This window comes from Phycicoccus sp. Soil748 (assembly GCF_001428025.1).
Taxonomy (GTDB): Bacteria; Actinomycetota; Actinomycetes; order Actinomycetales; family Dermatophilaceae; genus Pedococcus.
Window position 1 is genome coordinate 9292 of record NZ_LMSC01000002.1, and the last position, 56072, is coordinate 65363.

Consider the following 56072-nt stretch of genomic DNA (forward strand, 5'->3'; position numbering starts at 1 on the left):
AAAGTCGCCGCCCGGCGCCCGTACGCGCCACGNGTTTCGCCCTCAGCGGACGCCTCTGGCGCACCGTTCGTAATCTTGTAATCATCGTTACATGACAACGAAGACAACAGCGGAAGCCTGGCTGGCCGGCCGACTCCCGACTGACTGGTTCACCGGCCCCGTCGAGGTCACCCGCGACCGCGACGAGCTGCTCGTGGTCGGCACCCTCGCGGCGCCCGAGCTCGACTCCGACGACCAGACCGAGCGCGAGATCGCCGCGCGCGGCCGCATCGCCTCCTTCCGTGAGGACACCCGCGAACGCCGCATCGAGATCGCCCGCGAGCTCGAGCACCTCTCGGGCCGCAAGGTCTCCTGGGGTGTGCGCATCGGCGACACCGAGGTCCTCTTCACCCACCTCGCCGCGCCGGTCATGACCCGGTTGCGCCAGCCCGAGCGCAAGGTGCTCGACACCCTCGTCGAGGCCGGTGTCGCCCGGTCGCGCTCCGAGGCCCTCGCCTGGTGCGTGCGGCTCGTCGGCGAGAAGTCCGACAGCTGGCTCGCCGAGCTGAGGCAGGCGATGGAGCACGTCGACGAGGTGCGTCGCAAGGGCCCGGCGGCGTGACCAAGCGCACTTCCCACCGCCAGTACCCGGCCCCACCCGGCCCCACCCGGGCCGACCCGGGCCTCGCCCCAGCCGAGCGCGTGACCCAGGTCCGTCCGCTCACGGCGAACATGAGCCGACCCGGCTCAGGGCCGGGAACAGGGGTGGGAGGCCCCGCGTTCCACCGGACAAGCGTCGCGACAAGCATCAAGCGCGCGCCTCGGAGCGTCCCGATCAGGTATCGGTCGCCGGAAGGCGTGAGCGGGGTGCGTGCCGCACGGATAGCATCGAGGTGATCTCGATAGGCAGGAGCAGAAAGATGTTTGAACGGTTCACCGACCGGGCCCGTCGGGTGGTGGTGCTTGCGCAGGAAGAGGCGCGCATGCTCAACCACAACTACATCGGCACGGAGCACATCCTGCTCGGCCTCATCCACGAGGGTGAAGGCGTCGCCTCCAAGGCTCTGGAGAGCCTCGGTATCTCGCTGGAGTCCGTCCGCGAGCAGGTGCAGGAGATCATCGGCCAGGGGCAGCAGGCCCCGAGCGGCCACATTCCCTTCACGCCCAGGGCGAAGAAGGTCCTCGAGCTCAGCCTCCGCGAGGCGCTGCAGCTCGGCCACAACTACATCGGCACCGAGCACATCCTGCTCGGTCTCATCCGCGAGGGTGAGGGCGTGGCCGCGCAGGTCCTCGTCAAGCTCGGGGCCGACCTCAACCGGGTGCGCCAGCAGGTCATCCAGCTGATCTCGGGTTACCAGGGCAAGGAGGGCCAGGCCGCCGGTGTCGGCGGCGGGGTCCAGCAGGAGGGCACCCCCGCGGGGTCGCTCGTGCTCGACCAGTTCGGCCGCAACCTCACCATGGCCGCCCGCGAGGGCAAGCTCGACCCGGTCATCGGGCGCGAGAAGGAGATCGAGCGGGTCATGCAGGTGCTGTCCCGCCGCACCAAGAACAACCCGGTGCTGATCGGTGAGCCCGGCGTCGGCAAGACCGCCGTCGTCGAGGGCCTGGCCCAGGACATCGTCAAGGGCGAGGTGCCCGAGACCCTCAAGGACAAGCAGCTCTACACCCTCGACCTCGGCGCGCTCGTCGCCGGCAGCCGCTACCGCGGTGACTTCGAGGAGCGGCTGAAGAAGGTCCTCAAGGAGATCCGCACCCGCGGCGACATCATCCTGTTCATCGACGAGATCCACACCCTCGTGGGTGCGGGTGCCGCCGAGGGCGCGATCGACGCCGCCAGCATCCTCAAGCCGATGCTGGCCCGTGGTGAGCTCCAGACCATCGGTGCGACCACGCTCGACGAGTACCGCAAGCACATCGAGAAGGACTCGGCGCTCGAGCGCCGCTTCCAGCCGATCCAGGTCGCCGAGCCCACGCTCAGCCACGCGATCGAGATCCTCAAGGGCCTGCGAGACCGCTACGAGGCGCACCACCGGGTGTCCATCACCGACGGCGCGCTGGTCTCTGCGGCCAACCTCGCCGACCGCTACATCAACGACCGGTTCCTCCCGGACAAGGCGATCGACCTCATCGACGAGGCGGGCGCGCGGTTGCGCATCCGCCGGATGACCGCACCGCCGGACCTGCGGGAGTTCGACGAGAAGATCGCCGCCGTGCGCCTGGAGAAGGAGTCGGCCATCGACGGCCAGGACTTCGAGAAGGCCGCCAGCCTGCGCGACGACGAGAAGAAGCTGCTCGCCCAGAAGGCCGAGCGCGAGTCGCAGTGGAAGTCCGGCGACATGGACGTCGTGGCCGAGGTCGACGAGGAGCTCATCGCCGAGGTCCTGGCTGCCAGCACCGGCATCCCGGTCTTCAAGCTCACCGAGGAGGAGTCCTCGCGGCTGCTCCACATGGAGGACGAGCTGCACAAGCGCATCGTCGGCATGGACGACGCCATCAAGGCTCTGTCCCAGGCGATCCGCCGCACCCGGGCAGGCCTCAAGGACCCGCGTCGCCCCGGCGGCTCGTTCATCTTCGCCGGCCCCACCGGTGTCGGTAAGACCGAGCTCGCCAAGACGCTGGCCGAGTTCCTCTTCGGCGACGAGGACAGCCTCATCCAGCTCGACATGAGCGAGTTCTCCGAGAAGCACACGGTGTCGCGCCTGTTCGGCTCGCCCCCCGGCTACGTCGGCTACGAAGAGGGTGGCCAGCTCACGGAGAAGGTGCGCCGCAAGCCGTTCTCGGTGGTGCTGTTCGACGAGGTCGAGAAGGCCCACCCGGACATCTTCAACTCGCTGCTGCAGGTGCTCGAGGACGGCCGCCTCACCGACTCCCAGGGTCGGATGGTCGACTTCAAGAACACCGTCATCATCATGACGACCAACCTCGGCACGCGGGACATCTCCAAGGGTTCGCTCGGCTTCTCGGCCGGCGCGGACACCCGCAGCGACTACGAGCGGATGAAGAACAAGGTCACGGACGAGCTCAAGCAGCACTTCCGCCCCGAGTTCCTCAACCGTGTCGATGACACGATCGTCTTCCCCCAGCTCACGCAGGAGGAGATCGTCGCCATCGTCGACCTCGAGATCGCCAAGTTGGACAAGCGCCTCAAGGACAAGGACATGGGCATCGAGCTCACGACCGAGGCCAAGAACGCGCTGGCCAAGAAGGGCTACGACCCCGTGCTCGGTGCGCGCCCGCTGCGCCGCACCATCCAGCGCGAGATCGAGGACGTCCTGTCCGAGAAGATCCTGTACGGCGAGCTGAAGGCGGGCGAGCTGGTGCTCGTCAACGCCGACGGCGAGGGCAAGTCGGCGACGTTCACCTTCGTCGGCACGCCGCACCCGAGCGGGATTGAGCTCCCCGTCGTCGAGACGGTGGGCGACTCCTCGGAGTGACCACCGGTACGGCGCGCGGTCACCGCGCGCCGTACCCACCGCCAGAGGGCGGCACCCCACGGGTGCCGCCCTCTGCGCGTCCCCGCGCGGGTCGACGCGAAACCCCACGCGGGGCAGTCGAGCACAGCGACAACCTGCGCGAGTCGGCTACTCGACCCCCTGCCCATCGCCGACCCGGGGCCCCGGGACGCGCCCGGAGGAGGCGACGGTGTACGGCGCACCGAACGCTCCGTCGTAGATTGGTGGCGTGGCTTCCCCCTCGAAGCGCTTCGCGCTGCCCTCCTCGCTGCCCCGCCGCTCCGTGCTCCTCGGGCTGGTCGCGGCACCGCTGACCCTGGCCGCCTGCTCGAAGGACAAGAAGAAGGCGACCCCGCCGTCGACCACGTCCTCGACCACCACGACCACGGCTGCGCCGGCCCCCGCCAAGCCCGCGGTGACGGGCAAGGGCCTGCCCAAGGACCTGCTCGCCGTGCTTGGCACCCTCTACCTCGGCGGCAAGGTGCCGGCGAGCGGCGACGTGGCGTCGGCGCTGGCCAGGCGCAAGGTCCTCAAGAGCTCGGTCGCCGTGTCCGGCACCACGGGGCGCTGGATGGGGTCGACGGTGGCCAGCATCGTGCACGGCAAGGACGTCACCCTCCTGGTCAAGGGCACCTCCTCGTGGTCGGTCGTGGGCGGCTGGTGGCCCTCGATGGCCGTCTACCGCCCGGACTTCCCGACGATGCGGGTGCTGGCCATCGGCTCCGACGCCCGCCCCGGCCAGCCGGTCGAGAAGTGCCGTGGCGACGCGCTGCACATCATCGGCGTCGACCACAAGGGCGTCGGCGGCATCGTCGGCATCCCGCGCGACTCGTGGGTGCCGCTGTCGTCGGGCGGCAACGCCAAGGTCAACGCCGCCCTGGTGTTCGGTGGCGCCAAGGGCCAGGTGCGCACCATCGAGAAGGCGTCGGGGGTGCAGATCGACGGCTACGTCATCACCGGCTTCTACGGCTTCCGCGGGATGGTCGACAGCCTCGGCGGCATCATCTTCGTGGCCAAGCAGTCGCTGCGCAGTGTCGACAACTTCCAGATCGTCAAGGCCGGCACCAACAAGCTCACGTCCAAGACCGCCCTGGCCCTGGCGCGGGAGCGCAAGCACCTGCCCAACGGCGACTTCGGGCGCTCGGCCAACCAGGGCGAGCTCATCAAGGCCGGCATGGTCATGGCACAGAAGCTCGGCCCCGCCCAGCTGGCGCGCCTGCTCGGCCTCATGGGTTCCCACCTGGCGACCAGCCTGACGCCGACGCAGGTGCTGAACCTCTGCGCCAGCCTCTACCTCAGCGACACCGCCAAGGTCCCCAACAGGGTCGTGCCCGGCGCGATCGGCACCCGGGAGGGGCAGTCCGTGGTGCTCCTGGGCAGCCAGGCGCAGAGCACCTTCAGCGACATGAAGGACGGGCGCCTCGGTGCCTGAGGCCCCGGGAGACGTGGTCGTACGGCGTGCCAGGACCAGCGACATCCGCACCATCCGCGAGATCGTCCGTCCGCACGCCGAGTCGCGGGTCCTGGTGTCCAAGGACGCAGTCACCTACTACGAAGCGGTGCAGCAGTTCCGCGTCGGCGAGGTGGGCGGCCGCGTCGTGGGTTTCGGTGCGCTGCACGTGATGTGGGAGGACCTCGCCGAGATCCGCACCCTCGCGGTGAGCCCGGAGGCCAAGGGCCTGGGCGTTGGCTCCAGGCTCCTCGAGGCCCTCGTGGAGGACGCCCGCGAGCTGGGGGTCGAGCGGCTCTTCTGCCTCACCTTCGAGGTCGACTTCTTCGGCCGCCACGGGTTCGAGGTGATCGAGGGCCAGGCCGTCGACCCCGAGGTCTACGCCGAGCTGGTGCGGTCGTACGACGAGGGCGTGGCGGAGTTCCTCGACCTCGAACGGGTCAAGCCCAACACCCTCGGCAACACCCGGATGCTCCGCACTCTCTGAGGTCTTCTCCTTGCCGTGGCGGCGGCCCTCGCGACGTCGACGTCGCTGAAGCGCCCGGCCGGCGTGGCGACGACCCGCGCCCACTCGGCACGGTGCGCCCGCGCGACCGCCTCGAGGGCGTCGGCGCCGCTCATCGAAGCCGGCTCCGCAGGTCGGTCGTCACCGGTGGTGGGGCGCGGCGGCTCCGGGCCGGACCATCCGGATGCGGACCGAGACGCCCAGCACGACCACCAGCAGGGCCGAGATGACCCCGAACCCCAGCTGTGGGACCAGGGGCAGGCCGATGCCGATGCCGCCGCCCACCACCCAGGCGATCTGCAGCACCGTCTCGGACCACGCGAACACCCGCGTCCGCACCGACTCCTCGATGTCGCGCTGCACGACCGCGTCGCTGCTGAGCTTGATGAGCTGGGCGGCGAGCCCGGCGACGAGGCCGAGGACGAGCAGGGTCACCAGCGAGTAGAAGAAGGCCGCGGCCAGGGCGGCGAGGACGTCGGCGATGAGGGCGACGGCGATGATGACGTCCGGGCGCAGCCGGCGCAGGGCGTTGCCGACCACGGTGCCCAGCGCATTGCCTGCACCGGCTGCGCCGACGACGAGCCCCAGCACGAGCGTTCCGCTGTGGCCCGGGATCGGGTGCTCGCGCATGAGGAACGCCATGAACAGCGTGAGGAACCCGGTGAGCAGCCTGGCCCCGACGGCGCTCCACAGCGCCACGAGCACGGTGGTCGGCAGGGCCGCCACCCGTGAGCGCAGCCGGCGGCCGAGGCTCGTGCGCTCGCCGCTGCCGCGAGGTGGCACGGGCACGGGGCCGGTGTCCTCGATGTCGAGCTCGCCGCTGCTGGAGTCCACCCGCGACGGCAGCCGGATCGCCAGGACCGTGCCCACGACGTAGATGAGGAAGGCCAGGCGCAGCGACCACTCCGGCCCCACCCTGGCCGCAGCCCCGGCCAGGCCGCCGCCCACCGCCATGCCGGCGACCCCGGCAAGGGCGTTGCGCGAGTTGGCGTTGACCAGGCTGAACCCCGGCGGCAGGAGGCGCGGCACCGCGGAGGCGCGGGTGACGCCGTACGCCTTGGACGCGACCAGGCACCCCAGCGCGGCGGGGAACAGCCACGCCGACCCGTCGGTCACGGCCCCGGCGAGCACCCAGCACAGGAACGCGCGCAGGGCGAGCGTCGTGCCGATGGCCCAGCGCCGGCCGTGGCGGAACCGGTCGAGCAGCGGACCGATGAACGGGGCGAGCAGCGCGAACGGCGCCATCGTCAGGGCGAGGAACTGCGCCACCTGTCCGCGGGCCTCGTCGGTGGGGATGGCGAAGATGGTGCCGGCGAGGCTGACGGTGAGGGCCGCGTCGCCCGCGAGGTTGACGAAGTGGAGCTCGATGATGCGCGCGAGGCCGCTCTCTCCGGCTCCGGCGGAGTGTGTGTAGGCACGGGCTCGGCGGGCTCCGGCGCGTCCGCCCCGCCCCGCGAGCCGTGCGCCGGCGACGGTGCCGTGGCCGATCGCCCGGCCGGTGGCCGAGGCGCCACGGCGCAGTACCGTGCCCGCGCGCCGGGCCGTGCCGTGCGTGCCGTCGTGCTCCCCACCGCCGACACCCGGGCCCGCGCTCATCTCAGCTCGCCTCCCGTGCCCCGGGCAGCTGGAAGAAGTCGCGGGCCAGGGGCTCGACGAGGCCGTCGGCCACGAGGGAGTCCAGGCATCGCTCGCGTTGCAGGGCGAGCGGGGACACCGCCTCGATCTGTTCGCGGGACACGGGCCCGTCGCTCTCGCGCAGCAGCCGTAGCAGGGCCCCGCGCATCTGGCGGTCGGTGCCCTCCCACGCCTGCCCGCGCCGTGGCGGGCCCTCGTGCGCGGGACTGCCCGCGAGCCGCCACGCGCACAGGTCCCGGATCGGGCAGGCTCCGCAACGCGGGCTCCGGGAGGTGCAGACGAGGGCGCCGAGCTCCATCACGGCGACGCTCCAGGTGCGCGCCCGAGGTGGCTCCGGGGGCACCAGCTCGGCGGCGGTCACGAGCTCCGCACGCGTGGGCGACGGCGCGGCATACGCATCGCCGCCCACGGCCCTCGCGAGCACCCGGCGGACGTTGGTGTCGACCACGGTCGTGCGCTGCCCGAAGGCGAAGGTCGACACGGCTGCAGCGGTGTAGGTGCCGACGCCGGGCAGCGTCGCGAGCTCGGCCTCGGTGCCCGGGACCATCCCCCCGAACCGCTCGGTGATGGCGACGGCCGCGGCGTGCAGCCGCAGCGCGCGCCGCGGGTAGCCGAGCCTGCCCCAGGCACGGACGGCGTCGCCGGGTGGCTGCGCCGCCAGGTCGGCCGGCTCGGGCCAGCGCGCCAGCCACTCCAGCCAGACGGGCAGGACACGGGCAACCGGCGTCTGCTGCAGCATGACCTCGGAGACGAAGATGCCCCAGGGCGTCGCCTCGTCGGTGCGCCACGGCAGGTCACGCGCGGCGGTGGAGTACCACTCCAGCACCCGTTCGTGCAGCCGCTCGGGGGCGGCCAGGCTGGTCACACGTAGCGTTCGAGGATGCTCGACTCGGCGAGGCGCGACAGGCCCTCGCGGACGGCACGGGCGCGGCCCTCGCCGACCCCCTCGACGTCCATGAGCTCCTCGAGGTTGGCGGCGAGCAGCTTCTGCAGGCTCCCGAAGTGGTCGACGAGCCGGTCGACGATGGCGCCGGGCAGGCGCGGCACCTTGCTCAGCAGGCGGTAACCGCAGGGGCTGACGGCCGAGTCGAGGGCGTCGCCGCCGATGGCGAAGCCGACTGCCTTGGCGCCGGCCGAGAGGTCGAGCAGCTCGGTGGACGTCAGCTCCTCCAGGGCGGCCATCGCCTCGTGGAGCTGCAGGCCTGCGCGGGTGACCGGCAGGTAGTCGCGGATGACGAGCTCGCGGTCGTTGCCGAGGCCGCCGGTGAGCTCCTCGAGCTGCAGGGTCAGCAGGCGCCCGTCGACGCCGAGCTCGACGACGTAGCCGGAGATCTCGTCGCGGATCCGCCGGACCATCTCGAGGCGCTGCAGGACGCTCGCGACGTCGCGGACCGTGACGAGGTCCTCGATCTCCAGGGCGGACAGGGTGCCGGTGACCTCGTCGAGCCTGGACTTGTAGCGCTCGAGCGTCTGCAGGGCCTGGTTGGCGCGCGACAGGATGGCGCTGGAGTCCTCGAGCACGTGGCGGCGCCCGGCGACGTAGAGCGCGACGATCCGCATGGACTGGCTCACCGAGACGACGGGGTACCCGGTCTGCTTGGCGACACGTTCCGCCGTGCGGTGCCGGGTGCCGGACTCACTGGTCTCGATGGAGGAGTCGGGCAGCAGCTGGGTCGCGGCGCGCAGGATGCGGGTGACCTCGCGGTCGACCACGATCGCGCCGTCCATCTTGGCGAGCTCGCGCAGCCGGGTGGCGGAGAACTCGACGTCGAGCGGGAAGCCGCCGGTCGAGATCTGCTCGACGGTGCGGTCGTGGCCGAGCACGATCAGGGCGCCGGTGCGGCCGCGCAGGATGCGCTCGAGGCCGTCTCTCAGCTCGGTGCCCGGCGCCACTGCGGCGAGGGTGGCGCGAAGCGCATCGTCCTCGCGAAGATCCACGTGTCAGTCCCCTTGGTGTGCCGCCGGTCCGGTCTGGCGCGAGTCTAACCGTGCGCGGGCTGCAGCGCGGAGTGCACCGCGCTGCGGATGTCGGCACACTCCACGACCCGCATTCCAGTGGGCGCCTGGCCCTTGGTGAGGACCCCGGCGGGCACGTAGGCGGTGCGGAACCCGAGCCTCGCGGCCTCGGCCAGACGACGGGGTATGCCGCCGACGGGCCGCAGCTCGCCCGCGAGCCCGAGCTCGCCGAAGGCGATGGAGCGCTCGACCAGGGGGCGGTCCATCACCGAGCTCGCGACGGCCAGCGCGATGGCGAGGTCGGAGGCCGGCTCGGTGAGCCGCACCCCGCCGACGGTCGACAGGTAGACGTCGGAGCTGCCGATCGGCGCCCCGGCCCGCTTGGCGAGGACCGCGATGATCATGGCGGCGCGGGCGGAGTCGAGCCCGCTGGTGGCGCGCCGTGGCGTCGGGATCTCGCTCTTGGCGACCAGGGCCTGCACCTCGGTCATGAGGGGGCGGCGCCCCTCCAGCGTGACGGTCACGCAGGTGCCGGGGACGGTCAGGGTGCTGCGGGACAGGAACAAGCCGCTGGGGTCCGCGAGCCCCGTGATGCCGGCGTCCGACAGCTCGAAGCAGCCCACCTCGTCGGTGGGGCCGTAGCGGTTCTTCACCGCGCGCACGAGCCGCAGCTGGGAGTGCCGGTCGCCCTCGAACTGCACGACGACGTCGACGAGGTGCTCGAGCACCCGCGGTCCGGCGATCGAGCCGTCCTTGGTGACGTGCCCGACCAGCAGGGTGGCGATGCCTCGCGACTTGGCGACCTGGATCACCGAGGCGGCGACCTCGCGCACCTGGCTGACGTTGCCGGCGGAGCCCTCGATGTCGCCGCTGGAGATGGTCTGGACCGAGTCGACGACCACGAGGTCGGGCTCGATCGTCGCGATCTGCCCCAGCACGGTCGCCAGGTCGGTCTCGGAGGCGAGGAACAGGGTCGTGGCCATGGCCTCGATGCGCTCGGCGCGCATGCGGACCTGGGCTGCGGACTCCTCGCCGCTGACGTAGAGGACCGTGCGGCCGCCGCCGGAACGGGCCGCGCGCGCGGCCACGTCGAGCAGCAGGGTCGACTTGCCGATGCCGGGCTCGCCGGCCACGAGGACCACGGCGCCCGGCACGAGGCCGCCGCCCAGGACCCGGTCGAACTCGTCGACGCCTGTGGACCTCGCCTCGGCCCGGCGGACGTCGACGTCGCCGATGGGCAGCGCGGGGCGCTCGACCCGGGCGGCCGCGGTGGTGCGGACGGTGACCGCGCCGACCTCGGCCACGCTGCCCCACGACTGGCACTCGCCGCAGCGCCCGACCCACTTGGCGGTGGTCCAGCCGCACTCGCTGCAGCGGTAGCCGCTCGCCCGGGTCGACGTCTTGGTTGCCATGGGCGACAACCTACGTGGCGGCTCCGACAGGCAGGTCCCGCGGGGGCCGGGCTCGCACTCCTGCCCGGACGGACCCGGTCAGGACGACTCGACGACCTGCTTCATCCCGTCGAGCATCCCCTGCCAGCTCTGCGAGAACTGCTGCGCCTGCTGCTCGTCGGCGCACCCGTCCTGGGAGAGGGTGACGACCGTGCCACCCCCGTCGGACGAGGCCAGCTCGTAGCGGACCGTGTGGTAGTTCTCGGGCCGGTCCTCCTGGCCCATCAGCGGGCTGTAGTGGGTCACCTCGAGCACCCAGCCCGGGTCGGCCCGAAGCACCTCGCCCTTGTCCTGGTAGGGCTTGCCGTCCATCTCACCGGACCAGGTGATCGGGCTGCCGACGGCCCAGTCGGTCTCCACGCGGCTGCCCATCATGTATCGGGCCACCTGGTCGGGGTCGGTGAGCGCCTCCCACACGCGCGGCCGGTCGGCGTCGACCTCGACCTGCGCCCTGGCGATCTGTCCAGTCATGCGAACCTCCGTTGGTTGCGGTGCCCCACATCCTGCGCCGGAGTCAGAAGCGGCGCCACCACAGGTTGACGGCGTAGTCGACGCCGGTGCCCTCGTGCTCGGCGAGGATGCCCTCGGCCGCCGTGTCGGGGAACTCGATGCGCACGACCGCCTCGAGGTCCTCGCGCCGGGCGAAGTCCCAGCGGATGGCCAGCGCCTCGCGGGACCAGCCCTGCCGTGCCCAGAACCGCTCGACCGCCAGCGGGTCGTAGGACGGGTTGGCCCGGGCGAACCAGCGCCCGAAGGTCGAGCGCGTGGCGTCGTTGTCGATCACGAACGCCGTCCCGCCCGGCCGCACCACCCGCTCGAGCTCACGCAGCCCCGGCTCGCTCCCGGCCCCGAAGAAGTAGGCCCAGCGCGCATGGGCGACGTCGACGGAGTGGTCCCCGAGGGGCAGCGACTGGGCGACCCCCTCCTCGACGCGCACCCGCTGCATACCGGCGGTGCGCTCGCGGGCCACGGCGAGCAGCGGCGGGTGGGGCTCGACGCCGACCACGCCGGTGCAGCCCAGCTCGACGAAGCGCGGCAGGTGGAACCCGGTGCCGCACCCCACGTCGAGCAGGTCAGCTCCCTCGAAGGGGTGCAGCCGTGCCATGGCCGCCTCGATGACGCCGTCGGGGTCGGCGCCGAGGTTCTCGACCTCGTAGACGTCGGGGGAGTCCCAGATGTTCGGGCTCCGCGTCGGCGGGTGCTGGGGGCCTGTCGGCTCGCTCACTGGCGCCGGCGACCCTCCTGCGCGGCCAGCGTCGCCGGGTGCACCATGAGGGGAAGCATCTTGCGGGAGTAGGCGTTCCGCGCAGCCTTCACGCTCGCCAGGTGGGCCTCGCAGCGCACGGCGAGCTCGGCGTACGCGTCCTCGCCCATGAGCTCGACGAGCTCACCGCGGTTGCTGCGGAAGACGGGCTCACGGCCGACGTGTGCCTCAGGGTTGCCCGAGCAGTACCAGTCGAGGTCGTGACCGCCGGGGCCCCAGCCGCGCCGGTCGTACTCCGTGATGGTCACCTCCTGCCAGGACGAGCCGTCGGGCAGCTCGACCGTGCGGTAGGTGCGCCGGATGGGCAGCTGCCAGCACACGTCGGGCTTCACCGTGTGGGGCTCCTTGCCGTGCAGCACGGCGTGCTGGTGCAACGCGCAGCCGGCGCCGGCCGGGAAGCCGGGGCGGTTGAGGAAGATGCACGCGCCGTCGACGACCTTGGTCTTGATGGCGTCGTCCTCGGGCTCGGTCCAGGCCGAGAGCTTGGTCGACCCGGGGTGGAGCTGCCACTCGTCCTCGCCGAGCTCCTTGACGACCTTCTTGACCCGCTTGACGTCGTCGTCATCGGTGAAGTGCGCGCCGAGGGTGCAGCAGCCGTCGTCGGGCCGGTCGGCGTAGATGCCCTGGCAGCCGTTGCCGAAGATGCACGTCCAGCTCGACGTCAGCCAGGTGAGGTCCACCCGGAACCGCTGGCCGGTGTCGGCCGGGTCGGTGAACTCCACCCAGAGGCGGGGGGTGTCGAGCGGGGTTTCTGGCACGCCGCAACCCTACGGCGTGGTGCCCCCACCGGAGGGGAGGGCCCGCGCGCCACCGGAGGGCAGGGCCCGCGCGCGGCGGCGCCGGGCGACGAGCACCGCCCCGAGGACGACGAACAGCACCACGGCGGACGCCCAGCTGGGCCGGGTGAGGTCGGCGAACACGTCCGAGGCGCCCACCGCCCGCCCGGCCGAGGGGTCGGTCGGGTCGCCCGGCTTCGACAGCATCTCGAGGCCCAGCGGCACGAGCAGCACCGCTGGCACGGCCAGGAGCAGCAGCCCCCAGCGGGAGCCGGCCAGCCGCCCGATCAGCAGGAGCAGGGCCACCGGCAGCAGGGCGGTCAGGCAGGCCATCCCCGACTCGACGTACTGGCTGCGGGACGGGATGTCACCGAAGAACGGGGCGGTGTTGATGCCTGCACCGAAGACCGTCCACGCCAGCAGGCACCACCCGAGCAGGACGACGCCAGCGGTCAGCGGCCACCTGGGCCGGGACGGCCGCGGAGGCGGTCGTTCGGCGAGCCGGGGCTGGGTCGGAGCAGTCGGCATGCACCCCAGTCTGTCCCGGTCTGCACCGTCCTGCGCGACGAGACCCGGTGTGCGGGGCAGCGACCACTAGCGTGGGCGCATGCGCCTCGGGGTGGTCGACGTCGGTAGCAACACCGTCCACCTGCTCGTCGTCGACGCCCACCGCGGCGCCCAGCCGCTGCCGGCGACCTCGCACAAGATCGAGCTGCGCCTCTCCGAGCACGTGACCGACGAGGGCCTCATCTCCTCCTCCGGCGAGAGGGCGCTCGCGGGTTTCATCGCCGAGTGCCTGACCGTGGCCGAGGACCAGGGCGTCGAGGAGGTCATGGCGTTCGTGACCAGCGCGGTGCGCGAGGCGCCGAACGGCGACGAGGTGCTGGAGCGGGTGCACGAGGGGACCGGGCTGGCGCTGCAGGTGCTCACCGGCGAGGACGAGGCGCGGCTGACCTTCCTGGCGGCCCGGCGGTGGTTCGGCTGGTCGAGCGGGACCTTGCTCGTCGTCGACATCGGGGGCGGTTCGCTCGAGCTCGCGGCGGGCATGGACGAGGAGCCGGACGCCGCGGTGAGCCTCCCGCTGGGTGCCGGCCGCCTCACCCGCGACCTGCTGCCCGGGGACCCGCCGTCCGCCGAGGTGGTCCGGGAGGCTCGTCGCGCCATCCGCGTGCGGCTCGCCAGCGAGCTGCGTCCCCTGGCCAAGGCCGGACCCCCCGACCGGGCGGTGGGCACGTCCAAGACGATGCGCTCCCTCGCGCGCCTCACCGGCGCCGCCCCGAGCAGCGAGGGCCCGTACGCGGCGCGCCACCTCGAGCGCGCGGCCCTCGCCGACCTGGTGGGCCGGCTCGCGACGCTGTCGGCCGCCCGCCGCGCGGAACTCCCGGGGGTGTCCGTGGGCCGGTCGCGCCAGCTGCTGGCCGGCGCCATGGTCGCCGAGGCGGCCATGGACCTGCTCGACCTCGAACGCCTCGACATCTGCCCTTGGGCGCTGCGCGAGGGCGTCATCCTCGACCGGCTCGACACCCTGCGCTGACCCCGGCGCCCCGCGCCGGCGGCCCCCTACCGCCATCGCTCGCTCAACTCCGCCCCAGACCGCCGCCCGAAGTCCCAGACTTCGGGCCAAAACCACCCCCTTGGCCCGAAGTCCCAGACTTCGGCTGAGGGCCACGCCCCCCGGCCCGAGGTCTGGGACTTCGGCGCGGGGGCCAGACACCCTGCGCTGACCCCGGCGCACCGTCCCGGGGGCGCTCCCAGCGGCCGTGGGTAGGCTCGTCGCATGCCCTCGGCGGTCTCGGTTCCCGGTGCCTCGGTGGCACTGTCGACCGCCTCGGTCTACCCCGAGAACTGCGCGGCTGCGTTCGCGACTGCGGCCCGGCTCGGCTACGACGGCGTCGAGGTCATGGTCTGGACCGACCCGGTGACGCAGGAGGCCGGCGCGCTCTCTGCCCTGAGCGGCCTGCACGGGCTGCCGATCGTGTCGATCCACGCGCCGACGCTGCTGCTGACCCAGCGGGTGTGGGGGCCCGACCCGTGGACCAAGGTGGACAAGTCGATCGAGCTCGCCCAGGAGGTCGGCGCGTCCACGGTCGTCCTGCACCCGCCGTTCCGGTGGCAGAAGGAGTACGCCCGGGACTTCGTCGAGGGTGTGGCGCTGCGCGAGCACGAGACCGGCATCGCCCTCGCCGTGGAGAACATGTTCCCGTGGCGGGCCCGGCAGCGTGACTTCGAGGCCTACCTGCCCCACTGGGACCCCGTGCCGCAGGCCTACGACAACGTCACCCTCGACCTGTCCCACACCGCCACCGCCGGCTCGGACGCGATGGAGATGGCGCGCGTGCTGGGCGGGCGGCTGGCGCACGTGCACCTCGCCGACGGCCTCGGCTCGGTCAAGGACGAGCACCTCGTACCCGGTCGTGGGCTCCAGCCGTGCGCGGAGTTCCTCGAGATGCTGGCGACGCAGGGGTATGCCGGGCCGGTCGTCGTCGAGGTGGGCACCCGCAAGCTGGGTGCGGAGGAGCGGGAGCTCGACCTCGCGGAGGCACTCGCGTTCGCCCGCCTCCACCTGGCGACGGCGGCGGCCCCCGTCGTCGGCGGGGTCCAGTGAGCCCGCGCGGGCGGCGGCCCGGGGGCGTCGACACCCGTGCCGCCATCCTCACCGCAGCGCGCGCCGACTTCGCCGAGCAGGGTTACGACGCGACGTCCGTGCGGGGCATCGCGCGCCGTGCCGAGGTGGACCCCGCCCTCGTGCACCACTACTTCGGCGGCAAGGCCAAGCTCTTCGCGGCGGTGCTCGACATCCCTGCCGACCCGGCCGTGCTGATCGGCGCCATCGTGCACGGGCCGCGCGAGCGGGTCGGGGAGGCCCTGGTGCGCACGTTCCTGTCGGTCTGGGACTCCGAGGAGGACCGGCAGCGGTTCCAGGCGCTGCTGCGGTCGGCGGTGACCCACGACGAGGCCACCCTGATGCTGCGGGAGTTCCTCACCCGCGAGGTCTTCGGCCGGGTGATGCGGGAGCTGGCGCCGGCCGCCGGGCGCAGCGAGGCCGCGGGACGCAGCAAGGTCGCCGGCGCCCGCGAGCTCGAGCTGAGGGCGGGGTTGGCGGCCTCGCAGATGATCGGGCTGGCCGTGATGCGCTACATCGTCGAGCTGCCCGCCGTGGTCGGGGCCAGCCACGACGAGCTCGCGGCGATGCTGGGGCCCACGCTGCAGGGCTACCTGGCGCCGGACGACTGACCACCGACCCTTGTCCGGACCCTCGCCCGGGTCTACTATTCATCGCATGATGAATAACGTCATCGAGGTCGAGGGGCTCACGGTCGAGCGCGGCGGGCGCACCGTCCTGCCAGACCTCTCCGTGGTCGTGCCCGCCGGCCAGGTCGTGGGGCTGCTCGGGCCCAGCGGCAGCGGCAAGTCGACGCTGATCCGCGCCGTCGTCGGGGTGCAGGTCGTGGCCGGAGGCACCGTCCGGGTCCTGGGGGAGCCGGCCGGCTCACCCGACCTGCGGCACCGGGTCGGCTACGTCACGCAGGACCCGAGCGTGTACGACGACCTGTCCGTGCGCGCCAACGTGCGCTACTTCGCCGCGATGCTCGACGCGCCGCGGTCCTCGGCCGACGACGCCATCGCCGCCGTCGACCTCACCGACCACGCGGACGCCCTGGTCGGCCGGCTCTCGGGCGGCCAGCGGTCGAGGGTCTCGCTCGCCGCCGCGCTCGTCGGCGACCCCGAGCTCCTCGTCCTCGACGAGCCCACCGTCGGGCTCGACCCCGTCCTCCGCCGCGACCTGTGGGGGCTCTTCAACCGCCTTGCGGCGCAGGGTCGTTCGTTGCTCGTATCGAGCCACGTGATGGACGAGGCCGCCCGCTGCGACCGGCTGCTGCTGCTGAGGGAGGGGCGGGTCCTGGCTGATGCGACGCTGCCGGACCTCCTCGAGCGCACCGGGACCACCGACGCCGAAGGCGCCTTCCTCGCCCTCATCGACCGTGCCGAGGAGGCAGCCCGATGAACGTCCACCGCACCCTCGTCACGGCCGGCCGGGTGCTGGCCCAGCTGCGCGCCGACCACCGCACCATCGGGCTGATGCTCGTGGTGCCCTGCGTGCTCATCGGCCTGCTGGCCTGGATCTTCCAGGACACCCCGGTGTTCGACGCCCTGGGCGCGCCCCTGCTCGGCGTCTTCCCGTTCGTCGTCATGTTCATCGTCACCAGCGTGGCGACGCTGCGCGAACGCACCTCGGGGACGCTCGAGCGGCTGCTCACCACCCCGATGGGCAAGGGCGACTTCATGCTCGGCTACGCGATCGCGTTCGGGGTCATGGCCGTGCTGCAGGCGCTGGTGGCCACCGCGTTCGCCGTCTGGGTCTGCGGCCTCGACGTCGCCGGGCCGCTCTGGCAGCTGGTCGCCGTCGCCGTCCTCGACGCCCTCCTCGGCTCGGCGCTGGGCCTGCTCGCGAGCGGCTTCGCCCGGACCGAGTTCCAGGCGGTGCAGTTCATGCCGGCCTTCGTGCTGCCGCAGTTCCTCCTCTGCGGGCTGCTCGTGGCCCGTGACCGGCTCCCCGACGTCCTGCACCCGGTCTCGGACGTGCTGCCGCTGTCGTATGCCGTCGACGCCATGAAGGCGGTGACCACCAGCACCGCACCGGGCAGCGACGTGCTCGGGGACGCCGTCGTCATCCTCGTCTGGGTGGTCGCCTCCCTGGTGCTCGGGAGCCTGACCCTGCGGCGCCGCACCCCCTGACGGCGCTGGTGCGGGACACCTGCGCGCTGACGTTAGCCTTGGGGGCGGCCTCGGATGGCCACCCCTCGACGTCGGAAGGACCCCTGTGGACGCCAGTGACCTGCTGCGCAACTCCCTGCTCCAGCTCTCCAAGAGCGGGACGGTCCGGCAGGCGGTCGAGAAGGCGCCGGTGAGCCGCGGCGTCGTCCGGCGCTTCGTGCCCGGGGACCGCACGGCGGACGCCGTCGCCGCGACGGCCGAGCTGCGTGCCACCAACCGGCTCGCGACGATCGACTACCTCGGCGAGGACACCACCGACCTCACCCAGGCGATCCGCACCCGCGACCACTACCTCGAGCTGCTGGCGGCCCTCGCCGACGCCGACCTGTCGCAGCACGGCATGGGTGAGGTGAGCCTCAAGCTCTCGGCGCTCGGCCAGTACCTCCCCGGCGACGGCCACAAGATCGCCCTCGAGCACGCCCGCGAGATCTGCCAGGCCGCGGCCAACGCCGGCACGACGGTGACCCTCGACATGGAGGACCACACGACGACCGACGCCACGCTGGAGTCGCTGCGCGAGCTGCGCCAGGACTTCCCGTGGGTCGGCGCGGTCATCCAGTCCTACCTGCGCCGCAGCGAGGCCGACTGCCGCGACCTCGCCCACGAGGGCAGCCGGGTCCGCCTGTGCAAGGGCGCCTACAAGGAGCCGGAGTCCGTCGCCTACCAGTCCTCCGGCGAGGTCGACCAGAGCTACGTGCGCTGCCTGAAGACCCTGATGGCCGGCGACGGCTACCCCATGGTCGCCAGCCACGACCCCCGGCTGCTCGAGATCGCCGGGGCGCTCGCCGACCACCACGGCCGAGACGCAGGCAGCTACGAGTACCAGATGCTCTACGGCATCCGGCCCGAGGAGCAGAAGCGCATCGCCGACCGCGGCAACCAGATGCGCGTCTACATCCCCTACGGCGAGGAGTGGTACGGCTACCTCATGCGCCGCATGGCCGAGCGTCCCGCCAACACGATGTTCTTCCTGCGCGGTCTCGCCTCCAAGAACTGAGCGGCACGCCGGCGCCACCGGCTGACAGACTCCTCCCATGGGAACTGTCGCGATCCTCGGTGCCGGTGTCATGGGCGAGACGTTGCTGTCGGGGCTGGTTCGCTCCGGCCGCAGCGTCGACGACCTCGTCGTCACGGCCCGGCGCCCCGATCGCGCCGCCGACCTCGTCCAGCGGTACGGCGTGCGCGCCCTGTCCAACGTCGAGGCTGCGCAGGTGGCCGACACCGTCGTCCTCGTGGTGAAGCCGCAGGACATGGCCCTGCTCGTCGAGGAGATCAGCGACCACCTCTCGCCGGGCAACCTCGTGGTCAGCCTCGCCGCCGGCATCCCGACCGCGTGGCTCGAGGCGCGGCTGCCGCAGGGCGTCGCCGTCGTGCGGGTCATGCCCAACACCCCGGCCCTGGTCGACCAGGGCATGGCGGCGGTCAGCCCCGGCCGCAGCGCCGACGCCGCCCACACCGAGGAGGCGTCCGAGCTGCTGCGCTCGTGCGGCCGCGTCGTGCAGGTCGCCGAGAAGCACCAGGACGCGGTCACCGCGATCAGCGGCTCCGGCCCCGCCTACATCTTCTACGTCGTGGAGGCCATGATCGAGGCCGGCGTCGTGCTCGGCCTGCCCCGGCCCACCGCCACCGAGCTCGTGGTGCAGACGCTGTTCGGGGCCGCCACGATGATGCGCGAGACGGGGCAGCACCCGACGGTGCTGCGTGAGCAGGTCACCTCCCCGGGCGGGACGACGGCAGCCGCGCTGCGCCAGCTCGACGACCACAAGGTGCGGGCTGCGTTCATCACCGCCATGGAGGCGGCCGCCAACCGCTCGCACGAGCTGGCCTCCGGCCATGAGTGACGTGTCGCCCGGCGCGCGCGGGTCCGGCACCGGGCTGGAGGTCGTCCGCGTCGACGGCTCGAACTGGCGCACCTACCGCGACGTGCGGCTGGCGATGCTGGAGGCCGCGCCCCGGGCGTTCTGGACCACCCACGCCGAGGCGTCCGCCCGTCCCGACGAGGAGTGGCAGCAGCTGGTCGGCCGGTCACGCACCTGGCTGGCCCTGCTGGACGGTCGGGCCGTCGGCTCGGTCGGCTCCTTCCGGGTGCCCGACCAGCCCGAGGACGAGTGCGTGCTCGTCGGCATGTGGGTCGACCCCTCCGCCCGCGGGCAGGGCGTCGGCGAGCGGCTGGTGCGCACGGTGGTCGAGGCTGCAGCGGCCGACCGGCTCGAGCGCGTGGTCCTGGAGGTGGCGCACGAGAACACGGCGGCACTGGCTCTCTACGAGCGCATGGGTTTCCGGCCCACCGGGCGCACCGGCGTGATGCCCCACGACCCCTCCATCACCGAGCTCGAGATGGCCCTGGCTGTCAGCGAGCTCCCAGCGGGCTCTTGGTGAACTCTGGGAAAACCCATCTGACCCCGGTGCCCCTGCGCGTGCGAGAGTGTTCCGCATGAGCGACATCACCGTGCGTCGGCTGGACGAGGACGAGTGGGAGCAGTACCGGACGGCTCGCCTGAGCGCCCTGGAGGAGTCACCCGAGGCCTTCGTCGCGACCGCGGACGAGGAACGGGCCTACGACGAGGACTTCTGGCGTGCCCGCATGCGCCGCTCGCAGCGGCTGCTCGCCGAGGTCGAGGGTGAGTCCGTGGGCGTGGCCAGCGTCGGCCAGGCCCAGGAGGGCAACGACAAGGTCGCCGAGCTCTTCGGCCTCTGGGTCGCCCCGACCGCGCGTGGCACCGGCGTCGCCACCCAGCTGGTGCAGGCCGGTGCGGACGTCGCCCGGGCGCAGGGACGCAGCCACCTCGCGTACTGGGTGGGTTCCGACAACGGGCGGGCCGTGGCCTTCGCGAGCGGGTTCGGGTTCCGGCCCACCGACAGCCGGCGCCCGATGCGCGTGCGGAACGGCGACGAGCCCGAGGACGAGATCGCCATGGTCCTGCCGCTCGGGGAGGACCGCGGGACCCCTGCCCTCTGAGCCCCGCGGCTACGGACGTGAGGCGAGGCGGTCGAGCAGGTCGGTGGGGCCGCTGACGATGAGGGTGTCGTGCGCGGTCACCTTGGTCTCCGGGAGGGCGTAGGTGAAGTCGTCGCCGGGGGACTTCACGCCGACCACCGTGACGCCGTACTTGCTGCGGATCTGGCTCTGCGCCAACGTGAACCCGATCGCCTCCTGCGGCGGCTTCATCTTGACGATGGCGAAGCCGTCGTCGAACTCGATGTAGTCCATGAGCTTGCCGTTGAGCAGGTGAGCCACCCGCCGGCCGCTGTCCGCCTCGGGCGAGATGACGTGGTGGACCCCGATCCGCTCGAGGATGCGCGCGTGCTCGGGAGTCAGTGCCTTGGCCCAGATGGTCGGTATGCCGGCGTCGACGAGGTTCATCGCGCAGAGCACCGACGCCTCGACCGAGGACCCGATGCCGACGACCGCCAGCTTGAAGCTGCGGGCCTTGAGGTTGCCGAACGCCGCGGGCTGGCTGGCGTCGGCCTGGACGATCTTGGCGACCTTGCCGAGGAAGGTCTCGGCCAGCTCGTGGTCGCGCTCGACGGCGACGACGTGGTGGCCGAGGCGCTGGAGCTCGATGGCGACGGCCCCGCCGAACCGGCCCAACCCGATGACGAGCACGTCGTCGTCGTACAGCTTCTTACCCACCTGAGCAGCCCTCCGCGGCGTCGTCGACGTGAGGGCGCCACGCTACCGCGTCCCTGCTGGTGGGACCGTCCTGTCCGCTGGGGCGCCGGCCCCGGTAGCGTTCCCGCCATGCCCTCACAGGTGCGGGTGGTCTGGGACCCAGGCTTCACCGCCTACGACTTCGGGCCGGGCCACCCGATGAGCCCGGTCCGGCTGGACCTGACCGCGCGGCTGTGCGAGGCGCTGGGGGTGTTCGACGCGGACGGGGTCGAGGTCTTCTCGCCCGAGGTGCCCGACGACGCGGTGCTCGAGACCGTGCACGAGCCGGCCTACGTGGCTGCGGTGCGCGCGGCCTCCGAGGACCCGGGCTCTGCCGACGGCTCCCGCGGGATCGGGACCGAGGACGACCCGGCGTTCGCGGGCATGCACGAGTCGAGCGCCCGGGTCGTCGAGGGCACGCGCACGGTGTGCGCCGACGTGTGGGAGGGGCGGGCCGCGCACGGCGTCAACTTCTGCGGCGGGCTGCACCACGCGATGCCCGGCAACGCCTCCGGCTTCTGCATCTACAACGACATCGCCGTCGGCATCCAGTGGCTGCTCGACCACGGCGCCAAGCGGGTGGCCTACGTCGACGTCGACGTCCACCACGGCGACGGGGTGGAGCGGGTCTTCTGGGACGACCCGCGGGTCCTGACCATCTCGTTGCACGAGTCGGGGCGAGCGCTCTTCCCCGGCACCGGTTTCGCCGGGGAGATCGGCGGCCCGTCTGCGGAGGGCGAGGCCGTCAACGTCGCCCTGCCACCGGGTACGGGCGACTCCGCCTGGCTGCGCGCGCTCCACGCCACCGCGCTGCCGCTGGTGCGCTCGTTCAAGCCCGACGTGCTGGTGACCCAGCACGGCTGTGACACCCACGCGCAGGACCCGTTGGCCCACCTCGCCCTGTCGGTCGACGCGCAGCGGGCTGCAGCCGAGGCGCTGCACCGGCTCTCCCACGAGGTCTGCGAGGGCCGCTGGGTCGCCCTGGGCGGCGGCGGCTACGAGGTCGTCGACGTCGTGCCCCGCACCTGGACGCACCTCACCGCCATCGCTGCTCACCAGCCGGTCGCGCTCACCGAGCCGGTGCCGGAGGAGTGGCTCGACCACGTCGAGACGCTGCTCGGCCGGGTCGGCCCGCGCCGCATGGGGGACCGTGACCCCGCCGAGGGACCGATCTGGCACCAGCCCTGGGACATGGGCTACAACCCGCACAGCGAGGTCGACCGCGCCATCATGGCGACCCGCCAGGCGGTGTTCCCGCTGCACGGCCTCGACCCCTGGTTCGACTGACAAATCCGACCCGTTGCGGCGTGTCGACTGGACATGGCCGAGGAAGTTTTCCCATTGACTTCCCCATGAGTCACATCTGCCCCTACAGTTCCTCATGCACGAGCGTAGGAGTCCGCCGGAGGGGAAGCCGGCGATGCGCGCGTGCAGAAGATCGAGGTGGACATGTCCAACGAGCGACAGCTCGCCGAGGTGCGGTTCCTGACCGTTGCCGAGGTGGCCTCGATCATGCGCGTGTCGAAGATGACGGTGTACCGCATGGTGCACGCAGGAGAGCTTCCCGCCATCCGCGTCGGCCGGTCCTTCCGGGTCCCGGAGGACGCCGTGCACAAGTACCTGCGCACGTCGTACGTCGACACTGCATGATCTGCTGAGCACGACGACGAAGGGGCGGGCCGGGACTGGTGTCCCGGCCCNCCGCCACCGCGACGTCCGCGCCCATGTAGAGCTGCGTCACGAGGTAGACCGAGCCGGGCGGGATGACCGCCGACTCGTCAGCGGCCGCCGTGGCGACCGATCCCGTGAGCTGGCACGAGCTGTCGAGGAAGTACAGGTCGAGGTCGTGCCCGACCGACGCGTCGGCGTCGCTCGTGCCCTTGACCGAGACCGAGTGCAGGCCGTCGGAGAACCCGGCGGGGAACTTCGTCACCCAGCCGTCCACCCCCTGGCTGGCCGGCGGCATCGTGCACAGCGTGTTCATCTCCGTGCCCGTGACGCCGAAGACGTTCTGCAGTCCGGTGGCATCACCGGCCGCCGGGTTCGGCGCCGTGATCGTGCCGGAGTCGGTGTAGGCCGGGTCCGGGGTGACCGTGCCGTTCTGCACCACCGCCCCGGAGCCGAAGACCTCGATGTCGGCCACCTGGGCCTGGGTGGCGGTGTTGCCCTGGACCGAGTCGACGAAGAACCGGACGTAGGCGGCCTTGACCGGCGTCGTGAGGTTGAAGGTCGTGAAGTTGAGGTCCGGCGCGGTGGGCCGCGGCGCGGCGTACGCGAATCCACCGGTGCGGGCCGTCGTCCAGGTGACGCCGTCGGTCGAGGTCTGCACGGTGAAGTCCTTGAGCGCCGTGAACCGTGAGGCGTTCGTGGCCTTGAACGCGCTCACCCGCACGCTGCTCACCGTCGCGGGGGCGGCCAGCTTCACCGTCACCCGCTCGTCCGGGCCGTCGTTGTACGGCGTCGTGCCCGCCCTGGTCGCCCAGACGGAGGCGGCCGTGTCGTCGAAGGCGAACTTCGCCGGGGCGCCGTCGTCCTGGCTGGAGGCGCTCACGATGGTGGCGCCGGCCGACGTCGACGCCAGGTTGGGGGCCAGCTTGACCGTGCGGGCCGTGTTCTTCCCGGCGGTGACGGCGAAGCCGTCGATCGTCTGCACGCCGAAGCCGGGGGCCTGGATGGTCAGCGGGTAGGTGCCGGCCACGGCCGTGACCGTGAAGCCACCGGTGGCGCCGGTGCGGCCGAGCGGGGTGACCCGGGCCTCGAAGCGGCCGAGGATGATCCTGGCGCCCGGGACCGGCTTGCCGGTGGTGGCGTTGAGGACGGTGACGGCCGCGGTGCCGTTGCGGGCCGCCACGGGGTGGTCGAAGCCCGGCGTCGGGTCGGTGTCCTCACCGGTGACGGACTTCGCCGACGCGCCCGCACCACGCTTGGCGAAGACCGACCAGATGAGGTCGGTGTCGTCTCCGTGGAAACGGTCGAGGTCGGCCGACAGGATCCCGTCACGGGCGTCGAGGAACGACGGGTCCGGGGCGGTCAGCGGCATGCCGTCGGTGACGAGGCGGGCCGCGACGTCCGCGCCCTTCGCAGCGCCGTACCGGGCCACCAGGGCCTTGCGCAGGTCCCACAGCGTGGCCGTCCAGATCTCGCCGTCGGCGTGGACCTCGGGGCCGGTGAGGTCGTAGCCGATGTCGCCGAACGTCGTCGGGTTCTGGTCGTAGTCCCAGTTGCGGATGCCGCGGGTGGCGTTGCCGGTGACGTAGTCGCCCACGATCGGCTTCGACAGCAGCCCGGCGTTGAAGCCGTGGTTGAGGGCGTACCAGTCGGACCAGCCCTCACCCATGGAGCCCGCCTGCTGCGAGCCGAGGGCGCTGCCGCCGGCGACGTAACGCGTCGACAGGCCGTGGGTGTACTCGTGCTGGATGACGCTCATGTCGAACGAGCCGTCGCGGTACGGGCCCTCGAACGCGTCGTCGATCGGCTCCCACAGGAACATGCCGCTCCACGGCGGGATGCCGTCGTCCAGGGTGAGCATGTAGGCGTTGTCGCGTCCGGTGTAGGTCGGGTTGCCGCCCGAGGCGGCGCCGGCCTGGACGAGGCCGCGGATCGCGTCGCCGCCCATGCCGCCGTTGGAGTCGTTGTCGAGCTGGAAGTTCCCGGCGGTCTCGGTGAACCCGAGCGCGTAGTACTCGTCGTGGATCCGGTTGTGCTGGAAGAACAGGTTGGTCGCGGCGGAGTTGAGGTCCTGGGCGTAGGACGGTGGCACCGTCTGGCCCTTCGTGGCCGCCCACTGGTTCGTGTAGGTGTAGCTGAAGCTCCCGGTCGGGGTGACGGGCCGGGGTGCGTTGTCCACCGGGCCGATGTAGTTGGACCAGTTGGCGTAGGTGTCGGCGTTGTTGCCGTAAGTGGTCACGCCCGTGCCGGCCAGGCCGGTCGGGTCGACCCAGCCCTTCGGCGACTGCGCGGTCGGCCCGAACGACTGCTGGCGCGGCGTGCCGCCCTTCGCGGCCCCGGGGTGGTTGTCGTAGACGGTGCCCTGCGGGTCCTCGGCGTGCTGGACCACGCTGGCGCGGTAGAGGACCCGGCCGGTGGTGCCGTCGACGATCGCCTCCCACGCCTCGGTGGGGCTCTTGATGAAGTAGACCTTGTAGGCGGCGACGCTGCCGGTCCTCGTGCCGAAGGTGACCTTCTTCGCGTACGACGGACCGCCGAAGGGGCCGCGCGCGAAGGTCGTGTAGCCGGCCTGGGTGCCGTCCGCCTGCGGGGTGAACGCGGTGCCGGGGGCCAGCGCGCCGGCGACCGCGAGGACGGCGCCGGTCTCGCCGAGCACCCAGCCGCCCGTGAGCCCCGCGCCCGGCGTGGGGTCGCCCGCGTAGGACAGGACGCGGCCGTCCTGGGTGACGGCGACGTTGAGCCGGCCGCCGCGCGCCGCCGGCACGCCCGCGACGGTCTGGACCAGGTCGACGACGTGCGTGCCCGTCCCCGGCAGGGTGTGGTCGCGCACGAGGGCGAGCCCGTCGACCTGGCTGGTGGAGAGGCCGAGCGCGGCGGCGTTCGCCCGCAGCCAACTGCGGGCGACGGTGACGGCCGCGCCGCTCGTCGGACCGGTCAGCGCCTGGGGGCCGCGCAGGGAGCGCAGCGTCCCGAAGCGCTCGTCCCACGTGGCGCGGGCGCGCTGGCCGCTGCGCCGCAGCAGCGCCGAGAGCGCGTCCTTCGCCGCGGCGGTGGGGACGACGGGCCGGTCCACCGCGCGCGTGTCGAGGGTCCTGGTCAGGGCGTCGACGGTGTCACCGAGGCCGGGGAGGACCGTCGAGCCGGTGTCGGCCGCGGGGAGCCCGGCCGTGGCGCCGGCCGCTGAGGACAGGGGGAGCGCGGTGGCGGCCGCGGTCAGCAGGCACACCCCCACGGCGATCGAGTGCTTGCGAGACGACTTCACGAGATCTCCTGCTGACTGGCGGGTCCTCGTTGACCCGGTCGCCGTGTCAACGAGACCTCCTGAGCGCGGGTTACACGGCGACCGTGGCGGAGTGCCGACGCCGCCGCGTCGGGTTGCCGCCACCACGCAGGCGTGGACCGGGTTTGGGGTGCAGCGCGCCGGGCCGCTAGAGTGACCAGCACTGTTCGGCGTGGTGCGTTGGTTCGTTGCCCCGTCCGGCAACACGACCACGACCTCAAGGACACTCATGGGCTCTGTCATCAAGAAGCGCCGCAAGCGGATGGCGAAGAAGAAGCACCGCAAGCTTCTGCGCAAGACGCGCCACCAGCGTCGCAACAAGAAGTGATGAAAGGCCCCCGCCTCGCGGGGGCCTTTCATCTGTCCGGGCGGATGGCCCGACCCGCCCGCGCGGACGTGGGCAAGCCCACGTCCGCGACCTCGTCCACGACGGGGACTGGGCCTTCGGGGACCCGGCGTCGCTGGGTAGGGTGGCAGCGGTCGCGATGTCCGTGACCGACGGACCAGGGGAGGTGCTGTGGCAGAGGTCGTCCTCGTGACCGGCGTCTCCCGCTACCTCGGCGGGAAGTTCGCCCGCCAGCTCACCGCGGACCCGTCCGTCGAGCGCGTCATCGGCGTCGACGTCATCCCGCCGCCGCACGACATCGGCCGGGCCGAGTTCGTCCGGGCCGACATCCGCAACCCCATGATCGGCAAGATCATCGCGCAGGCCGAGGTCGACACCGTCGTTCACATGAACGTCATCGCGACGCCGACCCATGCCGGCGGACGGACCTCCCAGAAGGAGATCAACGTCATCGGCACGATGCAGCTCCTCGCTGCGTGCCAGAAGGCGCCGAGCATCCGCCGCCTCGTGGTGAAGTCCTCCGCCGCCGTCTACGGCTCGAGCCCGCGCGACCCCGCGATGTTCACCGAGGACATGGGCCCGAAAGCGTTGCCCCGCGCCGGTTTCGGCAAGGACTCGGTGGAGGTCGAGGGCTACGTCCGCGGGTTCTCCCGGCGCCGCCCCGACGTCGAGATCTCGATGCTCCGCTTCGCCAACATCATCGGCCCGGGCATCCGGACCTCCCTGACCGACTACTTCGCGCTGCCCGTCGTGCCGGTACCGCTCGGCTATGACGCCCGCCTGCAGTTCGTCCACGAGTCCGACGCCGTCGGGGCCCTGCTCCTCGCGACGACCGGGCCGTCCAGCGGGATCACCAACATCGCGGGCGACGGCGTCATCACGGTCACCCAGGCCGCCGGCATGGCCGGGCGGCCGGTGCTGCCGGTCCCGATGCCGGCAGCCGGGCTCTTCGGGCTCGTCGTCAAGCGCTCCGGCCTCGCCGACTTCAGCAGCGACCAGATCCAGTTCCTCGCCTACGGCCGCGGCCTCGACACCCGCCGGATGCGCGAGGTGCTCGGCTTCGAGCCGGTCTACACGACGCGAGCCGCGTTCCAGGACTACGCCCGTGGCATCGGCGCCGCCGTGCCCGGCGGGGCAGCCATCGGGTCAGCGGTGTCCGGCGTGGCCGGGGTGGCCGGGTCCGCGGCCCAAGCGCTCAGCCACGTCTGGCCCGCAGGGAGGAACGACTGATGGCGACCACCACAAAGGCCGCGACCACGAAGGCTGGCACCACCAAGGCTGCGACGGCGAAGAAGTCCGCGACGACGGCCACTGCCGCGACCAAGGCCGCCGGGCCGGGCGCCACCGCGAAGAAGGCGGCGACCACGAAGGCCGCAGCCAAGAAGACCACGGCGAAGAAGGCTGCCCCCACTGGCGCCACCACGACACCCACCACCAAGGCGAGGGCGCCGCGTCGGGGCGCCCTCGCCGCCGGTGCCGCCCGCGCGTCCGGCGAGCGCGCCAAGCGGCGCAGCACCCCGCTGCTCGCGGCGACGACCGCGGCAACGACCGCGCCCACGATGACGGACAGCTCCGCCCCGGCCGGTCCGCGGGAGACGATCCCCGTCGTCCCGCCGGAGGCTGCAGCGGTGACCACCGGGAGCAGCAAGCACCGTCCGCGCCCCCGTCCGGCCGCCAAGGCCGTTCCCAGCCGCAAGGCGGTCGCGCGGTCCGGCGCCCGCACCGCCCGCCCGGCCTCGACGCGCACCAGCGGTGCGGCGGCGACCAGGCCGGCCCGCGCCCTCAAGGCGGTGCCCGACGACGCGCCGGTGCTGGCCGCCGTACCCACGCCCGAGGCCACGACCCGCACCGTCGCGCCCGGCGTCGAGGAGCTCCTGTCGGCAGGCATCGCGGCCGTCCGCGCAGCCGCCCAGGCGGCCGGCATCTCCGCCGAGGACGTCGAGCGCCACCTCGCCTCGATGCTGTCCTACGTGCGGCGCCGGCTGACCGGCGACTACTCGGTCGACGAGTTCGGCTTCGACGAGGACTTCACCCGGCACTTCTACCTGCCGGTGCTGCGACCGCTCTACCGCTCGTGGTTCCGGGTCGAGGTGCGCGGCATCGAGAACATCCCCGCGACCGGTGGTGGCCTGGTCGTCGCCAACCACTCAGGCACCATCGCGATGGACTCGCTGATGACCCAGGTCGCCGTCCACGACGAGCACCCCGCGCACCGGCACCTGCGCATGCTGGGGGCCGACCTGGTGTTCCAGACCCCGGTCGTCGGCCAGATCGCCCGCAAGTCCGGGTCGACCCTGGCGGCGAACCCCGACGCCGAGCGGCTGCTGTCCAACGGCGAGCTGTGCGGCGTGTGGCCGGAGGGCTTCAAGGGCGTCGGCAAGCCGTTCAGCGAGCGCTACAAGCTGCAGCGCTTCGGCCGTGGAGGGTTCGTCTCGGCGGCGCTGCGGACCGGGGCGCCGATCATCCCCTGCTCGATCGTGGGAGCCGAGGAGATCTACCCGATCATCGGCAACATGAAGGCGGTCGCCCGGCTGCTCGGGGCGCCGTACGCCCCCATCACCCCCACCTGGCCGCTGCTCGGGCCGCTGGGGCTGGTGCCGCTGCCGAGCAAGTGGATCATCGAGTTCGGGTCACCGGTGGAGACCGCCGACCTCGGACCGGCCGCCGCGGACGACCCGATGTTGGTCTTCGACCTGACCGACCAGGTCCGCGAGACCATCCAGCAGACGCTCTACTCGCTGCTCATGCAGCGGCGCTCGGTCTTCTTCTGACCGGCCTCTCCTGACCGACCCGCGGGTCAGGGGATGGAGAGGGTCACGCCGGGCAGCGTCACCGGGCCCAGCGTCGTACCCGGCACGGTCGCCGTGACGCCGCCGGTGCCGACCGTCGCCGACGGCAGCGGCACCGTGACGGTGGCCGAGGGGAGGGGCAGGGTGGCGCTGAGGGTCGGCAGGTTGACCGTGGCGCCGCCGGTCGACAGGGTCGCGCCGCTGCCCCCACCGCCGACGACGACTCCACCGGTCCCGCCCGAGACGCTGGGGGAAGGCACCCCGCCGGCACCGCTGGTGACCGGGGCGCCCGGCACGGTGACCGTCACGCCGCTGCGTGTGGGGGCGGTGGTTGACGCCGCCGCGGACGCGGTGCTGGACGTGGCGAGCGAGCTCGGCAGCGACGACGGCCCGAGCCCGGAGGTCAGCGCCTCGCCGCAGCTGTTGCAGGCCGCGATGCGCCGAGCGGTCGCGACCTGGGTCTGGCGCAGCAGCGCCTCGAGCCGGCCCACCTCGGGCAGGGAGGCCGCGGGTACCTCGGTGCGCAGGGCGTCGACCTGGGGCAGGGCGCGGGCGGTGAAGTCGCGCATGGCCAGCAGCGCCTGCGGGTTGCGGGTCTCGGACCAGGCCCGGTCGAGGGAGCGCTGCCCGCCGGTGACGGAGGTGATGGCCGCCTCGAGCGCGGTGTCGATGTCGCCGGAGTCGGGTGTGGGGCGGTCGGCGAGGGCGCGGGCGTCGGAGATGTGCTCCTGCGCCTGGTCGAGCTGGGTGCGGCCGCGGTCGAGGTCGCTGTCGGCCAGGCGGACGGCGACCCCGTCGAGCCAGCCCTTGACCGGGTACAGGGTGTCCCCGGGGACGGTGCCGCGGGACACGAGCCCCACCACCCCGCCGACGAGGAGGGCCGAGGCGGTCGCGCCGGCGACCATGCGCGGCAGGCCGCGGCCGACGACCAGCACGGCGGGGGCCGGGCGTGTGGCGGACCGGGCCGCCGCGGCGCCGCGGGCCGAGGGTGACGGGGTGGGCAGGCTGGCGGCCTCGGTGGCCAGGCGCTCGCGCAGGGTGGCGACGAACACCGCGTCGGGGCCGGGACCCAGCGACGCCACGGAGGCGAGCCGGCGACTGGTCTCGAGCAGGCGCTGGAGCTCGTCGTCGGTGAAGCGTTCTCCCTCCAGGGCGCGCTGGAACCGATCGGCGGAGCGGTTGATCAGTGGCATGCCGACACCTCCCTCCCCAGCTCGGTCGCGGTCTGTCGCGCTGAGAACGACCCGGGTGCGCAGAAGTTACGCGCCGCGCCGTAGCGAAATTCCCGGGACGGGTGACGCCTAGAGGTCGGCATCGGCCAGCTCCCGGTGCAGGGCGCGGACGGCGCGCAGCTGGAGCTGCTTGACGGCACCCTCGGACTTGCCGAGGACCTTGGCGGTCTCGGCCAGGGTCAGCCCCTGCAGGAACCGCAGGACGACGCACTCGGCCTGCTCGGGCTTGAGGTTCTTCACCGCCGTCAGCAACCGCTCGTCGCGCAGCCGCTCGAGCACCTCGTGGTCGGGGGCTGCCTCCACCCGGGTGTCGGCGTCGAGCATGTCGGCCGTCGTGACCTCCATGCGGAAACGCGCCGACTTGGCGTTGTCGGTGATCAGGTTGCGCGCGATGGTGATGAACCAGGCGGCGATGTCCCGGCCCTGCCACGAGAAGGAGTCCATGCGTCGCAGGGCGCGCAGGAACGTCTCGGAGGTGAGGTCCTCCGCGAGCTGCTGGCTGCCGACGCGCACGTAGACGTAGCGGTAGACCACGTCGACGTAGCGCTCGTAGAGCATCCCGAACGCCTCGGAGTCACCGCGCTGGGCGAGGTCGACGAGGGCGGAGATGCGGACGAAGTCCTGCGGGGCCTCGCCGGGGGCGAACCCGGCACGCGCGGCACGGCCACCGTCGGCGTCACCCGGCCCCGAGCCGCCGCTCGAGCCCCGGCCGGAGCCGTCGAGGGTCCCGGCGTCGCCGGCGATGCTGAGGACGAGGCGCAGCGAGTCGAGGAACTGCGCTGTCGCGGCGCCCATGCCGTGGCCTGCCGTGACGGTCACCGGCTGCGACAGCCGGATCAGGGCGTCACTGAGCCCCGCGAACGGCTTCGCGGCACGACGACGTGGGCGCATCCTGATGGGGGACCTCCTGGCGGGACAGTTTCGCCGATCTCGCGCCGTTTGTCAGGAGACCCGCGTCACACCCCGGACACGTCCGCCTACGCTGGTGGGGTGCCCGAGCACCTACCCGACCCCCGCACCGCGGACGCGGCGCCCCGCATCCGCATGCTGGGGCGCCCCGGGTGCCACCTGTGCGACGAGGCGCGGGCCGTGATCGCGAGGGTCGCGGACGAGCTGGGTGTCGCGTGGGAAGAGCAGTCGGTCGTGGGTGACCGGGCCCTCCTGGAGCAGTACGGCGAGCAGATCCCGGTGACCTTCGTGGACGGCCGGCAGCACGACTACTGGCGCGTCGACGAGGCCCGGCTCCGGGCGGCGCTGCAGGCCTGAACCGCCGCAGCGGGGGACGCCGTTCGCGTCCACGGCCGGCGTCGCTCGACCCCTTCGGTGACCTGGGTCACAGGCGCCACCACCACCCTTCGGGACGGCCGCTTGTGACTTTGTGCATCCGTTCACAAAAGCGTAATCTGCCGTGGGCAGCCCGCATCAGCCAGGTGCGGACCCTGTGGGTCGAGAAGGAGCCGGAGAAGACGTTGTCCGCCGAACCGAGCGCTCGTCGGGGTATCCCCGACGCCACGGTGGCCCGGCTGCCGGAGTACCTGCGAGCCCTCACCGGGCTCGCCGAGCGGGGGATCACCTCCGTCTCCTCCGAGGAGCTCGCCACCGCCGCCGGGGTACGCAGCGCCAAGCTCCGCAAGGACCTCTCCCACCTCGGCTCGTACGGCGTCCGTGGCGTCGGCTACGAGGTGGACCACCTCGCCTACCAGATCTCGCGCGAGCTCGGCCTCACCCAGGACTGGCCTGTGGCCATCATCGGGATGGGCAACCTCGGCCACGCGCTCGCGGCGTACAGCGGCTTCGCCACGCGCGGCTTCCGCGTCGTCGCCCTGCTCGACCAGGACGCCAGCCTGCACGGCCAGGAGATCGCCGGCATCGCGGTGCAGCCGATGGACACCCTCGGCTCCCTGGTCAGCGACGAGGGCCTCGCGATCGGCGTCATCGCCACCCCCGCGGCCTCGGCGCAGGGCGTCTGCGACCAGCTCGTCGCCGCCGGCGTCCGCTCGATCCTCAACTTCGCGCCGTGCGTGCTGGTCGTGCCGGAGGGCGTCGACGTCCGCAAGGTCGACCTGTCCACCGAGCTGCAGATCCTCGCCTTCCACGAGCAGCGCAAGGCGCTCGCGGCCCAGGGCGCGCTCGACGTCGCGGCGGTGGTGTCCGGGTGAGCCTCGTCGTCCTCGGCCTCTCACACCACACGGCGCCGCTGTCCCTGCTCGAGTCGATGTCCCTCGACCCGGCCGGCCGCCACCGCCTCGCCGCGGGCCTCTTCGCGCGCGACAACCTCTCCGAGGTCACCGTGGTGTCCACGTGCAACCGCACGGAGGTGTACGCCGAGTCCCTCACCTTCCACGGTGCGGTCACCGACATCACCGACGCGCTCACCGAGGTCACGGGCGTGGGCCGCGAGGAGCTGCGCGAGCACCTCTACGTGCACTACGAGGACCGCGCGATCGCGCACGCGTTCACGGTCGCCTGCGGGCTCGACTCCATGGCCGTGGGCGAGGCGCAGATCCTCGGCCAGATGCGCACCTCGCTGCGGGAGGCCCAGCGCGCCGGCCACGCCGGGTCCTCGCTCAACACCCTGTTCCAGCAGGCGCTCCGCGTCGGCAAGCGCGCCCACACCGAGACCGGGATCGACGCCGTGAGCGTCTCGCTGGTCGAGGCGGGCCTCGCCCGGGCCGAGCGCGACCTCGGGCCGCTGGACGGGCTCGACGTGCTCGTCGTCGGCGCCGGGGGCATGAGCTCGCTGGCCGCCACCACGGTGGCCCGCCGCGGCGTCCGCTCGCTGGCCATCGTCAACCGCACCCTGTCCAAGGCGACCCGCCTCGCCGAGCGCACCGGCGGCACGGCCAGGCCGCTCGACGAGCTGGGCCCCGCCCTCGCGGCCGCCGACGTCGTCATCTCCTGCACCGGGTCCACCGGCGTCGTGGTCAGCCTCGCCTGTGCCGCCGACGCCCAGGTCGCCCGTGGCGGCCGCCCGCAGGCCTATGTCGACCTTGCCCTGCCCCACGACGTGGCCCCCGAGGTCGACTCGCTCAACGGTGTCAGCCTCGCCGGCCTCGCCTCGCTCGGGGAGGACCTGTCCGGCGGGAAGACCTCCAGCGAGGTGCAGCAGGTGGCCGACCTCGTCATCGGCGAGGTGGCCGCCTACCTCACCTCCCGTGCCGCCGAGACAGTCGCGCCGACCGTCGCCGCGCTGCGCTCGCACGCCGCCGACGTGGTCGCCGGCGAGCTCAGCCGGCTCGACCAGCGCCTGCCCGACCTCGACGACACCTCGCGGGCCGAGGTGCAGCTCGCGGTGCACCGCATCGTCGAGAAGCTCCTGCACACCCCGACCGTGCGCGTGAAGGAGCTCGCCGTCGGCGGCCAGGGCGACGGCTACGCCCAGGCGCTGCGCGAGCTGTTCGACCTCGGTCCGGGCGAGGCGGCCACCGCCTCCGTCCCGCCGCCCAGGACGGGGGGTATGCCGTGAGCACCGCGACCGCGCCCCTCGCCCTGCGCCTCGGCACCCGCCGCAGTGCGCTGGCCACCACCCAGTCCACCTGGGTGGCCGACCGCCTGCGCGCCCTCGGCCACACCGTCGACCTGGTCACCATCGTCACCGAGGGCGACACGTCCACCGAGTCGCTCGCCAGCCTCGGCGGCACCGGTGTCTTCGCGGCAGCGCTGCGCCGGGCCCTGCTCGACGGCGAGGTCGACTTCGCCGTGCACTCCCTCAAGGACCTGCCCACCTCGCCCGAGCCCGGCCTCACCGTGGTCGCGGTGCCGGGGCGTGAGGACCCGCGCGACGTGCTCGTCGCCTCCGGTGGCCGCACGCTCGGCGAGCTGGGGGAGGGCGCCGTCGTCGGCACCGGGTCCCCGCGACGCGTCGCCCAGCTCGCGGCCCTCGGGATGGGCCTGGGCTTCAAGGACATCCGCGGCAACGTCGACACCCGCATCTCGATGGTGCGCGACGGCGCCCTCGACGCCGTCGTCCTCGCCAGGGCCGGCCTGGCCCGGCTCGGCCGGCTCGACGAGGTCACCGAGGCGCTCGACCCGCTGCAGGTGCTCCCGGCGCCCGGTCAGGGCGCCCTCGCCGTCGAGTGCCGCACCGACGACACCGTGACCCGGGAGGCGCTCGCCGTCCTCGACGACGCCGACACCCGGGCCTGCGTCACCGCCGAGCGCGCGGTGCTCGCCGCCCTCGAGGCCGGCTGCTCCGCACCCGTCGGCGCCCTCGCCGAGGTCGTCGACGGCGAGGACGGCCTCGAGCTGTCGCTGCGCGCGTTCGTCGGCAGCGTGGACGGAGCCGTCGACCTGCGTCGCTCGCTCGTCGGCCCCGTCACGGACGCCGAGTTCCTCGGCCACCGGCTGGCCGCCGTGCTGCTCGAGGACGGCGCCGACCTGTTGCGCGGGCCCGAGGAGCGGCCGCCCGCCGCTGACGGGCCGTCGGCCGTGGACGCCATACGCGAGCACACCGCCGACAGCTGGCCCCCCGACCCAGCCGGGGCGAACGGAACTCATCCGCTCGCCGCCCCCGACCGCCGCCCAGAACACGACAGCACGGAGCGTGCCACGTGAGCCCCACGCGCTCGACCCAGCCCACCAAGCCCACCACCCGCCAGCCCGGCCGCGTCGCCTTCGTCGGCGCCGGCCCCGGCGACGCCGGCCTCATGACCGTGCGCTCGCTCGAGCTGCTCGCCAGGGCCGACGTCGTCGTCATCGACCAGGTCGCCCGCGAGTCCGTCGTCGAGCGCTACTGCCGCGCCGATGTCGAGGTCGTCGACGCCGGCCACGGCGACCACGGCCAGCCGCTGACCCACGCCATGCGGGCCAAGCTCGTCGTCAAGGCCGCGAAGGGAGCCCACGGCGGCCTCGTCGTGCGGCTCATGGATGGCGACCCCGCGACCTTCAACGGCCTCGCCGAGGAAGCCCTCGCCTGCCGCAAGGCCGGTGTCGGCTTCGACATCGTCCCCGGCGTCAGCGCCGTGTCCGCGGTGCCCGCCTACGCAGGCATCCCGCTCACCTCGAGCAGCTCGCCCGCCGTCCACGTGATCTCGGCCAACGACCGGTCCGTCGACTGGACGGCCTCGGTCGCCGAGTCGGTGACCGTGGTGCTCCTCGGGGCGCCCGAGGACCTCAGCGGGGCGCTCGCCAAGCTGCTGGCCGCCGGCCGCGCCGAGTCCGCCCCGGTCGCGCTGACCGAGCGGGGCACCACGATCCGCCAGTCGACCCGGGTCACCACGCTCGGCGAGGTCGCCAAGGTCATGAAGACCGTGGAGTTCCCGGCCCTGGCCGTCGTCGGCTCCACCGTGGCCCTGCGAGAGCAGCTGTCGTGGTTCGAGACCAAGCCGCTGTTCGGGTGGAACGTCCTGGTCCCGCGCACCAAGGAGCAGTCGGGCTCGACGATCTCGCGCCTGGAGTCCTACGGCGCCACCGCCGAGGTCGTGCCGACGATCAGCGTCGAGCCGCCGCGCACGCCCCAGCAGATGGAGCGTGCAGTCAAGGGCCTGGTGACCGGTCGCTACGAGTGGATCGGCTTCACCTCCGTCAACGCCGTCAAGGCGGTCCGTGAGAAGTTCGAGGAGTTCGGGCTCGATGCCCGCGCCTTCGCCGGGCTCAAGGTCGCCGCCGTCGGCGGGGTCACCGCCGAGGCGCTGCACGAGTGGGGCATCGTCCCCGACCTCGTGCCGTCGGGTGAGAAGTCGGCCAACGGGCTGCTCGCCGACTGGCCGCCGTTCGACGAGGTGCTCGACCCCATCAACCGGGTCTTCCTCCCGCGCGCCGACATCGCCACGGACACCCTGGTCGCCGGCCTGCAGGCCTCCGGCTGGGAGGTCGACGACGTGACGGCCTACCGCACGGTGCGGGCCGCCCCGCCGGCGGCGCCGATCCGTGAGGCCATCAAGGGCGGGCAGTTCGACGCCGCGGTCTTCACCTCGTCCTCGACGGTGCGCAACCTCGTCGGCATCGCCGGCAAGCCGCACCCGTCGACGGTGATCGCGTGCATCGGGCCGGCGACGGCCAAGGCGGCCGAGGAGCACGGCCTGAGGGTCGACGTCCTTGCCCCCGAGGCCTCCTCGGACGCGCTCGTCGACGCCCTCGCCGACTACGGCCTCGGGCTCGCCGTCGCGGCCGCCGAGGCCGGCGAGACGGTCGTGCGGCCGAGCGCCAAGAAGTCCTCGTCGCGCCGCCGCGCGCGCTGAGCCGGTCGTGAGCACCCCAGCAGCCCAGCCGTCGGGTCCGGTCCTCCGGCCCCGACGGCTGCGCCAGTCGCCGGCCATCCGCCGGCTCGTCGCCGAGACGCGCCTGCACCCGGCCGAGCTCGTCCTGCCGGTGTTCGTCCGTGAGGGCATCACCGAGCCGGTCGCGATCTCGGCCATGCCGGGTGTCGTCCAGCACACCGTCGAGTCGCTCGTCGCCGAGGCGCAGCGCGCAGCCGAAGCCGGGCTCGGCGGGATCATGCTGTTCGGCGTCCCCGAGCAGAAGGACGCCACCGGCAGCGGCGCCGACGACCCGCAGGGGATCCTCAACGTCGGCCTGCGAGCGGTGGCTGACGCCGTCGGCGACCGGCTCGTCGTCATGGCCGACCTGTGCCTCGACGAGTTCACCGACCACGGCCACTGCGGGGTCCTCACCGCTGACGGCCGCGTGGACAACGACGCCACCCTCGAGCGGTATGCCGCGATGGGGCTCGCGCAGGCCCGCGCCGGCGCCGAGGTGCTCGGCCTGTCCGGGATGATGGACGGCCAGGTGGCCTACGTCCGCGACGCGCTCGACGCCGAGGGCTTCACCGACACCGTCATCCTCGCCTACTCCGCGAAGTACACCTCGGGGCTCTACGGCCCGTTCCGCGAGGCGGTGCAGTCGTCCCTCCAGGGTGACCGCGCGACCTACCAGCAGGACCCGGCCAACGCGACGGAGTCGCTGCGCGAGCTCGAGCTCGACATCGCCGAGGGCGCCGACATCGTCATGGTGAAGCCGGCCGGCCCACACCTCGACATCGTCGCGGCAGCCGCGGCCATGTCGCCGATTCCCGTTGCTGCGTACCAGATCTCGGGCGAGTACGCCCAGATCGTCGCTGCCGCCGACAACGGCTGGATCGACCGCGAGCGGGTCATGATGGAGTCGCTCATCGGCATCCGTCGGGCCGGTGCGCAGATCATCCTGACCTACTTCGCGTTCGACGCCGCCGCGCTTCTCTGACCCTCAGTCCCGGCGCGTGAAGACCGCGTCGACCGCGGGGATCCGGGCGCGGTAGCCGCGCAGCAGGTCGCGCGCCACGGTCACGGAGTCGACGAGCGGGTGGAGCGCGAATGCCTCCACGGCCTCGCGCTCGTCACCGGTGGCCGACGCGGAGATCGTGAGGCGCTCCACGGCCTTGACCTGCAGCACGAGTCCCAGCTGGTGGGTCGTGAGCGGGCTGACGGCCAGGGGCCGCGGCCCGTCGCCGTCGACGGTGCAGGGGACCTCGACCACGGCGTCCTCGGGCACGCCCGGGACGGCGCCGGCGCTGCGTACGTTGAGGATCAGTGAGGTGGCCTCGCCCCTGGCGATGGCGGCCATGATGGCCAGCGCCACCCCCTCGTACCCACCGCCCTGGACGTCGTCCTCACCGCGCTCCTGGCCCTCGTCACGCGCCTCCTGCATGTAGGTCGCGTTGCGTTCCCGGCGGACCCGGTCCCACTCGCCGTACGGGTCGTCGCCCGCCCGTGCCAGCGCCTCGTAGAAGCCGCGCTGCTGGGCCAGGAGGTACTCGCCGCGGGTCTGGTCGGCGCTGCGGATCGAGGCGACCGCGTCACGGGTGAAGTAGTAGTAGTAGAGGTACTCGTTGGGGATCGCGCCGAGCGTCCGCAGCCACTCCGGCCCGAAGAGGTGTGCCTCCTCCATGGAGCCGAGCATCCGGTCGTCGGCGAGCAGGTCGGGCAGCACGTCGCGGCCGCCGGAGTGCAGACCACGCAGCCAGCCGAGGTGGTTGAGGCCGACGTAGTCGACCCTCGTGCCGGCGGGGTCGAGCCCGAGGGTGACGGCGGCGCGGCGGGCGAGCGCGATGGGGGAGTCGCAGATCCCGACGACGCGGTCGCCGAGGACCTGCTGCATCGCCTCGGTCACCATGCCGGCTGGGTTGGTGAAGTTGATGACCCACGCACCGGGGGCGACAGCCCGGACGCGTTCGGCGACGTGGCGGGCGACGGGCAGGGTGCGCAGCCCGAACGACAGCCCACCCGGTCCGGTCGTCTCCTGCCCCAGGACCCCGAGGTCGAGGGCGACCCGCTCGTCGGCGGTCCGCCCCTCGAGCCCTCCGACGCGGATGGCGGAGAACACGAAGTCGGCGCCCTCCAGCGCCTCGTCGAGGTCGGTCGTCGTGAGGACCGTCGGGGCGTCGTCCTGGCCGGCGCCCATCTGTGCGAGCACCCGGCCGATCGCCTCCAGCCGTGACCCGTCGACGTCGTGCAGCCGCACCTCGTCGACGCGCCGCTCGTGGTGGTCGGTGAGCAGCGCGCCGTAGACCAGCGGCGTGCGGAAGCCGCCGCCGCCCAGGATCGTCAGCCTCATGCAGGCAACCTAGCCCCGCGTGCCCACCGGCTGCTTGTCACTGCCGTGGCCGCACGGCATTCTGGCCGCACACCGACGACAGGAGCCGCGCCGTGCCCGAGCAGGCCGAGGAGCAGGCCTACGACCCCTTGGCCGCGCTGCGGACCCCGGACGCCCCCGAGCTCGACGTGCTCATCTGGGGCACGGTGTTCCTCGACATCATCTTCACCGGCCTGGCCGCGCTCCCCGAGGACGGCCAGGAGGTGTGGGCAGACGGTATGGGGTCGTGCCCCGGCGGCATCGCCAACCTCGCTGTCGCGGCCCGTCGGCTGGGTCTGCGGACCTCGCTGGCCGCAGCGTTCGGGGACGACGCCTACGGCGACTTCTGCTGGGAGACCCTGGCCGACTTCGAGCACGTGGACCTCAGCCGCTCGCGCCGGTTCGAGGGATGGCACTCGCCCGTCACGGTGTCGATGGCGGTCAACCGGGACCGCGGCATGGTCAGCCACGGCCACGCCCCGCCGCTGGGGCCGTCGGAGCTCATCGGCACCCCGCCCCGCTCGAGGGCTGTCATGGTCGAGCTGTCGGAGGAGCGGCCGCTGGTCGACGGGGCCGAGGCGACCTGGGTCCAGCAGGCGCAGGCCGGTGGCGCCCTGGTCTTCGCCGACGTCGGCTGGGACCCGAGTGGTCGTTGGTCCCCCGAGGTCCTCGACCAGCTCTCGGTGGTGCACGGCTTCCTGCCCAACGCGGGCGAGGCGATGGCCTACACCCGCACCAGCACTCCGCACGAGGCGCTCTACGCCCTCGCCGACCGGGTGCCGCTCGCCGTGGTCACCAACGGTGAGTCCGGTGCCCTCGCGATCGACTCGGCGACGGGGGAGGAGGCGGTCGTGCCGGCGCTGCGCGTGCCGGCCATGGACCCGACGGGCGCGGGCGACGTGTTCGGCGCCTCGATGGTGCTCGGGACGCTGGCGGGGTGGCCGCTGCAGCAACGGCTGGCGTTCGCGGCCCTGTGCTCGTCGCTGTCGGTGCAGCAGTTCGGCGGGAGCCTCGCGGCACCGGGCTGGGGCGACATCGCCGACTGGTGGACCCACCAACGCGCGTCGGGCGACCGCACCTCGTACCACCAGTCGCTGCTGCGCCGTTACGGCTTCCTCGACGACCTCGTCCCCACGATCCCGCTCGGGGCCGGCCGCCGTGCCACGGCCACCATCGCCCGCCACGTGGACGTCGAGGGGTACCCGTAGGCCACCAGCGCGGGCATGCCAGAGGGGCCGGTTCCCCACGGAACCGGCCCCTCTGCGTACGGCGTCGCTGTGCTGCGCGCCCTGGTGGTGCCTGTCGGCTGGTGCTCAGGCGGCCTTGACGAGCTGGACGTCGAGGTTGATCTTGATCTTCTCGGAGACGAGCACGCCGCCACCCTCGAGGGCGACGTTCCACTCCAGGCCGAAGTCCTTGCGGTTGATCTCGGTGGTGGCCTCGAAGCCGGCCTTCTGGTTGCCCCACGGGTCGGTGGCCAGGCCGTTGAACTCGAGGTCGAACGCGACCGGCTTGGTGACGCCCTTGATGGTGAGGTCGCCCTTGAGGGTGTCCTCGCTGACCTCGGTGGAGGTGAAGCTCATCGTGGGGTTGTTCTCCACGTCGAAGAAGTCGCCGGACTTCAGGTGGGCGTCGCGGTCGGCGGAGCCGGTGTCGACCGAGCCGAGCTGGACGACGGCGGTGACCTGCGAGGCGGTGACGTCGTCGGCGACCTTGGCCGCGCCCTCGAACTCGTTGAACTTGCCGCGGACCTTGGTCACCATGAGGTGACGCGCGGTGAAGCCGAGCTCGCTGTGCGAGGCGTCGATGTTCCAGGTGCCGGCGGGGAGGTCGTTGATGCTGGCCATGGGGGTTCTCCTTGGATCGAGGGGTGGTCCGCGGGACTTTCCCGCGGCGTCACTGGGTTGAACATAGCAGAGTTGATTTATATTTCAACCAACTAGTCGAGATGGGATACTGACCACCATGAGCACCACCGTGACCGCGCCACCGCGCTGGCTGACCACCGAGCAGCAGGAGGCCTGGCGTGCCTACCTGCGCGGGAGCCGCCTGCTGGAGGCCGCCCTCGACCGCGACCTGCAGTCCCACGGCGTCCAGCTGAGCGAGTACGAGATCATCTCGATGCTCTCCGAGGCGCCGGGCCGCCGCCTGCGCATGTCCGGGCTGGCCGACCTCGTCGTGCAGTCGCGCAGCCGCCTCACCCACACCGCCGCGCGGCTCGAGAAGCGCGGCTGGGTCCGGCGCGAGTCCTGCCTGGAGGACCGCCGCGGCGTCGAGCTGGTGCTCACCGAGCGCGGGCTGGAGGCCGTCCGCGAGATGGCCCAGGTCCACATCGAGAGCGTCCGGCGCAACATCGTCGACACCATGACGCCCGAGCAGTTCGCCGGCCTCGGCCTCGCCATGGCCGCCGTCCGGGACGCCATCCTGGCCGGGGGCCTGCCCTCGTGCAGCGAGGTCTGATCCCACACACGGCCGTGCCTGTGAGCCTGCGCACGCCGGCCGCAGCACCCGGGCTCGGGCGCTCAGGTAGGGCTGTGACAATGGGGGGCATGACGCCATACCCCTTCGACGCCCCGGCTTCGCAGGCCCTGCTCGAGCGCGCCCTCGCCGTCACCCCGGGAGGCGTCAACTCGCCGGTCCGTGCGTTCCGCGCCGTCGGGGGCACGCCGCGGTTCATGGCCTCCGGCAACGGCCCCTACCTGACCGACGTCGACGGCCGCGAGTACGTCGACCTGGTCGGCTCGTGGGGCCCGATGATCCTGGGACACCGCCACCCGGCCGTGGTCGAGGCGGTGCAGGCTGCCGCCGCCGACGGCTTCTCGTTCGGCACCCCGAGCGAGAACGAGGTGCGGCTCTGCGAGGAGATCGTCGCCCGGGTCGAGCCGGTGGAGCAGGTGCGCCTGGTGTCCAGCGGCACCGAGGCCACCATGAGCGCCATCCGCCTGGCGCGCGGCTACACGGGGCGCTCGCTCATCGTGAAGTTCGCCGGCTGCTACCACGGCCACGTCGACTCCCTGCTCGCGCAGGCGGGCTCGGGCGTCGCGACGTTCGCGCTGCCGGACTCTGCGGGCGTGCCCAAGGAGATGGCTGCCGAGACGATCGTGCTGCCCTACAACGACCTCGCCGCGGTGGAGCAGGCGTTCGCCGCCCAGGGCGCCGAGATCGCGGCCGTCATCACCGAGGCCTCGCCCGGCAACATGGGCGTCGTCCCGCCGGCACCCGGCTTCACCGAGGGGCTGCGCCGCACCACGGCCGCCCACGGTGCGCTGCTCATCTCCGACGAGGTCATGACGGGGTTCCGCTGCTCGGCCGCCGGCTGGTACGGCCTCGAGGGCCCGTACGACGCTGGGGCGCCTGACCTGTTCACCTTCGGCAAGGTCATGGGTGGTGGCTTCCCGGCGGCGGCGTTCGGCGGCCGCGCGGACGTCATGGCACTGCTCGCGCCCGTCGGCCCGGTCTACCAGGCGGGCACCCTGTCGGGTAACCCGGTGGCGACCGCGGCGGGCCGGGCGACCCTCGAGCAGTGCACGCCCGCGCTGTACGAGCGCCTGGACGACGTGGCCGACGCCATCACCGCCGCCCTCGACACCGAGCTCGGGCGGGCCGGCGTGCCGCACACCATCCAGCGCGCGGGGAGCATGTTCAGCGTGTTCTTCCGCGACGGCGCCGTCACCGACTACGACGAGGCCCGTGCCCAGCACGTGCCGGCGTTCGGCGCGTTCTTCCACTCGATGCTCAGCCAGGGCGTCTACCTGCCGCCGAGCGCGTTCGAGTCGTGGTTCGTCAGCGGGGCGCACGACGACGCCGCGGTCGACCGGGTCGTCTCGGCGGTGCCCGCCGCGGCGGCAGCGGCTGCCGAGGCGTTTGCGACAATCGACTCATGACCTCCGCCCCCCGCACCGTGGTGCACCTGCTGCGCCACGGGGAGGTCCACAACCCCGACGGCGTGCTCTACGGACGCCTCGACGGCTACCACCTCTCCGAGCTGGGCACGCGCATGGCGCAGGCCGCGGCCCGGCACCTCGAGGACCACGACGTCACGCACGTCGTCGCCTCGTCGCTGACCCGGGCGCATGAGACGGCCGCACCCGTCGCGGCGTCGCACGGCGTCGACATCACCGTGGACGACCGGGTCATCGAGGCAGGCAACTCCTTCGAGGGCGAGCAGGTGGGGTCGATGAGCCCGCTGGCCTTCGTGCACCCGCGCTACTGGGGCCGGATCGTCAACCCGTTGCGCCCCTCGTGGGGCGAGCCCTACAGCGAGATCGCGACCCGGATGGTCGAGGCGGTCGCCGACGCCCGCGAGCACGCCCGCGGCCACGAAGCCGTCATCGTCTCCCACCAGCTGCCCATCTGGACCCTGCGCAACCAGCTCGCCGGCAAGCGCCTGTGGCACGACCCGCGCCGCCGCGAGTGCCGCCTCGCGTCGCTGACCACGTTCACCTACGTCGGCGACGAGCTGGAGTCCATCACCTACAGCGAGCCCGCTGCGGCCCTGGTCTCGGAGTCGCGGGGTGGCACCGGATGAGGTCGCACGCCCCACGCCGTACGGTGCGGACGGCCGCGCTGCTCGCGGCTCCCGTCCTCGCGCTGTCCCTCGCCGCGTGCTCGCAGGACCCCAACTCCATCGCGGCCCAGGCGAAGTCGGGCAACCGGCAGGGCTACGTCTCCGGTGACGGCACCGTCGAGCAGATCCCCGCCGCCAAGCGCAACAAGCCGGTCGCACTCTCCGGGACCACCCTCGACGGCGCGTCCTGGTCGGTCGCGGGGCAGGCCGGCAAGGTCGTGGTGCTCAACGTCTGGGCCTCGTGGTGCCCTCCGTGCGAGAAGGAGGCGCCCGAGCTGAAGAAGTCGGCCGAGGCCGTCGCCGCAGCCGCCAAGCCGGTCGTCTTCATGGGCATCAACACCCGCGACAACCCGTCCTCGGGCAAGGCGACCGCCAAGCGCCAGGGCATCCCGTACCCCTCGCTCGACGACCAGGACGGGCAGCTGATCCTGGCGCTGCAGGGCAAGGCGCCCACGCCTCCCGTGACGCTGGTGCTCGACCCGAAGGGGCGCATCGCCGCCCGCGTCCTGGGTGAGGTGACGTCGTCCACGCTCGACGGGCTGGTCGACGACGTCCTGGCCGAGAAGTAGGCCGGCGCCTTGATCGCAGACGTCACGGACACGGTCACCACGGGTGCCCTCCCGGTCGCCCTCGTCGTCGCGCTCCTCGCCGGCGCGGTGTCGTTCGCGTCGCCGTGCGTGCTGCCCCTCGTGCCCGGCTTCCTCGGCTACGTCACCGGCCTGTCCGACGAGTCGCTGGCCCAGCGCTCGCGTCACCGCATGGTGGCCGGCGCCCTGCTGTTCGTGCTGGGGTTCACCGTGGTCTTCATGGCCACGACCGCCTTCCTCGCCGGCGTCGGGGCAACCCTGGTCGAGCACCGTCAGGGCCTCATGCGACTCGGCGGCGTGCTCGTCATCCTCATGGCCCTGGTGTTCATCGGGGTAGGGAGTCGGATCGGCTCCCAGCGCGAGGTCAAGCTCCACCGCCGCCCGGCATCGGGCCTGGCCGGGGCGCCGTTCCTGGGGGCTGTGTTCGGGCTCGGGTGGGCGCCCTGCACCGGCCCGACCCTCGGCGCCGTCGTGCTCCTCGCGACCACCACGGGCGACCAGCCCGCCGTGGTGCGCGGCATCGTGCTGGCGCTGGCCTACTCGCTCGGCTTGGGGCTGCCGTTCGTCCTGATCGCCGCCGGCTTCGAGCGGTTCGGCGGGGTCTCGGCGTTCCTGCGGCGGCACCAGCGCGGCATCCAGCTCTTCGGCGGCGGGCTGCTGCTCGTCATCGGCCTGCTCCTCGTGACCGGCCTCTGGGAGTCGTGGACGCGGTACGTGCAGACCTCCCTCGTCAACGGCTTCCAGACGGTGATCTGACCATGGCACAGCAGACCAGGGACGTCACCGAGGGCATCACCCAGCCGAGCCTCGGCGCGGTCGGCTGGCTGCGCTGGATGTGGCGGCAGCTGACGAGCATGCGCACCGCGCTGTTCCTGTTGCTCCTCCTCGCGATCGGCGCCCTGCCCGGCTCCATCTGGCCGCAGCGCAGCATCGACTCCGCGCGCACCGCCGACTGGATCGCCAACCACCCCAGGTCCGGCCCGTGGCTGGACCGGCTGGGGTTCTTCGAGGTCTACGCGTCGCCGTGGTTCGCGGCGATCTACCTGCTGCTCTTCATCTCCCTCGTCGGCTGTGTCCTGCCGCGCAGCAAGGTGCACTGGAAGGCGATGCGCTCGACGCCGCCGCGCGCTCCCGCCCGACCGGATCGGCTGCCCTCGTCGGCCACCGCCGAGACCGGGGCCGACGCCGAGGCCGTCCTGGCCGCCGCGCGGGAGGTGTTCCAGGGCAAGCGGTTCCGCACGCACGCGCACGACTCGACCTCCGTCAGCGCGGAGAAGGGCTACCTCAAGGAGACCGGCAACCTCGTCTTCCACCTGGCCCTGATCTTCGTCATCGTCGGTGTCGCGGTGGGCCACCTGTTCGGGTGGAAGGGCGACGTCATCGTGCCGGTCGGCAAGACGTTCGCGAACTCGCTGATCCAGTACGACACGTTCAGCCCCGGCCCCTGGGTCGACCCCTCCAGCCTGTCGCCGTTCCGGATCAAGGTCGACAAGCTCGACGCGACCTTCGAGGAGAACGTCACCGGACGTGGCCAGTTCGGCCAGCCGCGTGACTTCACCGCCCACGTGACGACGGTCGCCGAGCCGGGCGTGACGCCGAAGCAGGCGACGATCAAGGTCAACCACCCGCTGGAGATGAAGGGCGCGGGCGTCTTCCTGCTGGGCAACGGCTACGCGCCCGTCATCACCGTCCGTGACAAGGACGGCAACCCGACCTTCAGCGGGCCGGTGCCCTTCCTCGCCCAGGACAACAACTACACCTCGGTCGGCGCCGTGAAGATCCCCGGTGCGCAGCCGAAGCAGCTCGGGTTCTCGGGGCTCTTCCTGCCGACCGCGGTGATCGACAAGGAGAAGGGCCCCACGTCGATCTTCCCGGACGCGAAGAAGCCGGCCCTGGCCCTGACGCTCTTCGAGGGCACCCTCTTCCCGGGTGGGCGGCCGCAGTCGGTCTACGTGCTCGACACCGCCGAGATGGCGCAGGTCAAGACCGCCAAGGACCAGCCGCTGCGGATCTGGCTCGAGCCGGGCAAGACCTTCACCCTTCCCGGCGACCGCGGCACCATCACCTTCGACGGCGTCGACCGGTTCGCGGGGCTGTCGATCCGGCACGACCCCGGCAAGTACGTCACGCTCGTGGCGGCGCTGCTGGCACTGGGCGGTCTCATCGCCTCACTCGTCATCCGGCGCCGACGGGTGTTCGTGCGCGTTTCGCCTGCGCAGGACGGCAGACGTACCGTGGTGACGGTCGGCGGTCTCGCCAAGGGCGACGACGACGGGCTTCAAGAGGTGGTCGAGGACGTCCTCGCCGCCGTGGAACGACGATTGGGCAGCAGCACATGACGAACGAGACGCTCGCCGGATACGCCAACGTGAGCCTGTACTCCGCGATGGCGGTCTTCACGATCGCCATGCTGTGCCACGCCGTCTACCTCGCCGGGCTGCTGCCGGCGCGCGACCGCGCCACCGACCGTGCCGCCGAGCGTGCTGGCGACCGCTCCGCGGAGCGTGAGCTCGTCGGAGCAGGGGCCACGAGCGCATCGGTCGACGCCGCGTCGGCCGACGTCGCACCGGCCGACGCGGAACCGACTGGCGCCGCACCGGTCGCCGGTAGTGCCGCCGAGGTGCCGTCCCGGGCCCGCGCCGCGGCCGGGATCGGCTCCACCACGACGTGGCTCGGAGGGATGCTGCTGCTCCTGTCGGTGGTCCTGCGCGGCCTGTCGGTCGACCGGTGGCCGCTGGGCAACATGTTCGAGTTCGCGGTGATGGGCTCGATGTTCACCTCGTTGGCCTACTCGATCTGGTCGACGAGGCGCGACCTGCGCTGGCTGGGCCTGTTCATCACCGGCCCGATCCTGCTCGTGCTCGGCATGGCCGTCCGCGTCTGGTACACCGAGGCCGCCGAGCTCCTGCCGTCTCTCCAGAGCTACTGGCTCGTCATCCACGTCACCGTCGCCGTCCTCGCCACCGCCGTGTTCACCATCGGTGCGGCGGCGACCGCGGTGTACCTGGTCAAGGACGCCTTCGCCCGCTCCGGCCGCTCCAGCGTGCTCGACAGGTTCCCTGACGCCGCGTCGCTGGAGCGCACGGCCTACGGCCTGTACATCGTGGCGTTCCCGCTGTGGACCTTCACCCTGATCGCCGGCGCCATCTGGGCGCGCCAGGCGTGGGCGTCCTACTGGAACTGGGACCCCAAGGAGGTCTGGACGTTCGTGATCTGGGTGGTCTACGCGGCCTTCCTGCACTCGCGGGCGACCAGCGGCATCAGCCGCCAGACCGCCAGCTACATCGCCCTGGCCGGCTACGCCTGCATCATCGTCAACTTCGCCGTGGTCAACGTGTTCTTCGTGGGCCAGCACTCCTACTCCGGCTTGTGAGGAACGCGCACCACCATGCTCCGCTACACCGTCCTGCGCCTGCTCATCTTCTTCGGGGTGCTGTCGCTCTTCTGGCTGCTCGGCCTGCGCGACCGCGACCAGCAGTGGATGCTGCTCGTCCTCTCCGCGCTGGTGTCGATGGTCCTGTCGTACTTCGTGCTCGCCCGGTTCCGCGAGGAGAGCACCCGCCAGCTGGCTGAACGCGTGCAGCGGCGCACCGAGGCCAAGCAGGCGGCTGCTGCGGCCGGCCACGGCACGGTGCACGGCGACGACGAGGCCGCAGAGGACGCCGAGGACGAGCGCGGGCCCGCCGAGTACCGCTGACCCCCTGGTCGCAGCCGCCGCTCCGCCGCTCTTCTCGCCCTGAACCGGACCTCAGGCCGACATGGCGCTGGGGAAGCGGGTCTCGAAGTCGAGGATGCGCGCCGCCATGGGCGTGACCCGTATGCGCGCCATGGGCTGGGAGCGCAGCGGCTCCAGCCAGGCCGCTGCCGCGTCGGGGCCGAGGTACCGGGTCGCCGCGGCGGCGTACTTGGGCACCATCTCGTCGAAGACGTCGACCTGCGCGGTACCCCTGACGAACAGCACCGCTCAGCCCATGCCACCGATGCTGATCCCGGCTCCGGACATGCCGGTCCGGCCGTCGCCGCGTTCCTTGTGGCAGTTGGCGCAGCGGACGAAGCGCTGGCCGTCCGGGGTGTGCGCCGACTCCCAGTCGTGGTGGAGGTTGGTGCGGCAGAGGAGAGGCTTTCGGGGAGTGGTCATGGCGACCTCCACGGGTGTCGGGCTCGGGTGTGACGACACCGCCCTGCGCAGTGCGAGAGAGCTGGCGAGGACGCCCGTGGCGAACTTCGCCTGGGCGCTCACGGTCAGCGGGTCGAGCTCGGCGAGGAGCTCTGCGCGGTAGCGGTCCCGTACCGGGCCGCGAGGAAGGGTGGACGTGGCGAGCCGCACGGCACGCCTGGCCCACGGGTGGCCGTGGCCGACCTGACCTGCCAGTGACGGCGGCAGGGTGCGCACGTCACGCCTCCCCGCTCGCGGGTAGCGGCACCGCGAAGGGGCGACGCGGCCGGTGTGCCCTGGCCAGTGCGGTCGGCGCCGACACGGCGCCCGACTCGGTGAGGCGGTAGTACCGGCGGGCGGGGCGACCTGCGGCCCGGGGGTCGATGTCCTCCCACCGCGACTCCAGCCAGCCGATGCCCTCGAGCCTGGCGAGGATCGGGTGGACGGTGCCGCTCGGGAGGCCGGCCTCCGCGCCGATGTCGCTGCCGTACCGCTCGCGCGTGGCCTCCCCGAGGAAGGCCTGCAGCACCAGCTGGGTCGGGATGGTCATGCGCGGTTGGCGGCCCACACGCGTAGTCTACCTAGGCCCTAGGTAGAGATCAATGAAGCTCAATGCCACTTGGCCAGACGGACCAGCGCCGCCGCTTCGTCCTCGAAGGCCGCCAGCAGGGCCTCCGGATCGTGCACCACCGCAGCGTCGGCCATGATGCCGACCTGGACGTTGCCGGCATACGTGAAGATGCAGGTCCCGAGGGTCTGGCGACCCGATCCCGGGACCCAGCCGAGCACCCCGGTCACCGGCACCCCTGCGAGCAGGCGTTGCGACGTGGGGCCGGCGACATTGGTCGTCACGCCGATCGCCTTGTTCGCGAAGAAGTCCACCAGGACTCGTTCCACGGCGGGAACCGTCCGCGCGATGACGCCCATGAGCGCGAAGGTCAGCGGCGCCTCGGGTGAGCGCTTGAGCCAGTCCATCCGGCGTTTGGTCTCGGCGAGCCGGGCCAGCAGCTGGGTGGTGCCGCTGGGATAGGTGAAGAACACCAGGGCGAAACGGTTTCCGAGCGTCGGCGGGAGCGGCCGGTCCAGCGGGCGGAGGTTGACAGGCACCATCGTCACGAGGTCGACCGGGCCCGCACCGTGCTCCTGCTGGTAGCGGCACAATGCCCCCGCCATCGCGCTCATCAGCACGTCGTTGAGCGTGCCCCCTTGGAGCTGCGCAACCTCCTTGAGCTCGTCCAGGGGCAGCGGGCCGGTCCACACCACCCGCTTGTACGTGGACGGGGCGCCATCCAGCACGCTCGGCGAGCTGTGCGTCGACAACAGCTGGGCCACGACCTCGGTCGTGCGGATCCCGCCTCGCAGGAGGGCTGCTCCTCCCGACGGGGTGCCCAACCTCATGAGCTGACCGAGGCCGTCACGGGCCAGGGCTGCCGATGCCCCGACGGGGCTGCGCCGGCCTCGCGCGGGTCCTTCGTCTGCCGCCCCCACGTCCGCTGCCCCCACGTCCTCGTCCCCGTCGGTCAGGGACAGGAGCACGCGAGCCAGCGAGATGCCGTCCGCCATCGCGTGGTGGACGCGGCTGAACACCACCGCGCCGTCCCCGTGACCGTCGATGAGCTGCACCTCCCACAGCGGATGGTGGGGGTCGATCGGCAGGTGGAGGTGCTCCTCCACGTGCGACTGCAGCGCGTGGTCGTCACCCGGTGCGGCGAGCGTCAGCCTCTTGACGTGGTGGTCGACATCGAACGTGGGGTCGTCCTCCCACTGCGGGAGGCCGAACCCCAGCGGGGCGGCGACAGGTCGCTGCCTGAACACGGGGTAGCAGTCCAGCACCCGGGTCCGGAGCAGGTGGACGACCTCGTCCCAGTCGGGCGCGGACGCCAGGAACATCAGCGTGACGATGACCATGCGGTTGCTGGGACGGTCCATGCTGAGCCAGATCGCGTCCACCGGCTCCGTCCGCCTGCGCGTGCTGCTGGCCATGCGGCTCCCAGATGTCGCTCCTGCCCGGTATCCGGTCCTCCCGGGTTCGGCACCTCAGGGTCGTCCGCCGGTCGGACCCCGGCCTAGGGGCGATGGTCCTCGTCGATGGTCCTCGTCGCTGATCAGTCGTCCTTCTTCAGGCTCGGGTACTTCTTCTCGACCGCTGCACGGACCTTCTTCTTCTCGGCCTCCGACCCGTGCTGGGCCACCCGGGCCAAGGCGTTGCGGGCGTGCTCGATGTCAGGGATCGGGTACTTCTCCTGGTCCGGCAGCGCGAACGAAGACTTCTTCAGCTTCTTGCGGTTCTCGCTGTCACTGAGGTCCTTCGACATGTCGGCCTCCTTCCTTGAGGGTCCGGCTCCTTGCTACCCGGACGGCGCCCCGCCCAACCCCGGCTCGCGGAGGCACTTCTCGCACTGGCCCCTCAGCGGACCCGTCGCACCACCACCGCCAGGGCCGTGGCCAGGGCGACGGTCCGGACCAGCCGCAGGGGGCTGAAGGGCGACAACCCCACGAACGCGGCGATGGACGTCCCGACGGCCTCGATCGGTCTGCTGCCGGAGGGGCCCTCCTCGATGTAGACCCCCGGCGACAGGTAGTGCCCGCCGCCCTTGGTCCCCTTGCCGCCCTTGCCCTTGCCCTTCTTGCCCATGGCCGACCTCCTGAGCCAAGGATGCCTCCGTGAGGTATGCCGCGGCCAGAGGTTCGCTGCTCGGCTCGGGTCCGTTGCAGTCGGCGGCCCTGTCCCTCGGTCAGCCGTCGAGCTGGGCCCGGAGCCGCTCGACGGTGCCGTCGACGTCGGTGAGCTTGTCGAGTCCGAACAGCCCGATCCTGAACGTGGAGAAGTCGTCCCGCTCGCCACACATCAGCGGCACACCGGCCGCCACCTGGAGGCCGCGCTTCTTGAACTTCGCGCCGCTGCGGACATCCGGGTCGTCGGTGAAGGACACCACCACGCTGGGGGCCGCGAAACCCTCGGCGGCGACCGAAGGAAAGCCGTGCTCTCCCAGCATCGCCCGCACCTGGGTGCCGAGCGAGACCTGGGCGTCGCGCAGTACGTCGAGGCCCAGCGAACGGGTCTCGAGCATGATGGCGGCATCGCGCGCAAGGGCGTCCGTGGGCATCGTCGCGTGGTACGGCGTGTGGCCCTCGGTGTAGGCCTCGGTGATCGTCAGCCACTTCTGCAGGTCGATCGCGAAGCTGGAGGAGGTGGTCGCCATGACCCGCTCCCGAGCGGTCTCGCCCAGCATCACGAACCCGGCGCACGGCGAGCCGCTCCACCCCTTCTGCGGGGCGCTCAGCAGCACGTCGACACCGAGCGCCTCCATGTCGACCCACATCGCCCCTGACGCGATGCAGTCGAGGACGAACAGCCCACCGACCGCGTGAGTCGCGTCGGCGACGGCGCGGACGTAGTCGTCGGGCAGCAGGATCCCGGCTGCCGTCTCGACGTGGGGGGCGAAGACGACCCCGGGGCGGTCTCGCTCGATCGCCTCGACGACCTCGGCGACGGGAGCCGGGGCCCATGCGGCCTGGGGCTGGTCGGAGGCCGGGCGCGCACGGCACACGGTCGTCCCGCTCGCCACCGAGCCGGCGTCGAGGATCTGCGACCAGCGGTAGGAGAACAGGCCGTTGCGCACGACGAGGCAGCGTTGGCCGGTCGCGAGCTGGCGCGCCACTGCCTCCATACCGAACGTGCCGCCGCCGGGCACGAGCGCGACCGTGTGGGCGCTGTAGGTCGTGCGCAGGACGTCGATGATGTCCTGCATGACGCCCACGAAGCGTTGGGACATGTGGTTGAGGGACCGGTCGGTGAAGACCACCGAGTACTCGAGCAGTCCATCAGGGTCGACGTCGTGGCGAGGAAGGTTCACCTCCGCAAGGTTGCCACAGCCGGGTATGGAGCGCTCGAGTCACGAGGTGCACCCTCAGGCACCGCGCACCTGACGGTGCACGGTCAGAAGCATCCCTCGTGTCTGCGTGCGCGCTCGGCGACGGAGCCGACGTCGAGACCGTAGGCATCGTGCCCGGTCGCAGCGAACGCCTCCAGCCTCTGGGCCGCCCGGTCGAACAACCGGTCCGCGCCCACCTGGTTGCCCCGCGCCGCGTGGGTGATGGCGACGCAGAGCTGCGCGAGCCCCTGCCACAGGTCGCGTTCAGTGTCGGGGCCGGCCTTCCACCGCGCCTCCAGCACCTCGTGGGCTGCGAACGGGCGCCCGGCCTCGACCAGCCCTCTCGCCACGGTCAGCGTCTCGGCCGGTGGCAGCGGGTCCTCTGGTACGGGCTCGACCCCTTCGGCTCCGTACGGCAAGGGGCGCCCGAGCGCGTCGCGGGGCCTCGCCTGGCGGGCCCTGCCCTGGGTGTCCCGGTCGCGGTCTCGTCCTGTCACGGGTCCAGCCTCGCAAGAAACGGCGGCTGGCGCTGCCGCCCTCCGCCGCCACCACGCGTCCCGCCGCGCGTCGGTGGTGTGCGCGACCCACTTCGGGGTAGAAGTACCTCGCCGAGGAAAGGGGCTGGTCGATGAGGTCGTGGCGCAGGTCCGAGGCCGGTTTCCTGGCGCGGGCGTACGCCTGGCTGGTGGTCACCTTCCGGTGGTTCGTCGTGCTGGGGTGGGCGGTGGGCGCGGTCGCGGCCGCCGTATGGCTCCCCGCCACGATCCCGAACGCCGACCTCGGCGGGTTCGCGCCGCCCAACAGCCGCGCGATCGCGACGGAGACCGCATCGGCCAAGGCCTTCGGGTTCCCGGTCCTGTCACGCACGCTCCTGGTGCAACGCGACCCTCATGGCCTCTCGGAGGCTGCCCAGCGACGGGTGGTGGAACGGGCCGTGGCGGTGACCAAGGGCGAGGAGCGCGACGTCGGCGACATCGCCGCCGTGATCCCGGTCGTCAACACGGTGGGTGTCTTCCCGTCGTCGTCCGAGGTGGGCACGACGGCGCTGAGCTTCGTGTTCACCAAGCCCCACACCACCTTCGGCGACGAGGTCGCCGCGGCGCAGCGGTTCGGGCGCGTGCACGTCAACCAGGCGGACGACCACCTCGTCGGGGTGACCGGGACGGTGCCGGCGCAGGTCGCTCAGTCCAAGATCCTCTACGGCCGGCTCCTGCTGCTCGAGTGCGCCACGCTCGCAGTCGTCATCGGCATCGTCGCCCTGAAGTTCCGGTCGCTCATCGCACCGTTCGTGGCCCTGCTGACCGCCGCGGTCTCCTACTTCCTGGCGGTCCGGGTGACCAACTACGTCGGCGGGTTCGTGCGCGGCGGGGTGCCTGACGAGCTCAAGCCGCTCGTGCTGGCACTGGTGCTCGGCATCGTCACGGACTACGCGATCTTCTTCCTCTCCAGCATGCGCACGGGGCTCGACGACGGGGCAGACCGGTTGACCGCCGCGAAGAACTCAGCCGCGCAGACGGGCCGGATCGTCCTCGTGGCCGGTCTCGCCGTGGCCGCGGGCAGCGCGGCGATGCTCGTCGCCCACTCCGGCTTCTTCCGTGCCTTCGGCCCGGTGCTGTCCCTGTCGGTGCTGGTGTCCGTGGTCGTCTCGGTGACGCTGCTGCCGGCCCTCCTGGCCATCTTCGGCCGCGCGCTGTTCTGGCCCTCACGACCGAGGAAGGCACGACGGATCAGCGTGGCCCGCGGGGCCGCCAGAGTCCTGACGGTCCGGGTGGTGGCGTTCGTCCTGGGGGCCACGTGCGTCGTCGGGCTGGCCGTGCTGGGTGCCGACGCGGGGCGGCTGCGGCTGGGGGTGTCGTTCGTGGCTGCCCTGCCATCCGACAACCCGGCCCACGAGGCCGCGACGGCGGCGGCCGCCGGCTTTGCCCCCGGCATCGTGGCCCCGACCGAGGTGCTGCTGCAGGGCCCAGCCGTCGGCAACGACCCGGTGAAGCTCACCCGGTTGGCGCGCGAGCTGCAGGGACAGCCCGGTGTGGCCGGTGTTGTGAGCCCGAGCGCGCTCCCCGACGAGGTGGTGCGCGGTGCGTTGGTGAGCCGTACGGGGGACGCCGCGCGCTTCCTCGTCATCCTGGACCACGACCCGCTGGGCCCCAGGGCGATCAGTGACCTGGAGCGCCTGTCGGCCACCATGCCGAGCCTGCTCCAGCGCGCGGGGCTGGGCGGTGCGCAGCACGGCGTGGCCGGCGACACCGCCGTCGCGGGCGAGCTCGTGGCAGCCACCAACGCCGACCTGCGCCGCATCGCGATCGCCGTCCTGGCGGTCAACCTGCTCCTGCTCATGGTCTTCCTGCGCGCCGTCGTCGCGCCCGTGCTGCTGCTCGGTTGCAGCCTGCTCGCCCTCGCCGCATCCCTGGGGTGCCTGACGCTGCTCTTCCAGGACCGGCTCGGCCACGAAGGGGTGGCCTTCTACGTGCCGTTCGCCGCCTCGGTGCTGCTCCTGTCCCTGGGCTCCGACTACAACATCTACGGGGTCGGTCACGTCTGGACCCGCGCCAGGCACACGACCCTGCGCAAGGCGATCGCCGAACGGGTGCCCGAGACATCAGGCGCCATCACGGCGGCCGGCATCACCCTGGCGGCCAGCTTCGGGATGCTCGCCCTGGTGCCGCTTCGCCAGTTCCGGGAGCTGGCGTTCGTCATGGCGCTGGGGGTGCTCATCGACGCGCTGGTCGTGCGTTCGGTCCTGGTGCCCGCCCTCCTCAGCGTCCTCGGTGGCCTCAGCGCCTGGCCACGGAGGCTGCGTGGCGCCGAGGGTGGTTCCGCGCCCGCCGGCGCGCCGTCAACGGCCACCGGCCCGGGGACCTGACGCGGGCACAGCGGTCGCGCCCGAGATGTCCGACGTCGTGGGTAGCGTCGTCGACATGGTTCGTCGTAGCCCTGGCTCCAGCGCCACGGTCGTCGTCCTGTGCCTGGTGCAGTTCGTCGACGTGCTGGGCGTCACCGCCGCCATCGTCGCGATCCCCTCGATGCTCGACGGAGTCGGCGCAGGGGACGCTGCGGCGGGGCCGATCGCCACGGCCTACGCGATGCTCTTCGGGGGCCTGCTCGTGGTCGGGGCGCGGCTCGGCCACCGGTACGGCCACGTCAGGATGCTGTTGGTCGGCCTGCTGGTCTTCGCCGTCGCGGGCGGTGTCGGCGCGCTGGCAGGGCACGCGTGGCAGCTCGTGCTCGCCCGCGCGGTCCAGGGAGCCGCGTCGGCCCTGACGGTGCCGGCAGCGCTGAGCCTGCTGCTGGCCGCCGCGACCGCCACTGGTCAGCGCGCCAGGGCGCTCGGTCTGTGGAGCGCAGCGGGAGCCGCGGCTGGGGCGAGCGGCCTGTTCGTGGGCGGCCTCCTGACCGAGCTCCTGGGCTGGCGCGCGATCTTCTGGGTCAACGTCCCGCTCGCCGTCGGGCTCGCAGGGGGAGTCCGGTACTGGGTGCGGGTGCCGCCCGCGCGGGACCGCGCCGCCTCCCTCGACGCGGTGGGCGCGCTGCTGCTCGTGACCTCCGTGATGGGCCTGGTGCTGGGGGCGGCGCTGGTGCAGGAGGACGGTTCGCGCGTCCCAGGCCTGCTGGTCGTGCTTGCCGGCGCGGCCCTCGGGGTGCTCCTGGCGGTGTGGCTGCGGCGTGCTCGGCGACCGCTGGTCTCGGTGTCGACGCTGCGCACCCCACAGCTCCTCGCCGGCACGCTGGGCTCGTTCGTCAACACGGCAGCCACCAGCTCGACGGCGGTCCTGCTCACCCTCCACCTTCAGCGCCGGCACGGGTTCAGCGCCTTCGGCGCCGGGCTGACGTTGCTGGCCCTCAGCCTCGCGGTGGTGGTCGGGTCCGCGGCGGCGGCCCGGCTGGCGCGGGCGCGAGGGCCCCGTCGGCCGGCTGTCGCCGGGCTGGACAGCATGGGCGTGGGCAATGTGGTCGTCTCCGGCACGATGGTCGCCGGCGGCGGGGCGGGCACCGGGTGGACCGTGGCCGGGACCGTCGTGGGCCTGGCGTTCCTCGGGGCAGGGCTCGGGGCGTCGTCGGTGGCGTTCAACGACATCGGCACCGACCTGCCCGAGCACGAGGTCGCCACGGCCACGGGAGTGCTCAACAC

At 72.5% G+C, this 56072-nt stretch carries 56 protein-coding genes and 1 pseudogene (1 of these 57 running past the window's edge); 35 read left to right on the forward strand and 22 right to left on the reverse strand.

Translation table 11 applies throughout. The annotated features are described in order from the left end of the window. Positions 1-91: 91 nt before the first annotated feature. From ASG70_RS01430 to ASG70_RS01450, 4 genes are all read left to right on the forward strand, one after another. A complete protein-coding gene (locus ASG70_RS01430; protein WP_056882088.1) occupies positions 92-601 on the forward strand; it encodes a hypothetical protein in 510 nt (169 codons plus the stop codon). A 298-nt stretch (positions 602-899) separates the two neighbouring features. Next, positions 900-3413, forward strand: a complete 2514-nt coding sequence (locus ASG70_RS01435) for an ATP-dependent Clp protease ATP-binding subunit (RefSeq protein WP_056882089.1) — start codon at positions 900-902, stop codon at positions 3411-3413. Positions 3414-3660: 247 nt separating this feature from the next. Beyond that, a complete protein-coding gene (locus ASG70_RS01445; RefSeq protein WP_156399768.1) occupies positions 3661-4863 on the forward strand; it encodes an LCP family protein in 1203 nt (400 codons plus the stop codon). Further along, a complete protein-coding gene (locus tag ASG70_RS01450) occupies positions 4856-5368 on the forward strand; it encodes an amino-acid N-acetyltransferase (RefSeq protein ID WP_056882092.1) in 513 nt (170 codons plus the stop codon). Before ASG70_RS01445 ends, ASG70_RS01450 begins: the two co-directional genes overlap by 8 nt. A 159-nt stretch (positions 5369-5527) precedes the next feature. Here the strand turns inward: ASG70_RS01450 and ASG70_RS01455 are convergent, their stop codons facing one another. The 8 genes from ASG70_RS01455 to ASG70_RS01490 all read right to left on the reverse strand — a co-directional run bounded on the left by ASG70_RS01455 (position 5528) and on the right by ASG70_RS01490 (position 12996). Continuing rightward, positions 5528-6982, reverse strand: coding sequence for an MFS transporter (locus ASG70_RS01455; RefSeq protein ID WP_082589939.1), 1455 nt, complete (start codon positions 6980-6982; stop codon positions 5528-5530). A gap of 1 nt (position 6983) precedes the next feature. After that, complete coding sequence (locus tag ASG70_RS01460) at positions 6984-7886, reverse strand: A/G-specific adenine glycosylase (protein ID WP_369818861.1); 903 nt, start codon at positions 7884-7886, stop codon at positions 6984-6986. Next, complete coding sequence (gene disA / locus ASG70_RS01465) at positions 7883-8959, reverse strand: DNA integrity scanning diadenylate cyclase DisA (protein ID WP_056882093.1); 1077 nt, start codon at positions 8957-8959, stop codon at positions 7883-7885. The genes ASG70_RS01460 and disA overlap by 4 nt, the downstream gene beginning before the upstream one ends. Positions 8960-9003: 44 nt before the next feature. After that, positions 9004-10389: a DNA repair protein RadA gene (radA, locus tag ASG70_RS01470; RefSeq protein ID WP_056882094.1), complete on the reverse strand. Its 1386-nt coding sequence runs from the start codon at positions 10387-10389 to the stop codon at positions 9004-9006. 78 nt (positions 10390-10467) lie between these two features. Then, a complete protein-coding gene (locus tag ASG70_RS01475) occupies positions 10468-10899 on the reverse strand; it encodes an SRPBCC domain-containing protein (RefSeq protein ID WP_056882095.1) in 432 nt (143 codons plus the stop codon). A gap of 43 nt (positions 10900-10942) precedes the next feature. Then, positions 10943-11653: a class I SAM-dependent methyltransferase gene (locus ASG70_RS01480; RefSeq protein ID WP_056882096.1), complete on the reverse strand. Its 711-nt coding sequence runs from the start codon at positions 11651-11653 to the stop codon at positions 10943-10945. Further along, positions 11650-12450, reverse strand: coding sequence for a hypothetical protein (locus tag ASG70_RS01485; protein ID WP_056882097.1), 801 nt, complete (start codon positions 12448-12450; stop codon positions 11650-11652). Before ASG70_RS01485 ends, ASG70_RS01480 begins: the two co-directional genes overlap by 4 nt. A gap of 9 nt (positions 12451-12459) precedes the next feature. Then, the gene (locus ASG70_RS01490) at positions 12460-12996 is read right to left on the reverse strand and encodes a hypothetical protein (RefSeq protein ID WP_056882098.1); all 537 of its coding nucleotides are present in this window, start codon (positions 12994-12996) and stop codon (positions 12460-12462) included. Positions 12997-13075: 79 nt separating this feature from the next. On the opposite strand from ASG70_RS01490, the gene ASG70_RS01495 reads away from it, so the two are divergent. The 9 genes from ASG70_RS01495 to ASG70_RS01535 all read left to right on the forward strand — a co-directional run bounded on the left by ASG70_RS01495 (position 13076) and on the right by ASG70_RS01535 (position 20203). Next, complete coding sequence (locus ASG70_RS01495) at positions 13076-14002, forward strand: Ppx/GppA phosphatase family protein (RefSeq protein ID WP_056882099.1); 927 nt, start codon at positions 13076-13078, stop codon at positions 14000-14002. Between the two features lie 243 nt (positions 14003-14245). Beyond that, complete coding sequence (locus ASG70_RS01500; RefSeq protein WP_056882100.1) at positions 14246-15073, forward strand: sugar phosphate isomerase/epimerase; 828 nt, start codon at positions 14246-14248, stop codon at positions 15071-15073. Next, complete coding sequence (locus ASG70_RS01505; protein ID WP_056882101.1) at positions 15070-15702, forward strand: TetR family transcriptional regulator; 633 nt, start codon at positions 15070-15072, stop codon at positions 15700-15702. Before ASG70_RS01500 ends, ASG70_RS01505 begins: the two co-directional genes overlap by 4 nt. A gap of 46 nt (positions 15703-15748) precedes the next feature. Next, positions 15749-16474, forward strand: coding sequence for an ABC transporter ATP-binding protein (locus tag ASG70_RS01510; protein WP_056882102.1), 726 nt, complete (start codon positions 15749-15751; stop codon positions 16472-16474). Then, complete coding sequence (locus ASG70_RS01515; RefSeq protein ID WP_056882103.1) at positions 16471-17205, forward strand: ABC transporter permease; 735 nt, start codon at positions 16471-16473, stop codon at positions 17203-17205. The genes ASG70_RS01510 and ASG70_RS01515 overlap by 4 nt, the downstream gene beginning before the upstream one ends. 85 nt (positions 17206-17290) lie before the next feature. Continuing rightward, positions 17291-18241, forward strand: a complete 951-nt coding sequence (locus ASG70_RS01520) for a proline dehydrogenase family protein (RefSeq protein WP_200949167.1) — start codon at positions 17291-17293, stop codon at positions 18239-18241. A 37-nt stretch (positions 18242-18278) separates the two neighbouring features. Further along, complete coding sequence (gene proC / locus ASG70_RS01525; RefSeq protein ID WP_056882104.1) at positions 18279-19085, forward strand: pyrroline-5-carboxylate reductase; 807 nt, start codon at positions 18279-18281, stop codon at positions 19083-19085. Continuing rightward, positions 19078-19623 (forward strand): GNAT family N-acetyltransferase, encoded by a 546-nt coding sequence (locus tag ASG70_RS01530; RefSeq protein ID WP_082589941.1) that lies wholly within the window; start codon positions 19078-19080, stop codon positions 19621-19623. The genes proC and ASG70_RS01530 overlap by 8 nt, the downstream gene beginning before the upstream one ends. 55 nt (positions 19624-19678) lie before the next feature. Continuing rightward, a complete protein-coding gene (locus ASG70_RS01535) occupies positions 19679-20203 on the forward strand; it encodes a GNAT family N-acetyltransferase (RefSeq protein WP_056882233.1) in 525 nt (174 codons plus the stop codon). A gap of 9 nt (positions 20204-20212) precedes the next feature. Here ASG70_RS01535 and ASG70_RS01540 read toward each other — a convergent pair whose 3' ends face one another. Further along, the gene (locus tag ASG70_RS01540) at positions 20213-20878 is read right to left on the reverse strand and encodes a TrkA family potassium uptake protein (protein ID WP_056882106.1); all 666 of its coding nucleotides are present in this window, start codon (positions 20876-20878) and stop codon (positions 20213-20215) included. A gap of 108 nt (positions 20879-20986) precedes the next feature. Here ASG70_RS01540 and ASG70_RS01545 point away from each other — a divergent pair, with 108 nt between their 5' ends. Further along, the gene (locus ASG70_RS01545) at positions 20987-22183 is read left to right on the forward strand and encodes an acetoin utilization protein AcuC (protein ID WP_056882107.1); all 1197 of its coding nucleotides are present in this window, start codon (positions 20987-20989) and stop codon (positions 22181-22183) included. A 162-nt stretch (positions 22184-22345) separates the two neighbouring features. After that, on the forward strand, positions 22346-22546 hold the full coding sequence (locus ASG70_RS18735; RefSeq protein WP_056915613.1) for a helix-turn-helix domain-containing protein: 201 nt from the start codon (positions 22346-22348) through the stop codon (positions 22544-22546). A 51-nt stretch (positions 22547-22597) separates the two neighbouring features. On the opposite strand, the pseudogene ASG70_RS01550 reads toward ASG70_RS18735, so the two are convergent. Next, positions 22598-26087, reverse strand: a pseudogene (locus ASG70_RS01550) (M36 family metallopeptidase); the annotation flags it as partial. Here ASG70_RS01550 and ASG70_RS18740 point away from each other — a divergent pair. From ASG70_RS18740 to ASG70_RS18745, 3 genes are all read left to right on the forward strand, one after another. Further along, on the forward strand, positions 26074-26172 hold the full coding sequence (locus tag ASG70_RS18740; RefSeq protein WP_003792170.1) for a 30S ribosomal protein bS22: 99 nt from the start codon (positions 26074-26076) through the stop codon (positions 26170-26172). The pseudogene ASG70_RS01550 and the gene ASG70_RS18740 sit on opposite strands and share 14 nt — an antisense overlap. Before the next feature lie 189 nt (positions 26173-26361). Beyond that, complete coding sequence (locus ASG70_RS01555; protein WP_056882108.1) at positions 26362-27420, forward strand: NAD-dependent epimerase/dehydratase family protein; 1059 nt, start codon at positions 26362-26364, stop codon at positions 27418-27420. After that, the gene (locus ASG70_RS18745) at positions 27420-28961 is read left to right on the forward strand and encodes a lysophospholipid acyltransferase family protein (RefSeq protein WP_082589943.1); all 1542 of its coding nucleotides are present in this window, start codon (positions 27420-27422) and stop codon (positions 28959-28961) included. The genes ASG70_RS01555 and ASG70_RS18745 overlap by 1 nt, the downstream gene beginning before the upstream one ends. Before the next feature lie 26 nt (positions 28962-28987). Here ASG70_RS18745 and ASG70_RS01565 read toward each other — a convergent pair whose 3' ends face one another. Beyond that, the gene (locus ASG70_RS01565) at positions 28988-30172 is read right to left on the reverse strand and encodes a DUF5667 domain-containing protein (protein WP_056882109.1); all 1185 of its coding nucleotides are present in this window, start codon (positions 30170-30172) and stop codon (positions 28988-28990) included. A 108-nt stretch (positions 30173-30280) separates the two neighbouring features. Continuing rightward, on the reverse strand, positions 30281-31102 hold the full coding sequence (locus tag ASG70_RS01570) for a sigma-70 family RNA polymerase sigma factor (RefSeq protein WP_082589945.1): 822 nt from the start codon (positions 31100-31102) through the stop codon (positions 30281-30283). 153 nt (positions 31103-31255) lie between these two features. Between ASG70_RS01570 and ASG70_RS01575 the strand changes: the two genes are divergently transcribed. From ASG70_RS01575 to hemB, 6 genes are all read left to right on the forward strand, one after another. Next, positions 31256-31477 (forward strand): glutaredoxin family protein, encoded by a 222-nt coding sequence (locus ASG70_RS01575; RefSeq protein WP_056882236.1) that lies wholly within the window; start codon positions 31256-31258, stop codon positions 31475-31477. 203 nt (positions 31478-31680) lie between these two features. Further along, positions 31681-32370 carry a redox-sensing transcriptional repressor Rex gene (locus ASG70_RS01580; RefSeq protein ID WP_056882237.1) on the forward strand — a complete coding sequence of 230 codons (690 nt, stop codon included), beginning with the start codon at positions 31681-31683 and terminating at the stop codon, positions 32368-32370. After that, the gene (locus ASG70_RS01585) at positions 32367-33677 is read left to right on the forward strand and encodes a glutamyl-tRNA reductase (RefSeq protein ID WP_056882110.1); all 1311 of its coding nucleotides are present in this window, start codon (positions 32367-32369) and stop codon (positions 33675-33677) included. Before ASG70_RS01580 ends, ASG70_RS01585 begins: the two co-directional genes overlap by 4 nt. Continuing rightward, complete coding sequence (hemC, locus tag ASG70_RS01590) at positions 33674-34765, forward strand: hydroxymethylbilane synthase (RefSeq protein ID WP_082589947.1); 1092 nt, start codon at positions 33674-33676, stop codon at positions 34763-34765. Before ASG70_RS01585 ends, hemC begins: the two co-directional genes overlap by 4 nt. Next, complete coding sequence (locus tag ASG70_RS01595) at positions 34762-36390, forward strand: uroporphyrinogen-III synthase (RefSeq protein WP_056882111.1); 1629 nt, start codon at positions 34762-34764, stop codon at positions 36388-36390. Before hemC ends, ASG70_RS01595 begins: the two co-directional genes overlap by 4 nt. A 7-nt stretch (positions 36391-36397) precedes the next feature. Beyond that, positions 36398-37390 carry a porphobilinogen synthase gene (gene hemB, locus ASG70_RS01600; RefSeq protein ID WP_056882112.1) on the forward strand — a complete coding sequence of 331 codons (993 nt, stop codon included), beginning with the start codon at positions 36398-36400 and terminating at the stop codon, positions 37388-37390. A gap of 3 nt (positions 37391-37393) precedes the next feature. Here hemB and ASG70_RS01605 read toward each other — a convergent pair whose 3' ends face one another. Beyond that, on the reverse strand, positions 37394-38740 hold the full coding sequence (locus ASG70_RS01605; protein WP_056882113.1) for a 6-phospho-beta-glucosidase: 1347 nt from the start codon (positions 38738-38740) through the stop codon (positions 37394-37396). Between the two features lie 92 nt (positions 38741-38832). Here ASG70_RS01605 and ASG70_RS01610 point away from each other — a divergent pair, with 92 nt between their 5' ends. Next, complete coding sequence (locus tag ASG70_RS01610) at positions 38833-39966, forward strand: carbohydrate kinase family protein (RefSeq protein WP_056882114.1); 1134 nt, start codon at positions 38833-38835, stop codon at positions 39964-39966. Positions 39967-40071: 105 nt separating this feature from the next. Here the strand turns inward: ASG70_RS01610 and ASG70_RS01615 are convergent, their stop codons facing one another. Beyond that, positions 40072-40605: a YceI family protein gene (locus ASG70_RS01615; protein WP_056882115.1), complete on the reverse strand. Its 534-nt coding sequence runs from the start codon at positions 40603-40605 to the stop codon at positions 40072-40074. Between the two features lie 118 nt (positions 40606-40723). Between ASG70_RS01615 and ASG70_RS01620 the strand changes: the two genes are divergently transcribed. The 8 genes from ASG70_RS01620 to ASG70_RS01655 all read left to right on the forward strand — a co-directional run bounded on the left by ASG70_RS01620 (position 40724) and on the right by ASG70_RS01655 (position 47609). After that, on the forward strand, positions 40724-41218 hold the full coding sequence (locus ASG70_RS01620) for a MarR family winged helix-turn-helix transcriptional regulator (protein ID WP_056882116.1): 495 nt from the start codon (positions 40724-40726) through the stop codon (positions 41216-41218). Between the two features lie 89 nt (positions 41219-41307). Further along, entirely contained in the window at positions 41308-42642 is a 1335-nt protein-coding gene (gene hemL, locus ASG70_RS01625) for a glutamate-1-semialdehyde 2,1-aminomutase (protein ID WP_082589949.1), read from the forward strand. Further along, the gene (locus ASG70_RS01630) at positions 42639-43286 is read left to right on the forward strand and encodes a histidine phosphatase family protein (protein ID WP_056882118.1); all 648 of its coding nucleotides are present in this window, start codon (positions 42639-42641) and stop codon (positions 43284-43286) included. Before hemL ends, ASG70_RS01630 begins: the two co-directional genes overlap by 4 nt. Next, positions 43283-43894, forward strand: a complete 612-nt coding sequence (locus tag ASG70_RS01635; RefSeq protein ID WP_056882119.1) for a TlpA disulfide reductase family protein — start codon at positions 43283-43285, stop codon at positions 43892-43894. Before ASG70_RS01630 ends, ASG70_RS01635 begins: the two co-directional genes overlap by 4 nt. Before the next feature lie 9 nt (positions 43895-43903). Then, entirely contained in the window at positions 43904-44668 is a 765-nt protein-coding gene (locus tag ASG70_RS01640) for a cytochrome c biogenesis CcdA family protein (RefSeq protein WP_056882120.1), read from the forward strand. Positions 44669-44670: 2 nt separating this feature from the next. Next, positions 44671-46251 carry a cytochrome c biogenesis protein ResB gene (locus ASG70_RS01645; RefSeq protein ID WP_056882121.1) on the forward strand — a complete coding sequence of 527 codons (1581 nt, stop codon included), beginning with the start codon at positions 44671-44673 and terminating at the stop codon, positions 46249-46251. Next, positions 46248-47285, forward strand: a complete 1038-nt coding sequence (gene ccsB / locus ASG70_RS01650) for a c-type cytochrome biogenesis protein CcsB (RefSeq protein WP_056882122.1) — start codon at positions 46248-46250, stop codon at positions 47283-47285. The genes ASG70_RS01645 and ccsB overlap by 4 nt, the downstream gene beginning before the upstream one ends. A gap of 15 nt (positions 47286-47300) precedes the next feature. Then, the gene (locus tag ASG70_RS01655) at positions 47301-47609 is read left to right on the forward strand and encodes a DUF4229 domain-containing protein (RefSeq protein WP_056882123.1); all 309 of its coding nucleotides are present in this window, start codon (positions 47301-47303) and stop codon (positions 47607-47609) included. Between the two features lie 51 nt (positions 47610-47660). On the opposite strand, the gene ASG70_RS01660 is transcribed toward ASG70_RS01655, so the two are convergent. From ASG70_RS01660 to ASG70_RS01695, 8 genes are all read right to left on the reverse strand, one after another. Beyond that, a complete protein-coding gene (locus ASG70_RS01660; RefSeq protein WP_056882124.1) occupies positions 47661-47873 on the reverse strand; it encodes a hypothetical protein in 213 nt (70 codons plus the stop codon). 3 nt (positions 47874-47876) lie between these two features. Next, positions 47877-48305 (reverse strand): hypothetical protein, encoded by a 429-nt coding sequence (locus ASG70_RS01665; RefSeq protein ID WP_056882125.1) that lies wholly within the window; start codon positions 48303-48305, stop codon positions 47877-47879. A gap of 1 nt (position 48306) precedes the next feature. Next, complete coding sequence (locus ASG70_RS01670; RefSeq protein ID WP_235531296.1) at positions 48307-48636, reverse strand: PadR family transcriptional regulator; 330 nt, start codon at positions 48634-48636, stop codon at positions 48307-48309. Positions 48637-48677: 41 nt separating this feature from the next. Further along, positions 48678-50051 carry a wax ester/triacylglycerol synthase family O-acyltransferase gene (locus ASG70_RS01675; protein WP_056882127.1) on the reverse strand — a complete coding sequence of 458 codons (1374 nt, stop codon included), beginning with the start codon at positions 50049-50051 and terminating at the stop codon, positions 48678-48680. Positions 50052-50173: 122 nt separating this feature from the next. Beyond that, positions 50174-50383: a DUF6582 domain-containing protein gene (locus ASG70_RS01680; RefSeq protein ID WP_056882128.1), complete on the reverse strand. Its 210-nt coding sequence runs from the start codon at positions 50381-50383 to the stop codon at positions 50174-50176. A 92-nt stretch (positions 50384-50475) separates the two neighbouring features. Further along, the gene (locus ASG70_RS01685) at positions 50476-50703 is read right to left on the reverse strand and encodes a hypothetical protein (protein WP_056882129.1); all 228 of its coding nucleotides are present in this window, start codon (positions 50701-50703) and stop codon (positions 50476-50478) included. Between the two features lie 100 nt (positions 50704-50803). After that, positions 50804-51925, reverse strand: coding sequence for an aminotransferase class V-fold PLP-dependent enzyme (locus tag ASG70_RS01690; RefSeq protein ID WP_056882130.1), 1122 nt, complete (start codon positions 51923-51925; stop codon positions 50804-50806). Positions 51926-52008: 83 nt separating this feature from the next. Beyond that, on the reverse strand, positions 52009-52440 hold the full coding sequence (locus ASG70_RS01695; protein ID WP_056882131.1) for a DUF309 domain-containing protein: 432 nt from the start codon (positions 52438-52440) through the stop codon (positions 52009-52011). Positions 52441-52571: 131 nt separating this feature from the next. Here ASG70_RS01695 and ASG70_RS01700 point away from each other — a divergent pair, with 131 nt between their 5' ends. Next, positions 52572-54806, forward strand: a complete 2235-nt coding sequence (locus ASG70_RS01700) for an MMPL family transporter (RefSeq protein ID WP_056882132.1) — start codon at positions 52572-52574, stop codon at positions 54804-54806. Between the two features lie 55 nt (positions 54807-54861). After that, on the forward strand, positions 54862-56072 hold the 5' portion of the coding sequence (locus ASG70_RS01705; RefSeq protein ID WP_162253880.1) for an MFS transporter. Its footprint extends 160 nt past the window's final position; only the first 1211 of its 1371 coding nucleotides appear in the window; it begins with the start codon at positions 54862-54864; its stop codon lies off the right edge, out of view.

Bases quoted from the DNA above. Each gene is read 5' to 3' on its own strand.
- ASG70_RS01430 (WP_056882088.1), top strand. From the start codon at position 92: ATGACAACGAAGACAACAGCGGAAGCCTGGCTGGCCGGCCGACTCCCG.
- ASG70_RS01435 (WP_056882089.1), top strand. From the start codon at position 900: ATGTTTGAACGGTTCACCGACCGGGCCCGTCGGGTGGTGGTGCTTGCG.
- ASG70_RS01455 (WP_082589939.1), bottom strand. From the start codon at position 6,982: ATGAGCGCGGGCCCGGGTGTCGGCGGTGGGGAGCACGACGGCACGCAC.
- radA (WP_056882094.1), bottom strand. From the start codon at position 10,389: ATGGCAACCAAGACGTCGACCCGGGCGAGCGGCTACCGCTGCAGCGAG.
- ASG70_RS01475 (WP_056882095.1), bottom strand. From the start codon at position 10,899: ATGACTGGACAGATCGCCAGGGCGCAGGTCGAGGTCGACGCCGACCGG.
- ASG70_RS01490 (WP_056882098.1), bottom strand. From the start codon at position 12,996: ATGCCGACTGCTCCGACCCAGCCCCGGCTCGCCGAACGACCGCCTCCG.
- ASG70_RS01495 (WP_056882099.1), top strand. From the start codon at position 13,076: ATGCGCCTCGGGGTGGTCGACGTCGGTAGCAACACCGTCCACCTGCTC.
- ASG70_RS01500 (WP_056882100.1), top strand. From the start codon at position 14,246: ATGCCCTCGGCGGTCTCGGTTCCCGGTGCCTCGGTGGCACTGTCGACC.
- ASG70_RS01510 (WP_056882102.1), top strand. From the start codon at position 15,749: ATGATGAATAACGTCATCGAGGTCGAGGGGCTCACGGTCGAGCGCGGC.
- ASG70_RS01515 (WP_056882103.1), top strand. From the start codon at position 16,471: ATGAACGTCCACCGCACCCTCGTCACGGCCGGCCGGGTGCTGGCCCAG.
- proC (WP_056882104.1), top strand. From the start codon at position 18,279: ATGGGAACTGTCGCGATCCTCGGTGCCGGTGTCATGGGCGAGACGTTG.
- ASG70_RS01530 (WP_082589941.1), top strand. From the start codon at position 19,078: ATGAGTGACGTGTCGCCCGGCGCGCGCGGGTCCGGCACCGGGCTGGAG.
- ASG70_RS01535 (WP_056882233.1), top strand. From the start codon at position 19,679: ATGAGCGACATCACCGTGCGTCGGCTGGACGAGGACGAGTGGGAGCAG.
- ASG70_RS01545 (WP_056882107.1), top strand. From the start codon at position 20,987: ATGCCCTCACAGGTGCGGGTGGTCTGGGACCCAGGCTTCACCGCCTAC.
- ASG70_RS18735 (WP_056915613.1), top strand. From the start codon at position 22,346: ATGTCCAACGAGCGACAGCTCGCCGAGGTGCGGTTCCTGACCGTTGCC.
- ASG70_RS18740 (WP_003792170.1), top strand. From the start codon at position 26,074: ATGGGCTCTGTCATCAAGAAGCGCCGCAAGCGGATGGCGAAGAAGAAG.
- ASG70_RS18745 (WP_082589943.1), top strand. From the start codon at position 27,420: ATGGCGACCACCACAAAGGCCGCGACCACGAAGGCTGGCACCACCAAG.
- ASG70_RS01565 (WP_056882109.1), bottom strand. From the start codon at position 30,172: ATGCCACTGATCAACCGCTCCGCCGATCGGTTCCAGCGCGCCCTGGAG.
- ASG70_RS01570 (WP_082589945.1), bottom strand. From the start codon at position 31,102: ATGCGCCCACGTCGTCGTGCCGCGAAGCCGTTCGCGGGGCTCAGTGAC.
- ASG70_RS01575 (WP_056882236.1), top strand. From the start codon at position 31,256: ATGCTGGGGCGCCCCGGGTGCCACCTGTGCGACGAGGCGCGGGCCGTG.
- ASG70_RS01605 (WP_056882113.1), bottom strand. From the start codon at position 38,740: ATGAGGCTGACGATCCTGGGCGGCGGCGGCTTCCGCACGCCGCTGGTC.
- ASG70_RS01615 (WP_056882115.1), bottom strand. From the start codon at position 40,605: ATGGCCAGCATCAACGACCTCCCCGCCGGCACCTGGAACATCGACGCC.
- ASG70_RS01620 (WP_056882116.1), top strand. From the start codon at position 40,724: ATGAGCACCACCGTGACCGCGCCACCGCGCTGGCTGACCACCGAGCAG.
- hemL (WP_082589949.1), top strand. From the start codon at position 41,308: ATGACGCCATACCCCTTCGACGCCCCGGCTTCGCAGGCCCTGCTCGAG.
- ASG70_RS01630 (WP_056882118.1), top strand. From the start codon at position 42,639: ATGACCTCCGCCCCCCGCACCGTGGTGCACCTGCTGCGCCACGGGGAG.
- ASG70_RS01635 (WP_056882119.1), top strand. From the start codon at position 43,283: ATGAGGTCGCACGCCCCACGCCGTACGGTGCGGACGGCCGCGCTGCTC.
- ASG70_RS01645 (WP_056882121.1), top strand. From the start codon at position 44,671: ATGGCACAGCAGACCAGGGACGTCACCGAGGGCATCACCCAGCCGAGC.
- ccsB (WP_056882122.1), top strand. From the start codon at position 46,248: ATGACGAACGAGACGCTCGCCGGATACGCCAACGTGAGCCTGTACTCC.
- ASG70_RS01655 (WP_056882123.1), top strand. From the start codon at position 47,301: ATGCTCCGCTACACCGTCCTGCGCCTGCTCATCTTCTTCGGGGTGCTG.
- ASG70_RS01675 (WP_056882127.1), bottom strand. From the start codon at position 50,051: ATGGCCAGCAGCACGCGCAGGCGGACGGAGCCGGTGGACGCGATCTGG.
- ASG70_RS01680 (WP_056882128.1), bottom strand. From the start codon at position 50,383: ATGTCGAAGGACCTCAGTGACAGCGAGAACCGCAAGAAGCTGAAGAAG.
- ASG70_RS01685 (WP_056882129.1), bottom strand. From the start codon at position 50,703: ATGGGCAAGAAGGGCAAGGGCAAGGGCGGCAAGGGGACCAAGGGCGGC.
- ASG70_RS01700 (WP_056882132.1), top strand. From the start codon at position 52,572: ATGAGGTCGTGGCGCAGGTCCGAGGCCGGTTTCCTGGCGCGGGCGTAC.